This window comes from Streptococcus suis (assembly GCA_022354845.1).
In the GTDB taxonomy this organism is placed as follows: Bacteria; Bacillota; Bacilli; order Lactobacillales; family Streptococcaceae; genus Streptococcus; species Streptococcus suis_AA.
In genome coordinates this window covers 1,729,173-1,786,843 of the sequence record CP031970.1, presented here as the reverse complement: position 1 = coordinate 1,786,843, position 57,671 = coordinate 1,729,173, and the positions used below count along the sequence as shown (strand labels likewise).

The 57,671-nt window shown below is 40.2% G+C and carries 46 protein-coding genes, 3 pseudogenes and 1 riboswitch (2 of these 50 cut by a window edge); of the genes and pseudogenes, 28 read left to right on the top strand and 21 right to left on the bottom strand.

Features of this window, described 5'->3' with window-relative positions; translation table 11 throughout:
• A protein-coding gene (locus tag D2A30_09245; protein ULL21736.1) for a glycerophosphodiester phosphodiesterase crosses the window boundary here: on the top strand, positions 1–1,045 show its 3' portion. The gene continues 716 nt to the left of window position 1, outside the view; only the last 1,045 of its 1,761 coding nucleotides appear in the window; the start codon falls outside the window, past its left edge; its stop codon occupies positions 1,043–1,045.
• A 45-nt stretch (positions 1,046–1,090) separates the two neighbouring features.
• On the opposite strand, the gene D2A30_09240 is transcribed toward D2A30_09245, so the two are convergent.
• Positions 1,091–1,390, bottom strand: coding sequence for a YbaB/EbfC family nucleoid-associated protein (locus tag D2A30_09240; protein ULL21735.1), 300 nt, complete (start codon positions 1,388–1,390; stop codon positions 1,091–1,093).
• 274 nt (positions 1,391–1,664) lie between these two features.
• On the opposite strand from D2A30_09240, the gene D2A30_09235 reads away from it, so the two are divergent.
• Together D2A30_09235 and D2A30_09230 are read left to right on the top strand one after the other, a co-directional pair.
• On the top strand, positions 1,665–2,669 hold the full coding sequence (locus D2A30_09235) for an IS5 family transposase (GenBank protein ID ULL21734.1): 1,005 nt from the start codon (positions 1,665–1,667) through the stop codon (positions 2,667–2,669).
• Between the two features lie 302 nt (positions 2,670–2,971).
• Entirely contained in the window at positions 2,972–3,313 is a 342-nt protein-coding gene (locus tag D2A30_09230; protein ID ULL21733.1) for a hypothetical protein, read from the top strand.
• A gap of 361 nt (positions 3,314–3,674) precedes the next feature.
• On the opposite strand, the gene D2A30_09225 is transcribed toward D2A30_09230, so the two are convergent.
• The 3 genes from D2A30_09225 to D2A30_09215 form a co-directional block, all read right to left on the bottom strand.
• Entirely contained in the window at positions 3,675–4,931 is a 1,257-nt protein-coding gene (locus D2A30_09225; GenBank protein ID ULL21732.1) for an ISL3 family transposase, read from the bottom strand.
• 138 nt (positions 4,932–5,069) lie between these two features.
• Positions 5,070–6,375 (bottom strand): ISL3 family transposase gene (locus tag D2A30_09220; protein ID ULL21731.1). Its coding sequence is split into 2 segments (ribosomal slippage): positions 5,070–5,117 and positions 5,119–6,375, totalling 1,305 coding nucleotides; the frame shifts between segments, so codons are not numbered across the junction.
• 213 nt (positions 6,376–6,588) lie between these two features.
• Complete coding sequence (locus D2A30_09215) at positions 6,589–8,856, bottom strand: Xaa-Pro dipeptidyl-peptidase (protein ID ULL21730.1); 2,268 nt, start codon at positions 8,854–8,856, stop codon at positions 6,589–6,591.
• A 210-nt stretch (positions 8,857–9,066) separates the two neighbouring features.
• On the opposite strand from D2A30_09215, the pseudogene D2A30_09210 reads away from it, so the two are divergent.
• The 4 genes and pseudogenes from D2A30_09210 to D2A30_09195 all read left to right on the top strand — a co-directional run bounded on the left by D2A30_09210 (position 9,067) and on the right by D2A30_09195 (position 12,159).
• A pseudogene (locus tag D2A30_09210) lies at positions 9,067–9,783 on the top strand (chemotaxis protein).
• The gene (locus D2A30_09205) at positions 9,780–10,721 is read left to right on the top strand and encodes a class A beta-lactamase-related serine hydrolase (protein ID ULL21729.1); all 942 of its coding nucleotides are present in this window, start codon (positions 9,780–9,782) and stop codon (positions 10,719–10,721) included. The pseudogene D2A30_09210 and the gene D2A30_09205 overlap by 4 nt, the downstream one beginning before the upstream one ends.
• The gene (locus D2A30_09200; GenBank protein ID ULL21728.1) at positions 10,718–11,278 is read left to right on the top strand and encodes a DUF1697 domain-containing protein; all 561 of its coding nucleotides are present in this window, start codon (positions 10,718–10,720) and stop codon (positions 11,276–11,278) included. Before D2A30_09205 ends, D2A30_09200 begins: the two co-directional genes overlap by 4 nt.
• Positions 11,279–11,349: 71 nt before the next feature.
• Entirely contained in the window at positions 11,350–12,159 is an 810-nt protein-coding gene (locus tag D2A30_09195) for a LysM peptidoglycan-binding domain-containing protein (GenBank protein ULL21727.1), read from the top strand.
• Positions 12,160–12,341: 182 nt separating this feature from the next.
• Here D2A30_09195 and pflB read toward each other — a convergent pair whose 3' ends face one another.
• Positions 12,342–14,687, bottom strand: a complete 2,346-nt coding sequence (pflB, locus tag D2A30_09190) for a formate C-acetyltransferase (protein ID ULL21726.1) — start codon at positions 14,685–14,687, stop codon at positions 12,342–12,344.
• Between the two features lie 237 nt (positions 14,688–14,924).
• Between pflB and D2A30_09185 the strand changes: the two genes are divergently transcribed.
• Complete coding sequence (locus tag D2A30_09185) at positions 14,925–15,992, top strand: DNA polymerase IV (GenBank protein ULL21725.1); 1,068 nt, start codon at positions 14,925–14,927, stop codon at positions 15,990–15,992.
• A 154-nt stretch (positions 15,993–16,146) separates the two neighbouring features.
• Here D2A30_09185 and D2A30_09180 read toward each other — a convergent pair whose 3' ends face one another.
• The 3 genes from D2A30_09180 to D2A30_09170 form a co-directional block, all read right to left on the bottom strand.
• A complete protein-coding gene (locus tag D2A30_09180) occupies positions 16,147–18,636 on the bottom strand; it encodes an ATP-dependent RecD-like DNA helicase (GenBank protein ULL21724.1) in 2,490 nt (829 codons plus the stop codon).
• A gap of 62 nt (positions 18,637–18,698) precedes the next feature.
• Entirely contained in the window at positions 18,699–19,328 is a 630-nt protein-coding gene (lepB, locus tag D2A30_09175; GenBank protein ID ULL21723.1) for a signal peptidase I, read from the bottom strand.
• 13 nt (positions 19,329–19,341) lie between these two features.
• Positions 19,342–20,232 carry a ribonuclease HIII gene (locus D2A30_09170; GenBank protein ID ULL21722.1) on the bottom strand — a complete coding sequence of 297 codons (891 nt, stop codon included), beginning with the start codon at positions 20,230–20,232 and terminating at the stop codon, positions 19,342–19,344.
• Between the two features lie 85 nt (positions 20,233–20,317).
• Between D2A30_09170 and D2A30_09165 the strand changes: the two genes are divergently transcribed.
• From D2A30_09165 to D2A30_09155, 3 genes are all read left to right on the top strand, one after another.
• The gene (locus tag D2A30_09165; protein ID ULL21721.1) at positions 20,318–21,301 is read left to right on the top strand and encodes a gfo/Idh/MocA family oxidoreductase; all 984 of its coding nucleotides are present in this window, start codon (positions 20,318–20,320) and stop codon (positions 21,299–21,301) included.
• A 381-nt stretch (positions 21,302–21,682) separates the two neighbouring features.
• On the top strand, positions 21,683–23,401 hold the full coding sequence (locus tag D2A30_09160; GenBank protein ID ULL21720.1) for an alkaline phosphatase: 1,719 nt from the start codon (positions 21,683–21,685) through the stop codon (positions 23,399–23,401).
• A gap of 375 nt (positions 23,402–23,776) precedes the next feature.
• A complete protein-coding gene (locus D2A30_09155; protein ID ULL21719.1) occupies positions 23,777–25,078 on the top strand; it encodes a LysM peptidoglycan-binding domain-containing protein in 1,302 nt (433 codons plus the stop codon).
• Positions 25,079–25,164: 86 nt separating this feature from the next.
• Here D2A30_09155 and D2A30_09150 read toward each other — a convergent pair whose 3' ends face one another.
• The 3 genes from D2A30_09150 to D2A30_09140 form a co-directional block, all read right to left on the bottom strand.
• Entirely contained in the window at positions 25,165–25,488 is a 324-nt protein-coding gene (locus D2A30_09150; protein ID ULL21718.1) for an iron chaperone, read from the bottom strand.
• A 20-nt stretch (positions 25,489–25,508) separates the two neighbouring features.
• Entirely contained in the window at positions 25,509–27,131 is a 1,623-nt protein-coding gene (gene treC / locus D2A30_09145; protein ID ULL21717.1) for an alpha,alpha-phosphotrehalase, read from the bottom strand.
• Positions 27,132–27,209: 78 nt separating this feature from the next.
• Positions 27,210–29,210: a PTS trehalose transporter subunit IIBC gene (locus tag D2A30_09140; GenBank protein ID ULL21716.1), complete on the bottom strand. Its 2,001-nt coding sequence runs from the start codon at positions 29,208–29,210 to the stop codon at positions 27,210–27,212.
• A 230-nt stretch (positions 29,211–29,440) separates the two neighbouring features.
• On the opposite strand from D2A30_09140, the gene treR reads away from it, so the two are divergent.
• The 11 genes and pseudogenes from treR (at position 29,441) to D2A30_09085 (ending at position 40,420) form a co-directional block, all read left to right on the top strand.
• Positions 29,441–30,154: a trehalose operon repressor gene (treR, locus tag D2A30_09135; GenBank protein ULL21715.1), complete on the top strand. Its 714-nt coding sequence runs from the start codon at positions 29,441–29,443 to the stop codon at positions 30,152–30,154.
• Between the two features lie 57 nt (positions 30,155–30,211).
• Positions 30,212–30,529, top strand: coding sequence for a hypothetical protein (locus tag D2A30_09130; protein ID ULL21714.1), 318 nt, complete (start codon positions 30,212–30,214; stop codon positions 30,527–30,529).
• The gene (locus tag D2A30_09125; GenBank protein ULL21713.1) at positions 30,526–31,074 is read left to right on the top strand and encodes a CvpA family protein; all 549 of its coding nucleotides are present in this window, start codon (positions 30,526–30,528) and stop codon (positions 31,072–31,074) included. The genes D2A30_09130 and D2A30_09125 overlap by 4 nt, the downstream gene beginning before the upstream one ends.
• A 337-nt stretch (positions 31,075–31,411) precedes the next feature.
• A complete protein-coding gene (locus D2A30_09120; GenBank protein ID ULL21712.1) occupies positions 31,412–33,745 on the top strand; it encodes an endonuclease MutS2 in 2,334 nt (777 codons plus the stop codon).
• A gap of 260 nt (positions 33,746–34,005) precedes the next feature.
• Positions 34,006–34,320, top strand: a complete 315-nt coding sequence (gene trxA, locus D2A30_09115; GenBank protein ID ULL21711.1) for a thioredoxin — start codon at positions 34,006–34,008, stop codon at positions 34,318–34,320.
• Between the two features lie 117 nt (positions 34,321–34,437).
• Positions 34,438–35,970 (top strand): acetate--CoA ligase, encoded by a 1,533-nt coding sequence (locus D2A30_09110; protein ID ULL22029.1) that lies wholly within the window; start codon positions 34,438–34,440, stop codon positions 35,968–35,970.
• A gap of 39 nt (positions 35,971–36,009) precedes the next feature.
• The gene (gene msrB, locus D2A30_09105) at positions 36,010–36,948 is read left to right on the top strand and encodes a peptide-methionine (R)-S-oxide reductase (protein ID ULL21710.1); all 939 of its coding nucleotides are present in this window, start codon (positions 36,010–36,012) and stop codon (positions 36,946–36,948) included.
• A 109-nt stretch (positions 36,949–37,057) separates the two neighbouring features.
• Positions 37,058–37,165, top strand: a riboswitch (glycine riboswitch).
• A gap of 106 nt (positions 37,166–37,271) precedes the next feature.
• Positions 37,272–38,663, top strand: coding sequence for a sodium:alanine symporter family protein (locus D2A30_09100; GenBank protein ULL21709.1), 1,392 nt, complete (start codon positions 37,272–37,274; stop codon positions 38,661–38,663).
• Positions 38,664–38,739: 76 nt separating this feature from the next.
• A pseudogene (locus D2A30_09095) lies at positions 38,740–38,868 on the top strand (GNAT family N-acetyltransferase).
• Between the two features lie 117 nt (positions 38,869–38,985).
• Positions 38,986–39,810 carry a mechanosensitive ion channel family protein gene (locus D2A30_09090; protein ULL21708.1) on the top strand — a complete coding sequence of 275 codons (825 nt, stop codon included), beginning with the start codon at positions 38,986–38,988 and terminating at the stop codon, positions 39,808–39,810.
• A 64-nt stretch (positions 39,811–39,874) separates the two neighbouring features.
• Positions 39,875–40,420: a DUF4352 domain-containing protein gene (locus D2A30_09085; GenBank protein ULL22028.1), complete on the top strand. Its 546-nt coding sequence runs from the start codon at positions 39,875–39,877 to the stop codon at positions 40,418–40,420.
• A gap of 88 nt (positions 40,421–40,508) precedes the next feature.
• Here D2A30_09085 and D2A30_09080 read toward each other — a convergent pair whose 3' ends face one another.
• Positions 40,509–41,855 (bottom strand): NADP-specific glutamate dehydrogenase, encoded by a 1,347-nt coding sequence (locus D2A30_09080; GenBank protein ULL21707.1) that lies wholly within the window; start codon positions 41,853–41,855, stop codon positions 40,509–40,511.
• Between the two features lie 222 nt (positions 41,856–42,077).
• Here D2A30_09080 and D2A30_09075 point away from each other — a divergent pair, with 222 nt between their 5' ends.
• A complete protein-coding gene (locus D2A30_09075) occupies positions 42,078–43,016 on the top strand; it encodes a dihydroorotate oxidase (GenBank protein ID ULL21706.1) in 939 nt (312 codons plus the stop codon).
• A gap of 114 nt (positions 43,017–43,130) precedes the next feature.
• Here D2A30_09075 and D2A30_09070 read toward each other — a convergent pair whose 3' ends face one another.
• Positions 43,131–44,321: a chromate transporter gene (locus D2A30_09070; protein ULL21705.1), complete on the bottom strand. Its 1,191-nt coding sequence runs from the start codon at positions 44,319–44,321 to the stop codon at positions 43,131–43,133.
• 270 nt (positions 44,322–44,591) lie between these two features.
• Here D2A30_09070 and D2A30_09065 point away from each other — a divergent pair, with 270 nt between their 5' ends.
• The gene (locus D2A30_09065) at positions 44,592–45,863 is read left to right on the top strand and encodes a CapA family protein (GenBank protein ULL21704.1); all 1,272 of its coding nucleotides are present in this window, start codon (positions 44,592–44,594) and stop codon (positions 45,861–45,863) included.
• Positions 45,864–46,065: 202 nt separating this feature from the next.
• Here the strand turns inward: D2A30_09065 and D2A30_09060 are convergent, their stop codons facing one another.
• Positions 46,066–46,917 carry an Rgg/GadR/MutR family transcriptional regulator gene (locus D2A30_09060; GenBank protein ULL21703.1) on the bottom strand — a complete coding sequence of 284 codons (852 nt, stop codon included), beginning with the start codon at positions 46,915–46,917 and terminating at the stop codon, positions 46,066–46,068.
• 258 nt (positions 46,918–47,175) lie between these two features.
• Here D2A30_09060 and D2A30_09055 point away from each other — a divergent pair, with 258 nt between their 5' ends.
• Positions 47,176–48,390 carry an MFS transporter gene (locus D2A30_09055; protein ULL21702.1) on the top strand — a complete coding sequence of 405 codons (1,215 nt, stop codon included), beginning with the start codon at positions 47,176–47,178 and terminating at the stop codon, positions 48,388–48,390.
• A gap of 104 nt (positions 48,391–48,494) precedes the next feature.
• Here D2A30_09055 and D2A30_09050 read toward each other — a convergent pair.
• Positions 48,495–48,704: pseudogene (locus D2A30_09050) on the bottom strand (helix-turn-helix domain-containing protein).
• Entirely contained in the window at positions 48,694–49,110 is a 417-nt protein-coding gene (locus D2A30_09045) for a DUF2326 domain-containing protein (protein ID ULL21701.1), read from the bottom strand. The pseudogene D2A30_09050 and the gene D2A30_09045 overlap by 11 nt, the downstream one beginning before the upstream one ends.
• Before the next feature lie 207 nt (positions 49,111–49,317).
• Between D2A30_09045 and D2A30_09040 the strand changes: the two genes are divergently transcribed.
• Together D2A30_09040 and D2A30_09035 are read left to right on the top strand one after the other, a co-directional pair.
• The gene (locus D2A30_09040; GenBank protein ID ULL21700.1) at positions 49,318–50,151 is read left to right on the top strand and encodes an HAD family hydrolase; all 834 of its coding nucleotides are present in this window, start codon (positions 49,318–49,320) and stop codon (positions 50,149–50,151) included.
• Position 50,152: 1 nt separating this feature from the next.
• On the top strand, positions 50,153–50,959 hold the full coding sequence (locus D2A30_09035) for an HAD family hydrolase (GenBank protein ULL21699.1): 807 nt from the start codon (positions 50,153–50,155) through the stop codon (positions 50,957–50,959).
• Between the two features lie 561 nt (positions 50,960–51,520).
• On the opposite strand, the gene D2A30_09030 is transcribed toward D2A30_09035, so the two are convergent.
• From D2A30_09030 to D2A30_09015, 4 genes are all read right to left on the bottom strand, one after another.
• Positions 51,521–52,303: a hypothetical protein gene (locus D2A30_09030; GenBank protein ULL21698.1), complete on the bottom strand. Its 783-nt coding sequence runs from the start codon at positions 52,301–52,303 to the stop codon at positions 51,521–51,523.
• A 1-nt stretch (position 52,304) separates the two neighbouring features.
• The gene (locus D2A30_09025) at positions 52,305–53,084 is read right to left on the bottom strand and encodes a hypothetical protein (protein ID ULL21697.1); all 780 of its coding nucleotides are present in this window, start codon (positions 53,082–53,084) and stop codon (positions 52,305–52,307) included.
• Positions 53,077–54,060: an ATP-binding cassette domain-containing protein gene (locus D2A30_09020; GenBank protein ULL21696.1), complete on the bottom strand. Its 984-nt coding sequence runs from the start codon at positions 54,058–54,060 to the stop codon at positions 53,077–53,079. Before D2A30_09020 ends, D2A30_09025 begins: the two co-directional genes overlap by 8 nt.
• Positions 54,061–54,140: 80 nt before the next feature.
• The gene (locus D2A30_09015) at positions 54,141–54,674 is read right to left on the bottom strand and encodes a TetR/AcrR family transcriptional regulator (GenBank protein ULL21695.1); all 534 of its coding nucleotides are present in this window, start codon (positions 54,672–54,674) and stop codon (positions 54,141–54,143) included.
• A 124-nt stretch (positions 54,675–54,798) separates the two neighbouring features.
• On the opposite strand from D2A30_09015, the gene D2A30_09010 reads away from it, so the two are divergent.
• Positions 54,799–57,258, top strand: coding sequence for a YhgE/Pip domain-containing protein (locus D2A30_09010; protein ID ULL21694.1), 2,460 nt, complete (start codon positions 54,799–54,801; stop codon positions 57,256–57,258).
• Between the two features lie 43 nt (positions 57,259–57,301).
• Here the strand turns inward: D2A30_09010 and D2A30_09005 are convergent, their stop codons facing one another.
• Positions 57,302–57,671: the 3' portion of a phosphatidylglycerophosphatase A gene (locus D2A30_09005; GenBank protein ID ULL21693.1), read on the bottom strand. The gene runs 137 nt beyond the window's last position; the window shows 370 of its 507 coding nt (coding positions 138–507); its start codon lies beyond the right edge, outside the window; it ends in the stop codon at positions 57,302–57,304.

Sequence of the window (57,671 nt, the reverse complement as noted above, 5' to 3'; positions counted from 1 at the left end):
TGCATTGTTGCTCTATTCTATACAGCTGTTAGTAGAAGATTATGCTCCAAGTCTTTCATATTGGTTAGCTGTTGTTTGCTATATAGTATTAAGGTTAACCTATTACGGAGTCATTGCTCTCTTTATGATAGGTTTTATCAGTCTATTAACCGGAAAGAAGTTACCAATATACCGTCGCAAGCGTCTCCGTCATCGTCTTCGATTGGCTATTTTGCTGGTATCTAGTCTTGTTTTTGGTGTCCAAGGGGCATTGCTCCTTTATTACCCATTTGACACCTTGCCAGTTACTATTTCCCATCGAGGTGTTGACAATGGCAATGCTGTTCAGAATTCGATTGAGGCTCTGGAAAAGACCTCTCAACTCAAGCCGGACTATATTGAGATGGATGTTCAGGAGACCAAAGATGGCCAATTTATTGTCATGCATGATGCAGATTTAATGGCTTTGACGGGCAATACCGGAGGGACACATGACTATACTCTAGCAGAGTTGACGGCGATGACTGCATCAGAAAACGGGATGACAGGTCCTGTTCCTTCTTTTGATGAGTATCTAGAAAAAGCTGATGAGCTTGGTCAGAAATTATTAGTAGAAATTAAAGTAACAGATGCAGATTCACCAAATCTTACACGAAATTTTCTGAAAAAATATGGTCAACGTCTAATTGCTAAAGGTCATCAGATGCATTCGTTAGACTATCGTACGATTATTGAAAGCAAACAATATAATGAACAACTGGTTTCTTTCTTCATTCTTCCGTTCAATTCCATTTATCCAACCACTGTGGCTGATGGATATACAATAGAATATACTTCGCTTGACCAGAATTTTATGACTAAGTCTTGGATCCGAGGGAAATCTCTTTATGCTTGGACACCAAACGATGAAGAGAGTATGACCAAGATGCTCTTGTTGCAAGTAGATGGTATTATTACTGATAATTTAACAGGTCTAAAAAGTTTGATGAGTGAATTGGAAGAGAATCATCGCTATCCTGATCTATTTTTCCTTGAATTTCAGCGCTTACTCTATAATTTTGAATAACAAAAAGACGCGAAAGGGCAATTGCCACGCGCGTCTTTTTATGTTTTAAAATGGTAATTTACCTGCAAATGCACCAAGTTTTTTCTGAGTTGCCTCATCAACTTTTGTCAGAGCATCATTGATAGCCTGGACTGTCATTTCTTGCAATGTCTCAATATCGTCAGCATCAACAACTTCAGACTTAAAATCGATTGATACTAATTTTTTATCCCCAGTAAAGGTTGCAGTAACTAAGTCCTGTACAGAACTACCTGTAAATTGAGTAGCAGCTAGTTCAGCTTGACTCTTCTCCATTTGCTTTTGAAGTTTTTGAGCTTGGCGCATCATATTTTGCATATTCATCATAAGATTTTTAAGCTTCCTTTCGTATCAAGGGTTTAGACCCTTTTATTTTGAAAATTCAACCTATTTTGACCACTTTTTCAGAAGTAATCAATTGTAGAGGAGATTTCTTGTATGATTAATATTATATCATGATTAAATAATAACTCAAAATGAAGAATGAGTTAATCAGATTTATCAATCAAACATATGGGCACCTCTAAAAACTCATCAAAAAACCTATAAAATGAGATAATAGAAATACAAGTATAAAACTCGATAAACGAGGTTAAACACGATGCATTTATTTACTGATGATGAAAAAATCTTGTCAAAACTCACTGAAAAAGGTAATCCATTGGAACGTCTAGACACTGTCATGGATTGGCAACTCTTTCTCCCCTTGTTATCAGAATTGTTTTCTCGCAAGAATAAAGTTATTGGTCGTGGAGGTCGTCCTCACCTTGATTACCTCATGATGTTCAAAGTCCTTTTACTTCAACGGTTACATAACTTGTCTGACGATGCTATGGAATATCAATTGCTTGATCGCTTATCCTTTCGTCGTTTCGTTGGTTGCCACGAAGATAATGTCCCAGATTCAAAAACTATCTGGCTTTATCGAGATCGCTTGACTCAATCAGGTCGCGAAAAGGAATTATTCGACTTGTTCTATACTCAACTCTCGGACGAAGGTTTGATTGCCCACACAGGTCAAATAGTTGATGCTTCATTTGTGGAATGTCCTAAGCAGCGCAATTCTCGTGAGGAAAATGAGAAAATCAGAGCGCATGAAACTGTAGAAGGTTGGAACAAAGCCAAGCGATACCAAAAAGATGTCGATGGGAGCTGGACTCAAAAAGGGGGTGTTCGTTACTTTGGCTATAAAAATCACGTCTGTGTTGATAGAAAATCAAAGCTAATCAAAGATTATGGCGTCACAACAGCTAGTATACATGACTCCAATGTTCTAGCTTCTCTTTGTGATGCCAACGAACCTGTATTTGATGATAGTGCCTATGTGGGGAAAAGTGTTCCTGACAACTGCCAACACCATACCGTCCGTTGTGCTTTCCGAAATAAACCATTGACCGATACTGACAAGAACATTAACCGTCATATTGCTAAAGTCCGTTGTCGAGTTGAGCATGTTTTTGGTTTTATTGAAAATAGCATGAAGGGAAGTGCCTTTAGAGGGATTGGAATGGATAGGGCAAAGACAAATGTGACCTTAACCAACCTCCTCTATAACATCTTTCGATTTGAACAGATTAAACGACTAGGGTTAAAATCATGGGCTTAGTGCGCCCAAAAATTGGGAAATAGCCTTGAGTAAGACTCACAAACAAAAATTTACAAGAAATAAACTGTAGATGAAAGATAAATTTGACGCTCTAGATGTTCTACTGGTGTTATTAGAGGTGCCCTTAAAAATATTGACTTTTGAATGTCCGATTGGTAAAATGAAATAAAAAAGATAGGAGAATATTGGATGATAGAAGAATATTGGACAGAATTTAAAAAATTAAGTATTTTTCAAAAAATAGTCATTGTTTTGATTACACTTGCATTTGGCTATGCTCTGGGTGTATTGGAGTTGTTTAGATGATAGGGTTACTGTATACAATAGCTATTATCTTTTTAACGCTTCTCTTCAATATAAAATATTATTATGGATTTCTAATTTTAGTTTTCGGCTTATTGCTGTTTCGAAATAGTCTTGGAATGAAATCAAAGATTTTTGGTTACTTTTTTCTATTTCAAAAAAGAATAGAGTCCTCTGCTCCGCTGAATATTCTGTCAAGTTCCATCTATATTCTTTTTTATTTTAACAAAGAACTTGGAACGATTGATGTTGAAAAAGCTGTGAGTATCCTTGTACTGAATATCATTCTATACTATTGGTTATACGATGGTTTACCAACAAAGATAAAGCGACTTAGTTAAGGATGCGGACAAACAAAAGAGCTGGAGCAGCTGCAGTTGGCACCGCAGTATATTTTGTAGGAAAAGTAAGCGCCCAATAACAAGGTATCTATCCAATCACTCATTCCACCAGTATACTGTTATAAAAAACAAACTGGAGGATTTTTTATGTCACAACCTATCGTCCCATTGACTGTTCCCAAATCGCGACGCTTTGAAAAGAAAAGTAGAACATTCATTCGAGTTGTATAGTAGTGCGACTCGTTTTGACTCGTCTATTTGAATTGGTAGAAGCAATTTACATTGAAAAAACGGCTCTTTGTCAACTGTAGTGGGTAGATGAAAAGCGGCTCTTTGTCAACTGTAGTGGGTAGATGAAAAGCTAACATCTAGAGAGAACGAACTTCGTTCTCTCTTTCTTTATGTTCAAAGCAATCAAAATCCGTTTTTTAAAGTTTTCAAAGTTCCTGAAACCAAAGGCATTTCTCTTAATGACTTTGATGAGATTATTGGTAGCTTCCAGTTTGGCGTTGGAATAAGGCAATTCTAGAGCATTCAAAACCTTGTCTTTATCCTTTAGAAATGTCTTAAATACCGTCTGGAAAATAGGATTAACAGTGGCTATTTCCTGTTCGATGAGGTCAAAGAAATGGTCTGAGTTCTTCTCTTGGAAATGAAATAAGAGAAGCTGATAGAGTTCATAGTGTTGTCGTAGTTCCTCGGAGAAAGACAGGAGTTTTTCGAGTATTTCCTTGTTAGTCAAATGCATTCGAAACATAGGGCGATAAAATCGTTTATCGCTGAGTTTACGGCTATCTTGTTGTATCAATTTCCAGTAACGTTTCAAGGCTCGGTATTCGTGCGATTTTCTGTTGAACTGATTCATAATTTGAATACGGACACGGTTCATAGCACGACTAAGGTGTTGAACAATATGAAAGCGGTCGAGTACGATTTTTGCATTCGGAAAAAGCTGTTTAGCAAGTTGATAATAGGGACTAAACATATCCATGGTAATGACTTTGACCCGATTTCTAACCTTTCTAGGATAGCGTAGAAAGTGGTTTCGGATGGTTGCTTGAGTTCTTCCGTCCAGAATGGTTATGACATTTAGGAAATTGAAATCTTGAGCGATAAAGCTCATCTTTCCCTTCTTGAAGGCATACTCGTCCCAGCTCATCACCTCGGGTAAGTTATTCCAATCCATTTCAAACTTGAACTCATTGAGCTTTCTCATAACTGATGATGTTGAGATAGATAGTCTGTGTGCAATATGTTGCATTGCTTGATTTTCGATGAGTAATTGAGCAATCTTCTGGTTAACAGCGACAGAGATTTGGTGGTTCTTCTTGACAAGAGGAGTTTCAGCGACCGCCATTTTTCCGCAATCTTTACACTTGAAACGACGCTTTCGAAGACGGATAAGTAAGGGATAGCCAGCAGTTTCTAGGTAGGGGATCTTAGAGGCTTTCTGATAGTCGTACTTAGCCATTTGTCCCTTGCATTTTGGGCATTTAGGGGCTGCGTAATCCAAGTGACCGTGGAGTTCTAAGTGAGTTCCCATATCATATTCATCAGTGATAGTGATATTTTTGTCTTTAATTCTGAGAAAATTTGTGATAAGATTTAGTTGTTCCATATGAACCCTTTCTAATGTGAGTTTAGTCGCTTTTCATTATAGGTCATATGGGACTTTTTGTATATACTCAAAAAGGCTCCATAATTTCTACAGTGGATTTACCCACTACAGAAATTATAGAGCCTGAAAAGCTAACATCTAGAGAGAACGAACTTCGTTCTCTCTTTCTTTATCTCTTTCTTGTTTTTAGGAGATAAGCTGAAAAGGGCTCTCCCCAGCCCTTTTCACTGTTCAAAGCAATCAAAATCCGTTTTTTAAAGTTTTCAAAGTTCCTGAAACCAAAGGCATTTCTCTTAATGACTTTGATGAGATTATTGGTAGCTTCCAGTTTGGCGTTGGAATAAGGCAATTCCATGGCGTTTACAACCTTGTCTTTATCCTTTAGAAATGTCTTAAATACCGTCTGGAAAATAGGATTAACAGTGGCTATTTCCTGTTCGATGAGGTCAAAGAAATGGTCTGAGTTCTTCTCTTGGAAATGAAATAAGAGAAGCTGATAGAGTTCATAGTGTTGTCGTTGTTCCTCGGAGAAAGACAGGAGTTTTTCGAGTATTTCCTTGTTAGTCAAATGCATTCGAAACATAGGGCGATAAAATCGTTTATCGCTGAGTTTACGGCTATCTTGTTGTATCAATTTCCAGTAACGTTTCAAGGCTCGGTATTCGTGCGATTTTCTGTTGAACTGATTCATAATTTGAATACGGACACGGTTCATAGCACGACTAAGGTGTTGAACAATATGAAAGCGGTCGAGTACGATTTTTGCATTCGGAAAAAGCTGTTTAGCAAGTTGATAATAGGGACTAAACATATCCATGGTAATGACTTTGACCCGATTTCTAACCTTTCTAGGATAGCGTAGAAAGTGGTTTCGGATGGTTGCTTGAGTTCTTCCGTCCAGAATGGTTATGACATTTAGGAAATTGAAATCTTGAGCGATAAAGCTCATCTTTCCCTTCTTGAAGGCATACTCGTCCCAGCTCATCACCTCGGGTAAGTTATTCCAATCCGTTTCAAACTTGAACTCATTGAGCTTTCTCATAACTGATGATGTTGAGATAGATAGTCTGTGTGCAATATGTTGCATTGCTTGATTTTCGATGAGTAATTGAGCAATCTTCTGGTTAACAGCGACAGAGATTTGGTGGTTCTTCTTGACAAGAGGAGTTTCAGCGACCGCCATTTTCCCACATTTTTTACACTTGAACCGACGTTTTCTAAGGCGGATAAGTAAGGGATAGCCAGCAGTTTCTAGGTAGGGGATCTTAGAGGCTTTCTGATAGTCGTACTTAGCCATTTGTCCCTTGCATTTTGGGCATTTAGGGGCTGCGTAATCCAAGTGACCGTGGAGTTCTAAGTGAGTTCCCATATCATATTCATCAGTGATAGTGATATTTTTGTCTTTAATTCTGAGAAAATTTGTGATAAGATTTAGTTGTTCCATATGAACCCTTTCTAATGTGAGTTTAGTCGCTTTTCATTATAGGTCATATGGGACTTTTTGTATATACTCAAAAAGGCTCCATAATTTCCATGGTAGTTTTACCCACTACAGAAATTATAGAGCCGAAAAAACGCATAGAATCATAATGAACATGATTTTATGCGTTTTGTTTTGGGTATTCCATTTTAAATAAAACGGAATGGAAATATTTTATTAATGCGGTAAGATTAATTGAGATTGGCTTAAATCAAGGCTGATTTGCCATTCGGAGTTATCACGTATAGTGCACTCAAAATCAGTTGTATAAAGGACTAAACGGAGTTTATCACCTTTTTTAAGTTTGTAAATAGTTGGTTGCAGTTCCCATCGAAGCGTCATCCATTGATTTGGCATAACGGCTTCTACAGTCAATAAATCAGTACGATTTTGAAGATTGATGAATCCTTTGGTAATCAGGCGATGAGGCGTTTCTGTAAATGGAAGCTCAGTTAGGTTTTCTTGGGCGTAATACCGACCGTTATCCAAGCTGTTTCGAGACACCATTCCTGGAATTGGGCTGAGACGTTTGGCAGTGCCAAAATCCAAGAGTTGGGCTGAAAGCAATCCTTTACTGACACTTGATTTGACCTGTAGTTGAAGGATGGCTCTCCCATTTAGATGGATATCTTGATCCAATTCGAAGTCGAGGGTTACTTGGTTGGCTTTGTCTCCAATGAGATCTTGGTGGAATGTAGGATAAGATTTGCAATACTTTTCAAAGGTTTCTTCGTCGTAATGATTTTGTATTTGCGCTTGATCTTGTCCCAATGGGAATTGAGATTCTGTCTGTCCTCCAAACGTTTCTAAGTCAGTCCATGTTTGAGCTGAGCTGTTATCTTGCCAAATGACAGTAGGAAGCTGGTAGTCATTGTCATATCCGAGTAATTTTTGGCTAAGTAGAGCATTCATGGATTCACGGAAATCCATTGACTGCCAATTATTCATATAGACATGGGCGCCGTTATGGAAGAAGAGATGTTTCTTGATATGGCCAGGTAGAGCATGGAACATGTTCCACACATGAATTGGTTTCACATTCCAATCTTGTGATCCATGGGTAAAGACAACTTCACAGTTAACCTTGTCCGCGTGGAGAAGATAGTTACGATCGTGCCAGTATTGGTTGTAGTCGCCATTTGAACGCTCAAGTCCGACGCGCTCAGCTGCCAGTCCTCTTTCGTAGGCTTCTTTGTTACGAAGGAAGTCACCTGCTTGTAGGCTCTTAGAATAGGTTAAAGCAGTTAAGCTATCTAAATCTTCTCCAGGATAGCCTCCTGGACTGGTAACGAGCCCGTTTTCCCGGTAGTAGTCATACCAAGAGGAAATTCCTGCTTCTGCGATGACGACTTCCAACCCCCCTACACCAGTTGTTGCTAGGGCGTTAGACATTGTACCCAAGTAAGAGAGACCAGTTGTTGCTACCTTGCCATTTGCCCAATCAGCTGTGACTTGAAGTGAACGTGTATGGTCTGTATAGGCCTTATTACGGCCGTTTAGCCAGTCGATAACTGCCTTATACCCTTCTACCTGTTGGTAGTCTCCAGAGGTCATATAGCCCGTAGATCCTAGCGTACCGACACCGGAAACATGAATGCTGGCAAATCCGCGACTAAGGAAGTATTCGTTTAGGGAATAAGAGCCAATATGGCCTAATTTTTCAGTTGCGGGGCTGCTTGGGAGATCCCGATTGTCCAATTTCAGTTTGTTGATTGTGCTTGATACGACCGAAATAGTGCCAGCTGGTTTCTCAGTTAACTCGCCCTCCATCTTATGCAGGGCTTTGTTGCTAGCTATCTCGTTGACACCTTGATGATAAGGACTGTTGGTAATGACCGCAGGAATTTGTCCATTAAAGTGTGGACGGAGAATGGACACCTTGACCAAATCAGTTTGCCCACTGTCAGCTGTATCTACAGGCGCTTCAACATAAACCACCTCACGGATGAGCTGTTTGGTTGAAAAAGTTGCTAGGGATTTACCATTGAAGAAGTGGTACTGGTTATCTTCAGGAATCAGATCATCGCTGACAAGTTGATCTATCAAGGTATTACCAGACTTGGTACGAGTATTGAGCAGATGGTAGATATTTTCGATAATATCGCTGTATACAATTGGGAAATTGGTTTTCTTTACAAAGTCGTCAATATCTGTGTAATCAAAATTTGGAACAAATCCAAGCAATTGGAGAACTACATGATAGAAAATTTGGTCTGTAAGCTCGCGCTCAGAGCGGAAAAAAGTTAGTAAATCCGTTTCCCAGTCCGCAATCATATTAGACAGGGCAAAGTCGGTGTTTGCTGACAGGAAATGGCATTTTCTCACAAATGTTTCCAAATTTTCCTTGTTACTGGCATTTGGATTTAGGTGGAAACCGAGACTGGCAAGTTCTTGGAGGTAGATGGAATCCTCTTTTTTAATAAAAGAATATTGGTTAAAGCGCATAAATTCTCCTCTTTTTTTTGATAATAGTCTATAATAGACATTATATCTGATGCCCCTTGCTTTGTCTAAGGGGAAGTGAATTTAAGCAAATAAATTTACTGAGAAAGTGTAAGAATCGACATTAAATCAGTTGTAAAAATGGATAAAATTCTATAAAATAATAAGGTACAGTAGGAGGAGAAACGAGATAGAGTGTTAAATACAAAAGCAGCAATTGTTCCGGTTGTACGGATCAATAATAGAAAATTAAATCAAGAATTTTTAGAGAGAGACTTAGGGATGAAAACCATCCTTGAGGAGGGGGCATTCGCAGAGTTTAGCGGACATGCTGGTGTGGAGACAAAGCTTGTGCTTGTTGAGTCGCCAAGCATGAGGACCCGTACAGTAAATGGGACTAAAAAGTTAAATAAAATCATCATAAAAGTAGACAAGGCTGAAGAAATTGAAGCCCTATTAGCAGCGGGCACACAGTATAGCAAGCTTTACCAAGGAAAAAACGGATTTGGATTTGAAGCTGTTTCGCCTGAGGGTGATACATTTCTGTTGCATGCGGAAGCATCTGCTGAGGAGTTAAAAACGATTCTTCCACCAGTTCCATTTAAAGGACAGGGTGATTTTTCTGGCTTGACGGCTTTTACAGTTGAGTCAGTTTGGATAAATACTCCGCAGCCAAGCGTCAGCCAAGATTTTTATGAAACTATTTTGCCAAATCAAACTTTTTTGCGCTTTATTGGTGCAGAAGGCGAAGAGTTACTAGCCCCCGCAGAACAAGTATGGGATTTGGATAGTTTACGTTTCCCGGTTGAGAAAGATTTTGATTGGGCAAACTTGGAAAGCCAGTTAGAGGGTCCGTTCTTTAAGGACAAAAAAGAGACATTCATTCAAACTGTGGACCCAAGTGGCATTGAATTGTGGTTCGAAAAATGAGACAAGTTATCATAGACAAGATTTCAGAGCAGATTGAACAAGGGGTCTATCCTGGTGTCAGTCTGGCTCTTTTTTCTAAGGGACAGTGGCAGGAGTACTATCTGGGCACACAAGACGGTCAGGTGCCAGTTCAGCCGGGCTTGACCTATGATTTAGCCTCCGTTTCCAAAGTAGTGGGTGTAGGGACGCTCGTGATTTTTTTGGTCAATAGCGGAGCTCTGGAGTTGGATAGGACCTTACAGTCTTACTATCCAGCTTTTCAAAATAGCCAAGTAACTATCCGTCAATTGCTCACTCATACCAGTGGTATTGATCCTTTTATTCCCAATCGGGATAATTTAAATGCAGAGCAACTTAAAGAAGCGATTTTGAACATCAGGGTCACAGATAATAAGGATTTTCTCTATACAGACCTCAATTTTCTTCTATTGGGCTTTTTGTTGGAGGAATTAAGTGGAGACAGTCTGGACCAGCTCATCAGACGAGACGTTCTAGAGCCCTTTGGCATGTCCCAAACCTCCTTTGGCCCAGTGAGTCAGGCAGTGCCGACAGTGCGTGGTGTGCCGTCTGGTATGGTGCATGATCCGAAGGCGCGTGTATTGGGTGTCCACGCGGGAAGTGCAGGTCTTTTTTCGACGATTAAGGATTTGGAAATCTTTTTGGAACATTACCTGACAGAGGATTTTGCGGTAGATTTGACCCAGGACTATGGTTTTGATGTCAAGCGCAAGCGGTCGCTGGCCTGGGATAAAAAGGGGGATTGGCTGTCGCATACAGGCTATACGGGAACCTTTATCATGTACAATCGACCCTTGCAACAAGCGGCTATTTTTCTCTCGAATCGTACCTTTGAAAAGGATGAGCGGGCCCAGTGGAAGTTGGATCGAAACCAAGTGATGGCTCTAATTCGGCAGGTTTTAGAGGGTGAAGTGAAATGAGATATGTTCTTCTACTGAGGGGAATCAATGTCGGTGGACATAATAAAATAGTGATGGCAGATTTGCGTCAAGCAGTGGCTGATTTAGGTTATGACAATGTTGAGACCTACATTAATAGTGGCAATCTTTTCTTTGATTCAACCAAGAGTAGAGGGGAAATTGTTGCCGATTTTCAAAATTTTTTCACAGAAAGATACCCCTTTGTGGAGCGATTTGCTCTGTTAGATGCCCAAGATTATCAAGCAGAAATCGATCAACTTCCAGCTTGGTGGCAAGAAGAATTGGCGAGAAAGGATGTTCTCTTTTTCACCGAAGGTTTGGATAAGCAGGCTATGATTGACTATATTCAATCCTTAATGTTAGGCGACGAAATTGTGTTTATTTCTGCTTATGCAATCTATTGGGGCAACTACTTCGAAGATAGCTATTTACAAACGGCCTACCACAAGCAGTTGGCTAAGTCACCTTTTTACAAGCAGGTAACCATACGAAATTCAAAAACATTTTCAGCAATATCAAACTATTTGAATACTAAAAAAAATACTCAAAGTCACTGATTTGTAACGCTCTTGACATCTTTCTCTTTGCAATTATTGGTAAAATATAAGCAATGACGAGGAGGTGTCATATGGAAAAGTTTTGCTACAAATCTATTTTGTCTTTAGGAGGAGTCCTTGTTGCGCTAACAGTTGTATCGAGTGTAGAGGCTGCTAGTCATGTAGTAGTGGAAGGGGATTCCATGTTCTCTATTGCGGAGCAATATGGGGTTGATCCATATCAGCTAGCAGAGGCAAACACTATGGATATTAATGGATTGATTTTGCCTGGTCAAACCTTAGAAGTTCCAGGAATATTTCAAGAAATGACTTCATCGACAAGCCAAGTGAGTACAAGCAAATCTTCAGAGTATGTTGTTCAAGAAGGTGATTCCTTCTATGGAATAGTGGATACTTTTTCGTTGGATCTCAATGAATTTTTAGCTCAAAATCAACTGTCAATTGGAGAAACAATCCATCCAGGACAGATTTTGACGTTAAGACAGACTCTATGGACTCAATCAGCTGATACAAGCGGAAGTAGCTATTATCTACCAGGCTATGAGTATGAGCCAGGTATTAACTACCCTGTTGGTCAATGTACATGGGGAGTACAGAAAGTTGCCCCTTGGGCAGGTGACTGGTGGGGCGATGCGGCTTCTTGGGGAGCTAACGCGGCGCGCGATGGTTTCCGAACTGGAACGACACCGGAAGTCGGTGCCATTATCTCTTGGAATGACGGTAATCTTGGGCACGTTGCCTACGTCACCGCTGTTAATGAATTAGGACAAATCCAAGTCTTGGAGGCCAACTACCATGGTCAACAGTGGGTGGATAATTTCCGCGGATGGTTCTATCCAACGGATACTGTTGGCGAAATCACTTATATTTACAATTATTAGAAGAACAGTCCCCTCTCTCGAATTGCATTTTGAGAGGGGATTTTTTTATGAACTGGTTCTGTATCCTTCCGAAAATCTGCGGTGCATCCTTCCGAAGATTTACTATCCTTCCACAGCACTCAGAAGTGTTTTCGACATAGTAAAAGGACCTGCATGTGCAAGTCCTTTTGTGTTTGCTTGATTTAAGCTTGACCTGAAACTTTAGCAGCGTGGTCGTCCATTGAAAGAACTTCGTGGAAGACACGTTGAGTCAATTCAGTTTTTTGCTCTTTAGTGAGGTATTTAGTGTTTACGCAGTATCCAGAGATACGAACGATAACATCTTCACCAGCCATGATTTTTTCATAAACGTCGTTCAAGTCCATAACGTTCAAGTTAACGTGTTGACCACCTTGTTCAAAGTAACCATCAAGGATTGTTACCAAGTTGTTTACTTGCTCATCGAATGTTTTACCAAGCGCTTTTGGAGAAACTTGAGTAGTCAATGAGATACCGTCGTTGGCATGTTTGAAGTTGAGTTTAGAAAGGGTGTTCAAGTTTTGCAACCAACCACCACGAGCTTTAGAAGTTGGGTTAGCACCTGGTGGGAAGAATTCTACCTTAGTAGTGTTCACAGAACCATCTTCATTGAGGAATACACCACGGTGAACTGGAGAGTTACCAGTTTGTTTAGAGTAAGCAACGTTTGAAGTGATTGTCAAGATAGATACAGTAGCTTCAGCATTCTTGTACAATTTATGTTTGTTCAAACGAGTGAAGAATGCTTCCATAAGCCATTTCGCAATATCATCTACACGGTCATCGTCTTCACCATAGCGTGGGAAGTCACCAGTTACTTCGTAGTCGTAGATAAATCCATCTTCATCACGGATTGGTTTAACTTGTGCATATTTGATTGCTGACAATGAGTCAACAGTGTTTGCGAAACCACAGATACCGAATCCCATGTTCGCACGAAGGTGAGTTGGCAAGAATGCCATTTGAACTGCTTCGTAGTTGTATTTATCTGTCATGAAGTGGATGATATTCATGGCATCAACATATGTATCAGTCAACCAGTCAAGGGCGATTTCAAAGTTCTTAACCACTTGGTCGTAGTCAAATACTTCAGATGTATTTGGTTCAACACCGTCGAATACTTTGTAATCTTTGTGAACATCATCGTAACCGTTGTTCCAGCTTGAAAGAAGGGCTTTAAGGACGTTTACGCGAGCACCAAAGTATTGGATGTTGTGGCGTTGGTCTTCGCTTTCTGGATCAAGTGGAGATACACAGCAAGAGATACAAGACATTTCACCATAACCATCTTTCGCCATTGTTGTTACACCTTCATATTGGATAGAAGAGTGTTTGTGGCTCATTGCCATACAGTAATGACGGAATGAATATGGAAGTTTGTCTGACCAAAGAACTGTCAAGTTTGGTTCTGGAGAGTTACCGATGTTGTCAAGAGTGTTCAAGAAACGGTAGTCCATCTTAGTAACACGGTGACGACCATCGTTACCCATACCTGCCATAGATGTTGTCAAGAATGTTGGGTCACCAGAGTAGATTTCGTCGAAGGCTTTTGTACGAGCAAATTTCACTGTACGAAGTTTCAATACGAAGTCATCAACAAATTCTTGGATTTCAGCCTCAGTAAATGTACCTCGAGCCAAGTCACGTTCAGCGTAGATGTCAAGTACGATTGGCACACGACCAAGTGAAGTAGCAGCACCATTGATAACACGACATACAGCCATGAAAGCAATGTTTGTCCATTGGATAGCTTCTTTCGTGTTCATTGCAGGTTTGCGAACATCAACACCGTATGAGTCACCTAAACGCACAACTTGTTGCAAAGCTTGGTACTGAAGGTTGATTTCTTCACGAAGGCGGATTGACTCTTCATCGATTTCAGTAATCGCATTCCAGTCAGCTACTTTTTCTTCCATCAAGTAGTCTGCACCGTAAAGTGTCAAACGAGCATACATACCGATGATACGACCACGTGAATAAGCATCTGGAAGACCTGAAACGTGGTGTGAGTGGCGAGCACGGCGAATGTCAGCTGTGTAAGCACGGAAGATACCATCGTTTACAGTTGTAGCGTGTTTTGTATAGATTTCATGAAGGAGTGGGTCTGGAGTATAGCCGTTTTCGATCAAAGTTGTTTCAGCCATACGAATACCACCACGTGGCATGAAATTAAGTTTGAAGAGCTCATCATTTTGGAGACCAAAGATGAGTTCGTTTTCTTTATCGATGAAACCTGCTGGAATATCAGCGATAGAAGTCGCACGGTCGATATCCATTGGGAAACGAGTATCTTCGTAACCAGCTTTTGTTTCGTCAATAATTTTCTTGATATGAAGTGTACGCTCAGTTGGGCCTGCAAGGAAGCTTTCATCTCCATCATATGGAGTGTAGTTGGCTTGAACGAAGCGAGTTACACTTGCTTTATCTTGCCAATCTGTACCTTTGAAGCCTTCCCAGGCTTGGGCGAAAATGTCTTCAGCAACATTTTTTGTTTTTACTTTTGTTGACATGAGGGTTCTCCTTTTGAACATTTCGGTTAACACCGGTATGGTACTATTATAGCATTTGAAAGCACTTACTTCAAGGTTCAGCATCGTGAAAGTTTGTGAAAATTATTTCAATCTTTTTCATGTAGAAATAGGTACGTGCAAGACGTTTAAATGGAGTCATTTGGATAATCTGTTCAGAGTAGCTTTCTTTTCATTAGCAGCTGATTGCGGTATAATCTAAATTGTAAAGGAGTAACCATGTTAGTATTTCCCTTAATCAATGATTTATCTAGAAAAATTATTCATGTAGACATGGATGCTTTTTTTGCTGCTATTGAGGTAAGGGACAATCCTGAGTTGAAAGGAAAGCCTGTTGTTATTGGAGCTGATCCGAGGATTTCTGGCGGTAGAGGTGTTGTGTCGACTTGTAATTATGAGGCGCGGGCCTTTGGGATTCACTCGGCTATGTCTTCGAAAGAAGCCTATGAACGTTGTCCGCAGGCTATTTTTATCTCTGGTCATTATGAAAAATACCAAGAAGTTGGGCGACAGGTTCGAGAAATCTTTCATCGCTATACTGATTTGGTGGAGCCGATGTCAATTGATGAGGCCTATCTAGATGTGACGGAAAATAAGTTAGGCCTTAGCTCGGCAATTAAAATCGCCAAACTCATCCAATACGACATATGGAATGAGTTGCATCTGACAGCTTCAGCTGGTGTTTCCTATAACAAATTTTTGGCAAAGATTGCTTCGGATATGGAAAAACCACATGGATTGACCTTGATTTTACCAGAAGAGGCTGTGGGGATATTGGCATCCTTGCCGATTGAAAAATTTCATGGTGTTGGCAAGAAAACTGTAAAGCGACTACATGATATGGGGGTCTACACAGGGCAGGATCTGTTAGATGTACCAGAGATGGTTTTGATTGATACATTCGGTCGTTTCGGGTTTGACCTCTATCGTAAGGCGAGAGGAATTTCCAATTCACCTGTTAAGGCGGATCGAGTGCGCAAGTCTATTGGTAAGGAAAAAACCTATCGGAAATTACTTTATCGAGATGAGGACGTACTAAAAGAGCTAACCAGTCTTTGTCAACGGGTTGCTGGTAGCTTGGAGCGTAATGAAAAAAAGGGCCGAACAATTGTGTTAAAGGTGCGTTATGGTGATTTTTCTACACTGACTAAACGCCATAGTCTTGATGAATACACCGACCAGTTAGATATCATTGAAAAAGAGGTTCGTCAGTTGATTGAAGAGATTGGACAAGTTGAAAAAGGTATCCGGTTGTTAGGAGTGACAGTCACAAACTTTCAGGCTTGAGTTCTGTGGGAGTGAGAAAGGACTCAATTACAGAAGAGTTTGTTATCAATTTCTCTCCCTTCAAAAGGTCTCCCAGATAGTTGGAGCGAGTTCTAACCGCAAACTGAAAGAACATATTAGAGTAAAACCAGCAAATCTACTGACTTGCTGGTTTTTATACTTTAAAAATCTCTTCAATATCTGACTGATCTATGCCAATCATGGGGTCAATGGTTAGTAGGTTGTCCACCGTTAGAATATATTCTCTAGGTTGGGCACTTGCTTTTTCTGGCTGGTCTTGGTCAAGAAGGGACAGTTGCTGGCTGAATTCTGTTACTGGCTCTGTTTGTTTTGACTTATCCGATTGAGCAGGTGGCTGGCTTTGCTTGGCTGTGGCTGTTTTGCTTTCGTTGTTTTCAGTCAAGCTTTCCTTGCTGTCCTGCTTTGCCATTTCCCCTTGGAAACGTGGGACCAGATAGGTTTTGCGAAGGGTGCCAGCATTTTTGACGGCGTAGTCAAAGGCGGAGATTTCACCTAGAAGAATGAGCTTGCTCTTGGAGCGGGTGATAGCGGTGTAGACCAGGTTGCGCTGGAGCATGCGGTGGCTGGTGCGGGTGATGGGAAGGATAACGACCTGAAACTCACTACCTTGGGACTTGTGGATGGACATGGCATAGGCCAGGGTAATCTTGTACCACTCATTGCGGGGATAGGTGACCTCGCTACCATCGAAGTTGATGGTAATCTCATCCTGCTTGGAGTCTGTGTACTTGGCAGGTAGAAGGTCGGTAATGTAGCCCAAATCACCATTGAAGACATTGGCCTCGGCATCGTTGACCAAATGGATGACCCGGTCGCCTTGGCGGAAGGCCTGCTCATTGTGGAGGAACTGAAGTTCTCCGTCTTTTAGAGGATTGAGCAGGGCCTGGGTCATGGTGTTGAGTTGGTCAATACCTGCGGCCCCACGGTACATGGGAGCGAGGATTTGGACTTCGTTTGCAGGGATGCCTGACTTGATGGCTGCGCCGACAATGCGTTCAATCAGAGCTGGAATTTGCTCGTTTTGAGCTTCAAAATAGGAGCGGTCAGCCTTTTTCTCACGGAAATCGCTCGGCAGGGCCCCTTGGCGAATCTGGCTGGCTAGGGTAACAATAGTTGAATCATCGGATTGGCGGTAGATGCGTTCCAGAGTGATGCTGGGTAGCTTGTCAATTTTTAAGAGGTCAGCTAGGACTTGGCCGGGACTGACAGAAGGTAATTGCTCCGCATCGCCGACAATCAGAACTTGGGTTTGGGAGGAAATGTTCTGGAAGAGCTGGTTTGCCAACCAAGTATCTACCATAGAAAACTCATCCACGATGATAAAGTCGGTATCCAAATAATCATCACGGTAGGATTCTTCTTGTCCTTCTACCAGACCGAGGTGGCGGTGGATGGTGGCGGAAGGCAGACCTGTCAATTCATTCATCCGTCTGGCTGCTCGTCCAGTTGGAGCGGCTAGGAGGACGGGGCATTCTTCTCGGTTGCCAGTTAGGTCAATCTTATGCAAGATAGCGTAGACCGCGATAATACCGTTAATAACCGTTGTTTTTCCAGTCCCTGGTCCGCCTGTCAGAATGAAAAGCGGATTGGTAATGGCTTGGACGATGGCTTCTTTTTGAATGTCATCGTAGGTAAGGGAAGACATAGTTTCTAGCTCTGCTATAGCAGCCTCAACGTCTGCGCGTGGGAAGGGTTTGAAACCATTTTTTCCCATCAGACGGGTCAGGTTTTTATGGATACCATGTTCGGCAAAGTAGAGGCTGTTGTCAAAAATCTTTGTGCCTTCTTGCTGTACCTTGTCGTCTGCAATCAGTCCCGTCAATTCTTTGGCAACAGCAGCGGGGTCCAGCTCTGTATGGCGGGATTTTTCCAGCAGTTCAAGGGTTGCTTCCAGCAAGTCTCTAGCCTCCACATAGGTATCGCCTGTTTCCATGGAGCGATGAATGAGACTAAAGAGCATACCAGCCCGAAAGCGTTGGGGAGAATCACTGGCAATTCCCCGCTTTTCCGCAATCCTATCGGCAATGGTGAAACCGATCCCTTGGACGTCTTCAACCAGTTGATAGGGATTTTCTTCAATCATTTGGAGTGTTTTTTCCTTATATTGGTCTTGGATTTGAAAGGCCAATTTATTGGGAATGCCATACTCGGCTAGTTTTGCCAAGATCATTTCGGTTCCATAATTGAGGCGGAGTTTTTCGACAAATGCCTGCCTGTTCTTGCTGGATAGGCCTGTGATTTGGGTCAGTTTTTCAGGTTCAGCTAAAATCTTATCAATGGTATCTTCGCCATAGAGCTCAACGATTTTTTCAGCCGTTTTGCGTCCAATTCCCTTGAAATGGTCACTGGAGAAATATTTGACAAGTCCGGCAGAAGTGGGCTTGCTGCGTTCGTAACGCGAAATTTGCAGCTGCTGACCATACTTGGGATGGGTAACCAGATTGCCATAGAAACGATAGTCTTCTCCTTCAATGACATCGGCAATCGTTCCGGTCACAATTATTTCGTAGTCGTCATATCCTGCGTCAGTTTCCTCGATTTCAAGGAGAAGGATTTTATAAAAATTACTAGGATTTTCAAAAATAATCCGGTCAATAGTACCGGTAACATACACTTCGTTCATAGAGTTTAGTCCAATAATAATGAAAAAGAAGTTTGGAACGGATTGCTCCAAACTTGTTTGTATTAATCAACAGTCCCAATTCGGTTGAATGGCCACATCCGAAAGACGACTTCACCTTTGATATTTTCACGGGAGAATGTTCCCACACTACGGCTATCTAGTGAAACGAGACGATCATCCCCCATCAAGAAGTACTGACCTTCTGGGACCGTTATAGTGAAATCTACGTAACCATTGGCGTCCTGTGTAAAGGCCTCGGCAGATTGAGCAACGGCCTGGAATTGTTTATTGTAAGAATAGATAGTTTGAAGTTTATCTTCATTAAAAGCTGTCAAATATTCTGCTAAATATGACTCATCTATTTGTTCGTTATTGATATATAGTACATCGTTTTCGTAGCGGATGGTGTCACCTGGCATGCCGATAACACGTTTGACAATTAATTTTTCGTCACCATTACTGTCTGTCTCGCTAGCAACAACAATATCGAAACGGTCGATTGATGTTGTTTTCAGCATAATCAATTTTTCTTGGTGTTGAAGCGTCGGGTCCATGGAATGCCCCTGAACTGAAACTGGATTCCAGATATAGTATCGACTGGCGAACACAGCTACGATAAATAAGATAAAGAATCCCCATTCGGCAATGAATTTCATGAATGGGGAACGATTGGTACCTTTTTTAATTCCCATGAATTTATTTTCCTTATTTCAATAATTTTTGTGCTTTTTGCGTATTAGCAAAGTGAAGTTTGGCAGTCTCATTGAGACCAGCCATGCCATATTGTTTTAAGATGCTTGCTGCGACTTGGTCGGATTTACTGCCCGCTCCAGACGGCAGTTGCATTCCAACTTGTTGACCAAGCTGGGCAAGATTTTCTAAAAACATACTTCTTGCAATGATAGAAGATACTGCCACAGCCAGATACTTACCCTCAGCCTTTTCTTTTAGTGTGATGGGGTTGGGAAATTGATTGGCTTCCTTCTTCAAGTACTTTTGATAATTTTGACTGGATGTAAAAGCGTCAATGACAATCTTCTCAGGCTTCATTCCCTTTTGCAAGAGTAGGAAAATTGCTTGATTGTGCAGGGCAACCTTGACAGATACTGCATTATAGCCTTGCTCAATGACTTCGTTGTATTTTTTCGGTAACAATAGCAGAGCTTGGTGGGGGATTTTCTCTTTTAAGAGAGGAGCGATTTGGCAGATTTTTTGGTCTGTCATTTTCTTAGAATCATCCACACCTAGCGACTTGAGAAAAGCATGGTCTTCTGGGCGGACAAAACTAGCAACGACTGCCAAACCTCCAAAATAAGACCCGTTTCCAACCTCATCTGTACCAATCATGGGCAGGTTTTGACCAGGATTGGTTGTCTGTTCAGAGCTTTCTGGCTCATAGCCCCAGAGCCTTGCTTCCTGCTCTGCCATTTCCCCCTGAAAAACGACTTTTCCAGAAGTGTAGATGGACAGGCTAGCACCGGTCAATTTGAAAAATGCTTCTATGTAGGGATTTTTACTGTCCTGCCGATAGCGGTCATAGTGAGCCATCATGGCCTGTTTTTGCTGGACAGATGCCTTTAGTACAACGGTATTCATGTTCTTATTGTAACACAAATGCTAGTTAGAGTGTGCAGAAAAAGGTAGAATTTACTATAATGGGAAAAGAAAGAGAGGATGTGTAATGACTGAAAAAATGCAGTATAAATGGGCGACTCTGGGAACAGGTGTTATTGCCAACGAATTGGTTCAGGCCTTGCAGGCTATGGGAGGAAATCTTTATTCGGTGGCTAACCGTACCTATGACAAGGGTGTGGAATTCGCGCAAAAATATGGCATCGAGAAAGTTTATCAGGAAATCGATGATGTGTTTGAGGATCCTGAAGTAGACATTATCTATATTTCTACGCCTCACAATACCCATATCAATTATTTGAGAAAGGCCTTGAAGGCTGGGAAGCATGTCCTCTGTGAAAAGTCTATTACGCTTAATTCAGAAGAATTAGCAGAAGCCATTCAACTGGCAGAAGAAAATCAGGTTATCCTGGCAGAAGCCATGACTATTTTCCACATGCCAATCTATCGTCAGTTGAGCGAAGTTGTTGCCAGTGGCAAGCTTGGAGATTTGAAGATGATTCAGATGAACTTTGGCAGCTACAAGGAATACGACATGACCAATCGCTTTTTCAATAAAAGCTTGGCAGGAGGCGCCCTCTTGGATATTGGTGTCTACGCACTGTCATTTGTCCGTTGGTTTATGACGGAAAAGCCAAATCAAGTCCTATCACAGGTCAAATTGGCTCCGACAGGTGTGGACGAGCAGGTAGGGATTTTGCTCAGCAATGATGCAGGAGAGATGGCGACCATCGCCCTGACCCTCCATGCCAAACAGCCAAAACGTGGAACGATTGCCTACGACAAAGGCTATATCGAACTCTACGAGTATCCTCGTGGTCAGAAAGCAGTCATTACCTATACTGAAGACGGTAGTCAAGAGGTAATCGAAGCGGGCGAGACAGCCAAGGCTCTTTCTTATGAAGTGGCGGATATGGAAAAAGCTGTCGCAGGCATCGAAAATACCATGCACCTAGCCTACACCCAAGATGTCATGGGCATTATGACCCAACTCCGTAAAGAATGGGGTTTGGTTTACCCTGAAGAGGTGTAGTAACGAATCCGAATGTGTATTTCGGGTCGGGCCAGTAAACAGGGAGCCTCATAAATAGTTTCTGACAAGCCATTAGCTGGTATTACTTTTTCAGAAAATGGGGAGGGAAATCTAGAAATATACAAATACACAGAAATCTTGTGTAGTAATCATATTATCAAACGCATAAAATCGATGTTACAGGCAACATGATTTTATGCGTTTTTGTGAATTGTAGAATTCTTACTTCTTTGGTGAATAATTTGTAAACGACCATTGATAAGAATTTACAAAGAAATTACAATCTATACTTAGATATTTTACGTAATTTTCATTGGAATTTGATGAAAATAGGTTAGACTAATTTTGGACTTAAGTCTGAATAATACCAAGGAGTTTTAAATGAAAAAGAAATCTACCTATCTTCAATGCGCAACGATCTTGTTTACTACTTCAGTGCTTCTTTTAGCAGCTTGCAGTAACCAAGCAAGTGTTAAATTAGATACTGAAGCTGTTAATGATGCAGCTTTAGCTGAGCAGACAGCGAATGGAAAAACAGTAGCCTTTTATGATACTAGTAGGGCTAAAACGGAGGATTATTCCAAGGTAAATGAAAATCAGGCCAAGTATGTTTTTCTTTTCATCGGAGATGGGATGGGGGTTACTCCCGTAACAGCTGCAGAGAATTATCTAGGCTATACCCAGACCAATAAGGGAGAAATTTACCCAGACAGGATGAATTTTACAGAGATGCCAGTTGTTGGTATGAAGACTCAATTCGACTGCCACTCTTTTATTCCAGACTCAGCCTCTACAGCGACTGCATTTGGGACAGGAATAAAAACTCAAACGGATACGGTGGGGCTTTCTGGAGACTTTAGTCAATCTGCAGATTCAGTGGCAGAAAAAGCTAAACGAGCAGGTAAAGCTGTTGGTATCATTTCCTCCGTGACTTTAAACCATGCAACACCTGCTGCATTTTATGCTAATGTAGAATCACGTAATTCATATTATGATATTGGCTTGCAAATGGCAGAGACAGACTTTGATTTTTTTGGTGGTGGTTCCCTCAAGCATCGAACAGGGAAGGAACAAGATCAAAAAGATCTATATACCATTTTAGAAGAACGTGGCTATACTATCGCAGATACCAAACAAGAAGCTGAGCAAATTACAGCAGATTCAAAGAAAGTGTATATGGTAGCTGAGGACTTGCAGGATGATGGTGCCATGACATATGCTATTGACCAAAACAGTGATAGCCAGACCTTGAAAGATGTCGTGGACAAAGGTATTGAAGTACTGTCAAATAATCCAGAAGGTTTCTTTATGATGGCAGAATCAGGGAAAATAGACTGGGCTGAGCATGCCAATGACGGAGTGACCACAATGGAAGAGGTCATTCAGTTTCAAGAAGCAATCCAGTCTGCAGTGGATTTTTACGATGAACATCCAGACGATACCTTGATTGTGGTAACTGCAGACCATTCTACAGGTGGTTTCACCATAGGAAATGGTTCAACTGGGTATGAGACCTATTTTGACCTCCTAACAAATCAAAAAGGTTCACAAGTTGCTTTCCAAGAGAAGGTAAAAAGTGCTCTTGAGACCAATCCAAATCTTTCATTTGAAGAATTTGCATCTCAGATTACAGCATTCTTCGGTCTAGTTCTTGATCCTAATGCCCCAGCAGAAACTGGTACAGAAGCAGCAGTTGAAGCCTATAAGGAGCAACAGGAGAGCAATCGTTTGATTTGCTCGCAAGAGGAATACCAGGAACTCAAAACTGCTTTTGAAGAAAGTAAGAAGGCAAGTGAAGAACAAAATGTCCAGTATGGTGGCTATGATCCAGTTTCCATTAAAGCTACCCATATTTTAGATAAAAAAGCAGGGTTAGCTTGGACAACGACGGCCCATGCGGGTGAAAAAGTACCAGTCTATGCTATGGGTTCTGGGGCCTATATGTTTGACGGGGAATTTGATGATACGGATGTCGCAGTTCGCTTGGGAGAAGCCATGGGCTTTAATGGAGAGGTAGCAGGTCCGAAAGACCAGATGGAAACAGAAACCAAGAAACCTGTTGGTGTTGGCCTAATTCCTCCTGCTTCTGGAAATGAATAATTTTAGCTTAGGCTCAAGCACAGGCTACTAGTCAGACTTGGGATCAACATTTTGTGCAGTGGTTGATTAGCTTTACTAGTCTGGGAGAATTAAACAGCTTTAGAAGAATTGTTTCAGCTAATCACTTTGAAATTTACATGTGACCAGATAAAGTCCGAACCTAGATACTAGGAAGTGAGGAAACACTCCTGGTCAGGTTGAGTTCTATCCTTTTTCCAAAATCTCTTCGTTTCTTAGGTTCGTATGACAATTTCATGACAGAATCCTTTTCTAGATTACAGAGTGAAAACATTTTGTTAAAAGACTGGTTTTAACCTTGTTTTTTAGCTTTGATTTATATAAGATGGAACCATTAAATTGGAAAAGGAATGAAAAATGAAACGTAAGAAGTTATCAAAATCACAATATATGCGCCGCAAGAGAAAAACACCTGTTATGAAAGCCAATAAGAAGGTGCTTTACACATCATCATTGGCCCTTTCATTATTTGCTACTGGGATTACAGCTCCAAATGTTTTTGCATTGGATTGGACTCCCCGTAGTGTAAGTGAGATTAGCCAAGAAATCGAAGATAAAGGCGGAAAATTAACCTATACCGTAAAGTATGGTGATACCTTAAGTGCGATTGCCGAGGCTATGAATATTGATTTGGATATTATAGCTCAGATTAACCAAATTGCAGATGTGAATTTGATTTTCCCTGATACAGTTTTGACTACGACGGTTGATCAAAATCATCAAGTAACGCAAATTGAAATTCAAGCACCTGTACAAGAAGAAGCTGCTGAAAATACTGTGCAAGCAACAGTCGATATTGCGGCTAATGAAATTACAGTAGATGATACAGTTATCCCACTGGAGTCAACGGATGCGCCTAGTTCATCAGCTTCAATTACAGAAGTTTCAGTTGAAACTCCAGTAGAGGAAGCACCGGTCACAGAAGTCCCTGTAGAAACCCCATTGGAAGAAGCCCCAGTAGAAGAAGTTCCAGTTACAGAAGTCTCAGTTGAAACTCCAGTGGAGGAAGCACCGGTCACAGAAGTCCCTGTAGAAACCCCATTGGAAGAAACCCCATTGGAAGAAACCCCATTGGAAGAAACTCCATTGGAAGAAACCCCATTGGAAGAAGTTCCAGTTACAGAAGTCTCAGTTGAAACTCCAGTGGAGGAAGCGCCAGTCACAGAAGGTCCGGCAAAAACTCCAGTAGAGGAAGCACCGGTCGCAGAGGTGAACTCTGTAGAGGCAGCCCCTGTGACTCCTACACCAGCCGCGTCAACTGCAACAACAGTTGCTACGGTTTCAACAACTTCATCAAGTACTACTAGTTCATATGATGTTGGACTCCAACCTCAGGTTGCAGCATTTCGAGCTGAAGTAACTAATGCCTTTGGAATCACGTCATTTTCAGGTTACCGTGCGGGTGACACAGGGGATCATGGTAAAGGATTGGCAATTGACTTTATGGTTCCTCAAAGTTCGGCTTTGGGTGATCAGGTCGCTGCATATGCTGCGGCTAATTTAGCATCGAAAAATATTAGTTATATCATTTGGAAACAACGATTCTACTCACCTTATGCTAGTATTTATGGACCAGCATATACATGGAACTTAATGCCAGATCGTGGAAGTATTACGGAAAACCACTATGATCATGTTCATGTGTCCTTTAATCAGTAAAATTGTAATAGCAAAAGCCAAACTCAAAGTGAGCTTGGCTTTTTGAATGTAAGCAATTAGATTAATACTTTCAAGAAAAGTTTGTTTTACATTATTTTGAAGAGGTTATTGGTTGCTTCGTAGTTTGCTGCCTTGATATCGTTTGTGAAGATAGCCATAGTGACTGCTTCAGGAGCAATGGAAATGTGGTTCTTGGCAACCGAGAAACCGATAATAAAGGTTCCATTCATGATAAACATAGGCTGGTTCCATTTCAATTCTACTGTTAGATTTGGAAATTCTTTCTGAATCTGTTCAAAGATTGGTTCTAATTTGAATTTTAAGATTGGGTTCTTAAAATTGCTCAAAAAAATTGGAGCATGAGGCTTCCTCTTCTTCATTTTTATCATGCTAAAACTAGAGAGGAGCATTGCCCCTCCTTAATCTTTTATCACCCCCAAATTGCTGTTGCTTGATAAGGTTTGAGAGTTATTGTTTTGCCTAGCTTACTATCAGGGTAATTGCTAATCAGGATATGTCCCTGTGCGTAGTTGTCTAGCAGTTCTATTTCAACCTCTTCCGGAAAGAAATTATTTAGGACAAGCAATTGTTCGCTATTTAACAAGCGCTCGAAGGCATAAACCTTGTTACTTTCATGATAGGCAGCTCGGTAGTCACCTTCGGAAATGATAGGAAGTTTTTTTCTGAGTCGAATCAACTCTTGGTAGAAGGTGAAGATTGGGCCATTTTTTTCATTTTCAACGTTTATCGTTGGGTAGGATTTACCAGCTTTTAGCCAAGGTGTAGCTGTTGAAAATCCGGCATTTTCGCTAGCATCCCATTGCATAGGTGTGCGAGAATTATCACGGGATTTTGCTTGAATAATTTTAAAGGCTTGTTCCGGACTATTGCCTTGATCCAGAAGCATTTGGTAGGCATTGATAGATTCCACGTCAACATAATCATCCATACTATTGTAATCAGGGTCAATCATGCCGATTTCTTCTCCCATATAGATGTAAGGAGTTCCCCGAGAAAGATGGATGGATGCAGCTAACATCGTCGCTCCTTCATTGCGGAAGTTTTCTATATCCACAAAGCGATTGAGGGCGCGGGGTTGATCGTGATTGTTGTAGAAAAGTGCGTTCCAGCCATTTCCGACTGACATCTCTTCGCCCCAAGTGTGGAAGAGGCGTTTGAGTTCCTCAAAGTCAAAGTCCTTAATGGTCCACTTTTGACCATCTTTGTAATCCACTTTCAGGTGGTGGAAGTTGAAGGCCATGGACAACTCTTTACGCTCAGGTGCTGTATATAATATACAGTTGTCAATGGTAGTCGCTGACATTTCACCGACTGTGATAAACCCTTCTTCACTACCGAAGGTTGCATTGTTCATCATTTTGAGATAGTCGTGGGTGATGGGGCGGTCTGTGTAGGCTGGTTTTCCATCATTAATAGGACAGTCTTCTAAGACTTCGTCCTTTCCGATGACATTAATAACATCAAAGCGGAATCCTTTAACACCTTTGTTTTTCCAGAAGTTGACAACCTTGAATAGCTCTTCACGAACAGATGGATTTCGCCAATTAAGATCAGCTTGCGTTACATCATAAAGGTGTAGATAGTATTTCCCAGTTGCTCCGAAAGGAGCCCATGCATTTCCACCAAACTTGGAAACCCAGTCAGTGGGTTGGTCTCTCAAGATAAAGAAATCCTGGTAGTATTTGTCTCCAGCCAAGGCTTTTTGGAACCATTCGTGGTCTGTCGAGCAGTGGTTAAGGACCATGTCTAGCATGAATTCAATTCCTAATTTCTGACCAACGGCTACCATCTCTTCAAAGTCCTCCATTGTACCAAAATCAGGGTTTACTGCGGTATAGTCTGATATATCATAGCCGTTATCTCGTTGTGGACTTGGATAGAAAGGGTTGAGCCAAATCATATCAATGCCTAGCTCTTTTAGATAAGGAAGTTTTTCGATAATCCCCCGTAGATTCCCAACACCATTTCCAGTTGTGTCCTTGTAAGATTTTGGGTAGATTTGATAAACTACTTTACGCTTGTCTATTGTCATTTCGCTCTCTCTTTCTTGTTTTTCTTGGTTGATAAGCAATGATAGGAGGTGCAAGCTATCTTGCGCCCTCCTAGAACATTAATTCTTTGTAATTGTCAGAATGGTCTCGCCTTGTGTGATTGTACGAGGAAGATTTCCGATAACTTGAGTGTCAAAGTCGGTTTGATTTGTCACAATGATAGGTGTTTCAGTGATCAATCCGGCAGCTTTAATTACGTCAATATCAAAACTAATTAGAAGATCCCCAGCCTTCACTTTGTCACCTTGTTTGACATGGGCTGTAAAACCTTTTCCTTCTAAACCAACAGTATCCATACCGATGTGCATCAGCAGTTCAATACCAGTTGAAGTTGTAATACCAATCGCGTGGAAAGTTGGGAAGAGTACAGAGACCTCCCCGTCTACAGGAGCGAAAAGCTTGCCTTCACTCGGGTCAATTACAATTCCTTTTCCCATTACACCAGATGAAAATACTGGATCAATAGCTTGTGATAAGTCTCTTGCTTCACCAGTTAGCGGACTAATAAGCTGGATAGGTGTATCAACAACGGTCGAAGGAACAGAAGCAGCTTCTTGTGCAGCTTGCAGTTTTTCGTCTTCTGCTTTAGTTAAAATACCTGCTTTACGGAAGAAGAATGTTAATACAAATGGAATAGCAATCGCAACAGCCATTGCAAAAGTAAATGGTAACCAATATTGTGCTTTAATAGCCAAAATACCTGGAAGTCCACCGACACCAATTGCGTTGGCAGTGATATTCAACGAAGTTGAAATGAGACCTGCTAAACCAGAACCAATCAAACCAGCCACGAATGGATATACATATTTAACGTTTACACCAAAGAGAGCAGGTTCAGTTACACCGAGGTAGGCAGAAATAGCCGCAGGAAGTGAAATTTGTGCTTCTTTTTCGTTGTGTCGGTTCATAAAATAGTATGCCAATACAGCAGAACCTTGTGCAATGTTAGAAAGAGCAATCATTGGCCATAAGCCAGTTCCCCCAGCATCAGCAATCAACTGAGTATCGATAGCATTTGTCATATGGTGGAGTCCAGTAATAACAAACGGGGCGTAAAGTGCACCAAAGATTGCACCAAATACAGCTTTAAATGGACCTGTTAAACCAGCCAAAACAACCGTTGATAAGGCTTGACCAAGTGTCCAACCAAGAGGGCCAAGGATTGTATGAGCTAGAATAATAGCAGGTATCAATGAAAGAAATGGAACAAAAATCATTGATACAACTTCTGGGATGCGTTTACGCCAGAAAATTTCTAGATAAGAGAGTGATAGACCCGCAAGCAAGGCTGGAATAACTTGAGCTTGGTAACCGATACGGTTGATGGTAAAACTACCAAAATTCCATACCCAATCACTAGCAATCGTTGTAGCATCAGTACCTGGAACAGCGTAAGCATTGAGCAATTGTGGAGAAACCAAACAGATACCCAGTACAATACCGAGAATTTGAGTTGTTCCCATTTTACGAGAAACAGACCAGGTAATTCCTACAGGTAAAAAGTGGAAGATTGCTTCACCTGGTAGCCATAAGAAATGGTTAACACCGTTCCAGAATGGAGATACCATAGTGATGGTGTTCCAGACGGGGTTTCCATCGGCATCAAATACCTTAACTCCATCAGCAACTTGTTGTCCTAACCATGGCATCCCAACCGCTTCAAGAACGTTACGGAAACCAAGGATAAGACCACCTACGATAATAGCTGGAATAATCGGTGTGAAAATTTCAGCTAACATCGTCATGACACGTTGAATGGCATTTTGATTACTCTTAGCAGCTGTTTTTGCGGCTTCTTTAGATACACCTTCAATACCAGATACGGCGGTGAAGTCATTATAGAAAACCGGCACATCGTTGCCAATGATAACTTGGAATTGACCTGCGTTTGTAAATGTACCTTTTACGGTAGGAATATTTTCAATTGTTTTAACATCTGCTTTGCTTTCGTCAGCTAAAACAAAACGCATACGAGTTGCACAGTGTGTCACCGCGGTGACATTTTCTTTTCCGCCTATGGCTTTCAAGAGTTCCTGGGCTTCATGTTGATATTTTCCCATTATTTTTCCTCCTCAGTGGCAAAATCTGCCACCACCTAAATTTTTCCAATATATAAATAATTGGTTAAATTATTTATATAAACTTACGATATTTGTACGGACAAATATATTTCAAAAATATTGTATACGATTTCATAAAATAATGCAAGCGTTTTTACTCATTTTTTTAAAAAATTTGTTATAATATTCTAGTTGTATGATAAAAAACAGACTAATGTTGGAGTAATAAAATGAAAAAATATCAAGAAATATATAATGATTTAAAAGAGAAAATACGAACAAATGTCTATCCTGCTGAGACTTCTTTACCAACTGAACAACAATTGCAAGAAATGTATCAAGTTAGCCGAGATACTGTTCGAAAAGCACTGGCTATTCTGACAGAACGCGGAATGATTCAAAAAGTTCAAGGAAGAGGTTCTCTAGTTTTAAAACAGGAACTATTGAATTTTCCTATTTCTGGCTTAACTTCGTATCAAGAATTGACGGATGCTTTGCAGTTGCAGTCAGATACAGCGGTTGTTGATTTGGAGCTCATTACAGTAAATAGTAATTTATCTCAATTAACAGGATTTGAACCATTTAGTAAAGTATGGAAAATTGTACGTACAAGGTCCATAGATGGAAAGATTTCAGTAGTTGATACGGATTACCTCTCTTCAGATATTGTTCCGAAGATGGATAAAGAAATCGCAAAAGGTTCAATCTATCAATATTTAGAAAAAGAACTAAAATTGGATATATCCTATGCTCAAAAAGAAATTACGGTTGAACCAACCAGTTGGGAAGAACGTGAATTGATGAAGACTCAAGATGATTACTTGGTATTGATAAAATCAAGAGTTTTTCTAAGTGATACACAACAATTTCAATATACTGAAAGCAAGCATAAAATTGATAAATTCCGCTTTGTGGATTTTGCTCGTAGAAAGCATTCACTATAGTAAGAATTAGCCAAAAATAGGTTTTTACGTTATAATAGATGGAAGATGAGGGGAAATATGGCAAATTTAAATCGATATAAATTTACTTTTGGCGAAAAGCAACTGACTTTAACGACAGAGCATGATAATCTTTTTATGGAAGAAATTGAACGAGTTGTTCAAGAAAAATATCAAGCATTAAAAGAAAAAATGCCTACTGCGGATTCTGAAACTCTAGCCCTTTTATTGGCAATTAACGCACTATCTGTACAGTTGACACGCGAAATAGCTTTTGAAAAGACCGAGGCTGAGTTGGCAAGCCTGAAAGCCAAAGATAAAGTTTCAAAAGAAAATGTGACCTTGGTTGATTTGGATGAACTTGAGGAAAAAGTATGATTACACTAGCAATCATTTTCATTCTAGTATGGAGTTTTTATATCGGATATAGCAGAGGTATAGTGTTACAAACTTTCTATGGTTTAGGAACTATTGTTTCATTAATGGTTGCATCTGCACATTTCATGAAGTTGGCACAATTTTTATACCTCTGGGTTCCGTTTGCAAATGCAACTCAGGGAAGTTATAACTATTTCTTTGATGAGAAGTATCTTTTTGACTTAGATAAGGTTTTTTATGCGGGGTTATCATTTTTGCTACTCTATGTAGCTGTTTATGCCTTGGTTCGTTTTATAGGAATTTTTATCCATCTTTTAGAAGGTTTTAATCCAAATACTCAGTTGAGCAATCTCATCAGTGGCATTGTAGCGGTTATGGTAACCTTTATTTCCCTGCAGATTGTGATGGTTCTATTGTCTAGTATTCCACTTGCAGTGGTGCAAGAGAAGCTTCATAGTAGTTTTCTTGCCAATTTCATGATTCAATACACACCATTCACTAGTAGTTTTTTTAAATCTCTCTGGTTGAGTAATATTACAGGGTAAGGGAGACCTTATCCTTTTTATCATCATTTATACTCTTCGAAAATCAAAAGCAGACGTTGTTGACTTGATGTGATGAGTGTCAAGCTCCAGTGGAGCTTGACAGCCCGCTACCATAAATAAGAAAGTGGCAGGAGTATATCTGCGCATGGAGAAACGAACTTCGTTCGCTCTATCTCCAACCTCCAAATATTTCCCAAGCCTTTGGAGCTAGTCTGATTTTTATTGAGTATTAGTTGACTGTTATACCTTTAATGTAAGAGACTGGGAAAAACTATATTTTTATCTTATATTGTTTTGATAATGAGATAAAGCTAAGGAAAAGACTAAGTAGGAACATATGAATAATAAGATTATTGAAACCCTTGAATTTCACAAGGTAAGACAAAAAATTGAGCCCTATCTCTTGACGGAACAGGGCTTTGAAGAATTGCGACAGTTGGAACCCATGGTGGAAGTTCACCGTATCCAGCAGGCCTTTAACGAGTTGACAGACATAGCGCAGATTTTTGTAGAAAATCCCTATTTCAGTCTGGCTGCTACTAGTGACATCGGTCCAGCTATGCGTCGTTTGGAGCTAGATACCGATCTTAATATCACTGAGTTACTAGCAGTGAAAAAAATATTGGAAGTTTCTAAGTCTCTCTTGGATTTTTATGAAAACCTGGAAAATATCAGTCTTACCCAGCTGGATAAACTCTTTGAAAAGATTGAGCTTTTTCCACATTTACAAGGCTCCCTCCAATCCATCAATGATGCGGGGTTTGTAGAGGATTTTGCTTCAGAAAAGCTGGGGCGTATTCGTAGAAAAATCCATGAAACCGAACACCAAGTACGTCAGGTCATGCAGGATATTCTAAAAAACAAGAGCGATATGCTGTCCGATAGCATTTTGGCAAGCCGTAATGGACGCAATGTACTTCCTGTCAAAAATACCTATCGCAATAAAATTGCAGGGGTTGTCCATGACATTTCTGCTTCGGGTTCGACCGTTTATATTGAGCCGCGGGCAGTGGTGACCCTGAACGAAGAAATCAGTCATCTGCATGCAGAAGAACGCCATGAGATCAATCGAATTTTGCAGGAAATGTCAGATATGCTTCGACCTCATAGTGGTATTCTCCGAAATAATGCTTGGATCATCGGTCATCTTGATTTTGTCCGTGCTAAACATGTCTTTGCGCGTGATCATCAAGCGATTGTACCAATCTTGTCAGAAAAACAAGACATAGCATTACTGAATGTTCGACATCCGCTCATTGCTGATCCTGTACCAAATGACCTGTATTTCGGTAGTCAGTTGACGGCTATCGTGATAACAGGTCCCAACACAGGTGGTAAGACCATCATGCTCAAAACCTTGGGATTGACCCATTTGATGGCTCAGTCTGGTTTGCCTATTTTGGCTGATAAGGGTAGTCGGGTAGCTATCTTCAAAGAAATTTTTGCGGATATTGGGGATGAACAGTCGATTGAGCAGAGCTTATCAACCTTCTCCAGTCACATGACCCACACGGTGGAGATTTTAAGAGCAGCTGATCAAGATTCTCTCATTCTATTTGACGAGTTGGGAGCTGGGACAGATCCGCAAGAGGGTGCGTCTTTGGCTATGGCAATCTTAGATGACCTTCGTTTGCGGGGGATCAAGACCATGGCAACCACCCACTATCCTGAGCTCAAGGCCTATGGGATAGAAACCTCTGGTATTGAAAATGCCAGCATGGAATTTGATACCAATAGCCTACGGCCAACTTATAAGTTTATGCAGGGTGTTCCTGGGCGGTCCAATGCCTTTGAAATAGCCCGTCGTTTGGGCTTGTCAGACATCATTATCCAGTCGGCTCAGTCTTGGACGGATACAGATAGTGATGTGAACCGAATTATTGAAAAATTGGAAAGCCAAACGGTTGAAAGCCGTCGTCGCCTAGACAAGATTCGTGATGTGGAGCAAGAAAACTACAAGATGAACCGAGCCCTTCGCAAGCTCTATGACGAACTCAATCGTGAGCGGGAAAATGAGCTCAACAAGGCACGCTTGGAAGCCAAGGAAATTGTAGATATGGCATTGGCAGAAAGCGAGGAGATTCTTAAAAATCTTCATGCTGCAGCCAGTCTTAAGCCCCACCAGATTATCGAAGCCAAGGCAGAGCTGAAAAAGTTGGTGCCTGAAGTGGTGGATCTATCTAAAAATAAGGTTCTGAAGAAAGCTAAAATTCAGCGGGAGGCCAAGGTGGGCGATGACATTACCGTTACAGCTTATGGACAACGTGGGACCCTGACCAATCAGCTTAAAGATGGACGTTGGGAAGCTCAGGTTGGCTTGATTAAGATGACCTTGGCCAAAGATGAGTTTGAGTTAGTCAAGGCGGAAAAGGCAGAGCAACCTAAGAAACGCCAGGTTCATACAGTTAAACGTGCCAATGTACGAGGACCAAAAGCCCGCTTAGATCTCCGTGGCAAACGCTACGAAGAGGCTATGATGGAGCTGGATGAATTTATCGACCAAGCCCTTCTCAACAATCTGGCACAAGTCGATATTGTTCACGGTATTGGTACTGGAGTTATCCGAGAAGGGGTGACAAAGTACCTTCGTCGAAACAAGCAAGTCAAGGAGTTCGGCTATGCCCCACAAAATGCAGGTGGATCAGGCTGTACTATTGTGACGTTTAAGTAAAATAATAAGGTATAGATGAATAATATCAGGTGATATAGTATTGCCCAAGTAATTGGGATATTTCAGTACTTCAACTGGAACTGATAAATAGTGGATTCCATCTAATTCTTTATGCAACTGCGGTCATGCTCAAGTTGACTATAAAGCTAAACAACTTATTTTTCTAAAAATATGACTCACATTATCCTCCGTAGCAAAAATTCGCATTCTCTCTTCATTTGGTGTAGAATAATAGTACAAAAAAAGAAACGGAGAATTGTATGGTTCAAGTTGTTACAGATGCAAACTTTGAAGTTGAAACACAAGAAGGCGTAGTCCTTGTTGACTTTTGGGCACCATGGTGTGGCCCTTGTCGTATGCAAGCACCAATCTTGGAACAATTAGATGGTGAAGTGGACGAAGACGAATTACGTATTTATAAAATGGATGTAGATGAAAATCCAAACACAGCTCGTCAGTTTGGTATCATGTCTATCCCAACACTTCTGTTCAAAAAAGATGGACAAGTTGTAAAACAAGTTGCTGGTGTTCATACGAAGGAGCAAATCAAAGCGATTTTAGCTGAAATTGGCTAATTGAAAATGAAAGCAAGTAGTGGGCTCAGATTCGCTGCTTGTTTTTTTCACAACTGAAAGCATGTTCAAAAAAACGGATTGTGAAGGTTGACACAAGATATTATAATAACCTTATCTTTGTCAACTATTAGTTACAAACCATTAAATCTCTATCGTCAGTTTAAATCAGCAGCTCAAGAGTTTCCAAATGTTACCATTTATTTTGACCAACCCTATGCATCCTTCTCTGAATTAGGATTGGAAAATACCTATCAAACCGTTTTTGAGGCCATTCAAAAAAGAGCTGCCCAATTTGCAGAGGCAGGTATTGTTGGCTATGGAGACAAGGTGGTTCTGTATAAGAGCCCAGCTTTCGACACCTATTTGGTAGCAGTAGCGGTAACGGCATTGGGTGCTGTTCCTGTTATGATTTCCTATCATTTGCCATCTTCGAATTTAGATGTGTTTGCGGAGCGATTGGAAAAGTCTTTCATTCTCTACGACCAAGAAACGGAAGAACGTGTAGCAGGAGTGACTCGAACTGACCTGGTAACAAAGGTATTTTTACCCCAAGTCCTAGTGCAAGAAACAGTTGCTTTTGAAGAAAATCTCCTGCCAGAAGATGTCATTCAATACATGACCCATACTTCAGGAACGACAGGTGTTCCAAAATTAATCTGCCACACAGCACAGACCATGGGTTGGCGAGTAGCTTGGCAACAAACTATTTTTGACAAGATGACGGAGAGAGGCTTGCTGGCCTTCCATATCTCTCCTGTTCATTCACGCTATAATATCAGCGTGTCGTCGGCGATTGGGTTAGGATTCCCCCTCTACCCGCTTTCTTCTGCAAGAAAAGATGATCTTGAACGGGCGCTTGCTCTTCATCGTCCAAGTGCTCTGGAAACCCATCCTAATAACTTTGTCCAATGGGCAAGATTGGCCAAGGAAAAACCAGAGGTCTTTAGTAGCATTCGTTATTACCATTCGACCTTTGATGCTATCAATATTGGTACGCTTCGCGCCTTCTTGGAGGCTTCTAAAGAGCAACTTCCAGTCTTTATGCAGGTTTATGGTCAAAGTGAATGTGGTCCAATGATTTTACGTTACCATCACTTGGAAAATCTAGGAACAGTTAGTGGACGAGATATGGGGATTGGTCTGGAAGGTTACACAGAAGCACGCATCACAGATGCCCAAGGGAATCCTCTCCCAGCTGGAGAAAACGGCCACATTCAGTTCCTGTCAAAAGGACGTGCTGTGACCTACTATAAAGAAGATGCCCGCTTCCAAGATAATGTGTACGGTGCTTGGCGGGATAGTGGTGACTACGGCTGCATGAATCCAGAGGGTACACTTCTTCTAAAAGACCGTCAGGTTGACCTCATTGAGCATATCGGCAGCATCCTTGCCTTGGAAGATGTATTGTTGGAAAAATTGGACTTTTTATCAGAAGTCGTGATTATCCGCGATATCAATGGTGCACCGCAGCCGATTATCGCTCTGGCAGACGATGCTGAGATGAACTGGGAAGCTTGGTGGGCCATGGTTGCAGACCTACCACTATTGAAAGAAACCATCTTGATGGCTTATGACGTCATTCCACGTACTGCGACTATGAAGGTTCAACGCCTCAAAATGGAGGCAGAAATGAAAGAAAAAAATCTGTAAGAGTAACGAAACCACGCTTGCAGATAAGAAGGAGTTCACATGAAAGAAATTTATCTAGCAGGCGGTTGTTTCTGGGGAATGGAAGGCTACTTTTCCCAGATCGATGGTATTCTTGACACCAGCGTTGGCTATGCCAATGGACAGGTGGAGACGACCAATTATCAACTCCTCAAACAAACAGACCACGCAGAGACGCTCTATCTAGCCTATGATGAGACTCGTATCAATTTGCGGGAAATTCTCCTCTACTATTTCCGTGTCATTGATCCCTTCTCTGTCAATCAGCAGGGACCTGACAAGGGGCGCCAGTATCGGACTGGTATCTATTATACAGATGAGGTTGATTTGCCGACCATCGAGCAAGTCATGACGGAGCAGTCCCAGCTCTTTGGTGGACGCCCCCTAGCCGTTGAAGTGGAGCCACTCGCGCATTACATCCCCGCCGAAGATTACCATCAGGATTATTTGAAGAAAAATCCCCAAGGGTACTGCCATATCGATCTTGGGCAGGCAAAAATCCCTCTGATTGATGTTGCAGACTACCAAAAGCCAGACCAGCAAGTCTTAAAAGACAGCTTGACCGACCTCCAGTATCGAGTCACTCAAGAAGCTGCGACGGAAAGACCCTTCGAAAATGAGTTTTGGAATAGTGAACAAGCTGGCATCTACGTCGATATTACGACTGGCGAGCCGCTCTTTCTCTCGACGGACAAATTCGATTCAGGTTGCGGCTGGCCCTCCTTTACCAAACCAATCAGCAAAGAAGTTGCGACTTATTTCCAAGATAAGTCCCATGGCATGAACCGTATTGAAGTCCGTAGTCGGGCTGGTCATGCTCATTTAGGTCATGTCTTTGATGACGGACCGCGTGATAAAGGCGGTCTCCGTTACTGTATCAACTCAGCAGCCCTTCGTTTCATACCGAGAGAGGAAATGGAAGAAGCAGGATATGGACTGTTTTTAGATATTCTTTCTTGATTTTTCTGAAAATTCTCTTGATTTTTTCTTGAAATAGGATTAAAATATAGGCAAGATAAAACTGAATAACCGGTTGATAGTGAATAGGAAGGATTGCTGACTGTTCACAGGACGGAACTCTGGAGAGACCATCATGGCACCGAAGGGGCAAGGTGGGGTTGCTGAATGGAAAAGTAATCCTACTCAAACTCTCAGGTAAAAGGACAGAGCGTATTAATGTAGGGTTTTCCTATATTTTTCGCATTACATCTAGAGGTTGAATTGTTCAGCCTCTTTTTAGTTTTTCCAAAAGCTTTATCTAGACCTATTTTTTCGGAGGAATTATGTTAGAACTATTTAAGGCCATCAACAACTTTGTTTGGGGACCGCCACTGCTATTGCTTTTAGTAGGTACAGGTGTTTATTTCACCATTCGTTTAGGATTGTTTCAACTAAGTAAACTACCCACAGCTTTTCGTTTGATTTTCTCAAGTGATCAGTCTGGTCAAGGGGATGTGTCGAGTTTTGCGGCATTGTGTACAGCTCTTGCAGCGACTGTCGGGACAGGAAATATTGTCGGGGTGGCAACTGCCATTACTACAGGTGGTCCTGGAGCCCTTTTCTGGATGTGGGTTGCTGCATTCTTTGGTATGGCAACGAAGTATGCGGAAGGATTTCTAGCAATCAAGTACAGAACTAGGGATGCAGATGGTCATGCGGCAGGTGGACCAATGCATTATATCACCATTGGTATGGGACAGAAATGGAAACCCCTAGCAATCTTCTTTGCCATTTCTGGAGTTCTGGTGGCTCTTTTGGGGATTGGGACATTTTCACAGGTCAATTCAATTACTTCTTCATTAGAAGTAAGCTTTGGTTTATCGCCGCAGTTGATTAGTATCCTCTTGGCCGTTCTAGTGGCTGTCATCATCTTTGGTGGTATCGAAACAATTTCCAAAGTATCAACCAAGGTTGTTCCGTTCATGGCCATCCTCTACATTTTAGCAACAATTGTGATTTTAATAACACATGCAGATCAGTTGATTCCTGCGTTGAAATTAGTAGTTAGTTCAGCACTGACTCCTTCTGCAGCTGTTGGTGGTTTTGCTGGGGCAACAGTAAAAGAAGCAATCCAGAGAGGAATTGCTCGTGGTGTATTTTCTAATGAATCTGGTTTAGGTTCTGCTCCCATTGCCGCTGCTGCAGCAAAATCAGAGAATGCCGTTGAGCAAGGTTTGATTTCTATGACCGGTACTTTCATTGATACCATTATTATTTGTAGTTTAACAGGTTTATCTATTTTGGTGACTGGTCAGTGGACGGTGGAAGGACTTGAGGGTGCTCCGCTGACTCAGGCAGCATTTGCAACTGTTTTTGGTAATCCAGGGACAATTGCCTTGACTATTAGCTTGGTTCTCTTTGCATTTACAACGATTCTGGGTTGGTCATATTATGGTGAGCGCTGTATTGAATTTCTTTTCGGAACAAAATCAATTTTACCCTATCGGTTGGTCTTCATACTAATGGTAGCTCTCGGTGGTTTCCTGAAGTTGGACTTGATTTGGACGATTGCAGATATAGTGAATGGTCTCATGGCCCTACCAAACTTAATAGCTTTACTAGCCTTATCACCAGTTATTATCAAGGAGACACGTTTGTATTTCCAAGCTACTCATCGAAAACCGTCATTTATTTTCAGTGAGTTATTTATTAAATTAATCAAAAAATCGAGCTAAGTCTCGGTTTTTTAATTATCCAAAAACATATATACGTATGTTAGAACGATGATTAGATCTTTGGAAATCGTGGTAGGAGGGGAATGCGCGTGCCATTTCCTTCTATGAAAAAGTGGGCTTCTGATTTGATGGTGTCAAAAAGATAGTTAATCTAGGTGCAGAACGTACAGAGTACCGCATGGTGTGGAGACGGATATCACAATGATTTCAACCAAGGTTTGATGGATTCTGTTAGGCCTATTCTCTAATATTTTTAACGTATTAAGTCAGCCACTCGGCTGTCTTTTTGTTCTTTTAGGGTGTTTTCTGCTATAATTATCTCATGAATGATTTTATTACAAAGTATTTGTCTCAGTTTAATGTTGAGGCGATTGTGACTGCTAGCCTGAACAAGATTTTGTCTCTTATTTTACTGTTCATTACATTTTATATTCTGAAGAAAATCGCTAAAGCTTCAGTTAAAAAAGTGCTTGTACCGTCTCTAAAGATTTCAAACCATGAGCAAGGACGCCAAAAGACAATCAGTCGATTAGCGGAAAGCAGTTTAAACTATCTTTTTTATTTTATTCTGCTTTACTGTGTACTCAGTATTCTAGGCTTACCTGTCTCAAGCTTGTTGGCGGGTGCCGGGATTGCAGGGGTTGCTGTTGGACTGGGAGCACAAGGATTTTTGTCAGACTTAGTCAATGGATTCTTTATCTTGATTGAACGACAGTTTGATGTAGGGGATGCTGTCAAGTTGACAAATGGACCAATTACTATTTCTGGTACGATTGTTAGCATGGGGATTCGGACAACGAAAGTGCGTGATGCAGATGGAACCCTACATTTTATTCCAAATCGTAATATTTTAGTTGTCAGCAATCAGTCGCGCGGGGAAATGCGTGCACAAATTGATATCCCATTGAAATTTAATACAGATCTAGAACAAGTTTACCGTATTATAGAGGAAGTCAATAATCGTGAGTTAAGCAAGTTTGAACAGATTACCAATGTCAGCATTTTAGGGCCGAAAACGACGGTAACAGGACAATTTGTTTTTCGTGTCAACTTATTTGTAACAAATGGTCAACAAACAGTAGCCTATCATCAATTTTTTGGTTTATACCAAGATGCACTAAGGCAAGCAGGTATCGAATTGCCATAAGAGAACCAAGCGTAAGCTGAAGAGGAGGAGAAGATTGAAAGACTTTGTTATTGAAGATGGACAAATGTACTATCGAAAGAAACCTTTATACCGGCAACCACTTTTTTGGACAACAATTGTTGGGTTGGTACTAACATTTGTACTAGGGTTTACATGTATTGTTTTGACTTTAGGTCTCAATGTATCACAAAGTCAAGGGACAACCTATCCAGATTATTTAGACGAGACTTTGACATATGAAGAGTACCAGATAGGTGATAAAGTTAATTTTTCAGATGGTCTGGATGTAACAGTGACATCGATGGGAAAAGATGACAGCGTAAGCTTAGTGGATGATTATTATAGTTCAGCATACGTTGTTGAGATGGAGGTTGAGAATGCAACAGATGAAAGAGTGTATTTTGACGAATATTATTTCAACCTTATCGATCAAACGACTCAAATACCTTATACATTAGACTTAAGTACATATGATGTCAATTTGGTTGAAAAGTTAGAACCAGGTGAGAAAATAAATGTAAAACTCATTTATGGTGTAGATGACGTGTCAAGTTTTGGTCTCGTTTATGAAGAGGCCATGTGGACAGATTTGATTTCTGAAGGAATCTAATAGAAAAAATCCCGAATTGATTTTTGCAATTCGGGATTTCGCTTATAGTTATTTAATTGGTTGGAGGCTATCACAAATAAGCTGGAGATTATACCAAACCTTGAGCAATCATTGCATCTGCAATTTGTTCAAACGCAGCAATGTTAGCACCAGCAAGGTAGTCTTTACCAAGGTCGTATTTTTCTGCAGTTTCTTTAGCTGTGTTGAAGATGTTTGCCATGATGTCTTTAAGACGACCATCAACTTCTTCACGAGTCCATGACAAGCGAAGGCTGTTTTGGCTCATTTCAAGTGCTGATACGGCAACACCACCAGCGTTCGCAGCTTTAGCAAGCCCGTAAAGAACACCGTTTTCTTTGTAAACTTTGATTGCACCTAGGTCAGATGGCATGTTAGCACCTTCAGCTACACAGTAAACGCCATTTTTCACAAGGGCAGCAGCTTGCTCGCCGTTGATTTCATTTTGAGTTGCACATGGAAGAGCAATGTCTGCTTTGCCATCGTAGTTCCATACAGAACCTTCAAAGTATTTTGCAGTTGGTTTTTCAGCAGCATATTCAGTCAAACGAGCGCGGCGTTTTTCTTTAATGTCTACCAAGAGGTCGAAGTCGATACCAGTTTCGTCAATGATGTAACCATTTGAATCAGAAACTGAGATGACTTTTGCACCAAGTTCAGCAGCTTTTTGAACTGCGTATTGAGCAACGTTACCAGAACCTGAGATAAGAACGGTTTGATCTTTGAATGATTTGCCGTTTGCTGCCAACATATTATCAGTGAAGTAAACTAAACCATAACCAGTTGCTTCTGGACGGATCAATGAACCACCAAAGCCAAGAGGTTTACCAGTCAAGACACCGGCATCAAATTGACGTAGGCGTTTGTATTGACCATACAAGTAACCAATTTCACGTCCACCAACACCGATATCACCAGCAGGTACATCAAGTGAAGGACCGATGTGTTTTTGCAATTCAGTCATGAAGCTTTGGCAGAAGCGCATGATTTCAGCGTCAGTTTTTCCTTTAGGATCAAAGTCTGAACCACCTTTACCACCACCGATTGGGAGACCAGTCAAAACGTTTTTAAAGATTTGTTCAAAACCAAGGAATTTCAAGATAGATTGTGTAACAGTTGGGTGGAAACGAAGACCACCTTTGTATGGGCCTACAGATGAGTTAAACTGTGCACGGTAGCCACGGTTAACTTGAACATTTCCATCTTTATCAGTCCATGGAACACGGAAGCTGATAACACGTTCTGGCTCAACGATACGAGCAAGAATGTTTTCTTCAATATATTCCGGATGTGCTTCAAAGACAGGCTCAAGGGTAGAGAAGAGCTCTTCTACAGCTTGAAGGAATTCTGTCTCGTGTGGATTACGAGCTTTAACAGCTTCGAATGACGATTGGATGTATGCTTTTGCATTTGTCATGTGGATCACCTAATTTCTTTATTATTTATTAAATTGTCTGACAATTTAATTTATCTGAAAATTATTATAGCATTATGATTTTTAATTGTAAAGAAAAAATGTAAGAATTTTAAAAAAATTTAATAAATTTTGGTTTAAAATCCGAACGTTAGTTGTAAATGAAGAAAATCCATTTGTTTCTTATGATATAATCAAGAGAGAATGACCTATATGGAGGATAATATGGTTTCAACAGCAACAAGTTTAGGTGGATTTCAGTTTGATAATTGCTTGATGAATGCAGCTGGTGTTTGGTGTATGACCAAGGAAGAGCTGAATGAAGTGAAACAGTCTGCAGCAGGAACGTTTGTTACAAAAACAGCAACCTTAGAATATCGTTCGGGAAACCCAGAACCACGGTACCAGAATGTGCCGCTTGGCTCTATTAATTCGATGGGCTTGCCGAATCAAGGCTTGGATTATTATTTGGATTATTTGTTGGAATTGCAGGAAACGGAACCAGAACGCACATTTGTTTTATCCTTAGTTGGAATGTCGCCAGATGAAACTCATCAGATTTTAAAAACAGTAGAGGCTAGTGACTTTAAAGGATTAACAGAACTAAACCTCTCTTGTCCCAATGTTCCCGGAAAACCACAAATTGCATATGATTTTGAAACGACGGAAGCCATTTTGCGCGAAGTATTCACGTATTTTACAAAACCGCTTGGTATAAAGTTGCCACCTTACTTTGATATTGTTCATTTTGATCAAGCAGCAACAATCTTTAATCAGTTTCCACTAGCCTTTGTCAATTGTGTCAATTCAATTGGTAACGGTCTCTACATTGAAGATGAATCAGTTGTTATCAAACCCAAAAATGGTTTTGGGGGTATTGGAGGAGAATATATCAAACCAACTGCCCTTGCCAATGTCCATGCCTTTTATCAACGGTTGAAACCTGAAATTCAGATTGTTGGAACAGGTGGTGTTCTGACGGGACGTGATGCTTTTGAGCATATTTTATGTGGTGCTAGTATGGTTCAAATTGGGACTACTCTTCATAAAGAAGGTCCTGTTGCTTTTGAACGAATCACAGCTGAATTGCAAGCCATCATGCTTGAAAAAGGCTATCATAGTATTGAAGACTTCCGAGGGAAGTTACAGCATTTAGATGATTAACATAATGACATAATTGAGAACGAAAAGAACTGGAAGTATACTCTTGTAGACAGTTTCAATAACTGATCTTAGTAAGCATACTGCCAGTTTTTGTTTTCTATTGTTGGAAACCAATTATCCCCATAAGAGGCCTAATAATAGGCTTGCCATCACAATGAGTGGAGCAGGTATTTTTTTATAAAGAAGAAAAGCCAGTGAGGCGAGGAAGACCAACCACATACTAAGCGAATCATTGAGTAGTGGCATTTGTTTGAAGGCAGTCCATGTAATGATCGCAGCAACGACAATTGAGACACCTTTTAGAAAATGTCGTACATAGTGCAAGTTGCGGTATTCTTGCCATAGTGGAGTTGCGAAAAAGACCAATAATATCCCGGGCAGAAAGATCAGTGCTCCTCCAACCATACCTAGCAATAGAATAAGAAAAGGTGAGCCTGTTAATGAGCGTGAAGTAACAAATGCAGCAAAACTAAAAAGGGGTCCGGGAACAGCTTGATCTAATGTATAACCTGCTAAGAAGTCAACTTGGTTTAGGAAATGTTGTCCATTAACTAAATCTTGGATCATTAGAGGAATCATGACCTGACCACCACCAATGACGGAATAACCATAACGGTATATGGAAGAAAATAAGGAGATATTTCCACCCCAGAAAAAAGTTGCAGACTCAAAAGAAACAGCTAGTAAAAGGATGATTCCAACTAAAAACCACTTGGGCTTGCTATGCGTTGTTACTTGCTTCATTTCATCTCGGACCTTGAAAAGATTTGGAAGGATTCTTAAGAAACCACCGAATAGCAACAATGCAAGTACCATCCAGACAGACCAGGGAATAAAAAGAAAAGCCAAGCAACAAAAGAGAAGATACTCAAGCCCATCATTTTTGGAGTGAATAACCTTGCGGGTTAATTGAATAGCAGCGTAAGTAATAAAGGCAATCGCAGTTGCAGGAAGAAAGGTCAGTAACGACTGCCATTGTTGATGATATGTCAACCAATCTAAAATTATTCCTAAAAGGCTCATCGTAAAGAGGGCTGGCATTATCCATATGCCAAGTGTTGTGAGAGCTATTATTGGACCACCTACACGGTATCCTATCGCAGTAATCGTTTGAGTACTAGAAGGTCCTGGGAGCAATGAAAATATACCAATCAGTTCAGTCAATTCTTCCTGGCTAATGTACTTCTTTTTTTCAACCATTTCTTTACTGAAAACGCCATAATGGGCTTCTGGTCCCCCGTAAGATGCAAGAGTACAGATAACGACTGTTTTTATGAACTCACGTGTCTCAATAGCTTGTTTCATATCATTCTCCTGTAACAGTTCCTATTCTTTCAGTCTATCATACTTATTCACAAAATTCGAAACAATTTGATTGGAGCAACAACTGAATGCAGTCCAGAACTTACTGAAACACTTATGTTACTCTTTTTATATCCTTTTCAAGAGATAGATAGGATGTGCTATGTTTTTATTGGTTGTTTTTTTATCGTCTGTGAACATTATTTTTTTAGATTTTTTGTTGAAAAAGTCGTATAATAAGTAAGTAAAGGACTTAATATGAGGAGGATTGATATGGGAAGAAGAACTAGCTATGGTCGCAGAAATAGACGAGCAGTATCACGGACAAGAGGACACTTTTTCTTCATTTGTGCATTAGCCGGAGTATTGTTGTCTATCATACTTTTAAATGAATATTTCACATCAGGAAAAAGTCAGCCGGCAGAAAAACAACAAACTGAGTCTAGTAAGGTCACGCCATCAAGTCATGCTTCAACAGTAGATACTGTTCGGATTATGGCCCATGGGGATTTACTGTATCATTTACCAATTCTTCGAGGGTCAGAGCAATTTGATGGGAGTTATGATTTTTCGGAGAATTTTACCTATGTCAAGCCCTGGATAGACCAGGCAGATTTTGCTATTGCAGATTTTGAAGGGACTATTTCGCCAGATTTTGATTTGGCGGGGTATCCACTTTTTAATGCCCCTAGCATCGTTGCCACCAATATTCATGATGCAGGCTATGACTTGGTGGACTTGGCTCACAATCATATCCTAGATTCTCATCTTTCAGGTCTGATTTCCACAGTTAATGCTTTCCAGCAAGCTGGGGTGGACACGGTTGGAGTCTTTTCCGACGGAAATCGGTCAACTGCTCCAGTCTATATTCGTGAGGTAAATGGTATTCGAATTGCAGTATTAGCCTATGCATATGGTTTCAATGGGATGGAGGCTTTGCTGAGTCAAGAGGAATATGATGCATATTTATCAGATTTCAATCAAGAAAAGATGCAAAAAGAGATTGAACAGGCTGAAAAAGAGGCGGATATTACCATTGTCATGCCCCAGACGGGTGTGGAATACCAGTTGGAACCAACGGAAGAACAGACGAGTCTATATCGGGAAATGGTAGACTGGGGAGCAGACATTATTTTTGGAGGACATCCTCATGTGGTTGAACCAGCTGAAATTATTGAGAAAGACGGCCAGAAAAAATTGATTATCTATTCTATGGGAAATTTTCTGTCTAATCAGCGTATAGAAACCATGGGAGATACCCCTAATGCCCAGTGGACTGAGAGAGGTGTTCTAATGGATGTGACCATTCAGAAAAAGGATGGTCAGACAAGTATTCAAGCAGCTCAAGCTCATCCCACCTGGGTTAGTCGTGTTTCAAAGGGTACTTATTCAACAGAAGGCTATGAACAATTCACTTATCAAACCTATATATTAGAAGATTGGATTGCTGGTGGGCAGTATTATGGACAATTGGACCCTGAGACCCAGGCGCGAGTGGATACAGCCTATCAGGAAATGAAAGATTTTGTTAACTTAAACTGGTAAGGAGATAGAATATGACTGTTCGATTAATTGCAACCGGAATCGGAATAAGGAAATTGATACAATAAAATACTAAGAAAGCCTTGGAATTGGCTGTTTCCAAGGCTTTTTAAATATCTATAGGTACAAGGGAAATGTTGTTAGAGTAGATGCTTTTATTTTGAGACACCCTTGATTTGTAATACGTAAAAGGTAGAAAATGATTTCATTCCTTATTTACCAGTTTATCAAAATGGTTAGTATAGTGTAGTTTTAATTCATCCTCTCCTAAAATATCAAGAACTTGTATGGCTTGTTTCATCTTTTTAATTCCAGTACCTGATTGGCACTTAAATTCATAGTAACCAGTCGCATAGAGAAAGACTGTCTGTTCATAAAAGTTCAATTCATTATCCAACAATTCTTTTATCTTATCAATTAAATAGGAACAGTTAGAATATTCTTCCTTATCGATACTAAGAATAAAACAATTGATAGCTAGCTGAGTTACTATCCGTTTATTTGTTTTATTTAGAGAAGTGTAGATGTAATTATTTAACATTTCCTTTGTCAGTAGGAAATAGGAATTGTAGTTAATTGTTCGTACACAGTTACCTAATAAAATAATCTCATAGTAACCCCATTTTTCAACTTTGAAGAGGTAATCTGTCAGTTGAAGCAATTCTTCATCTGATGGAATGATGCTCGAATCCATTGTATATAGAATGGATTTTACCATTGTTTTCTCAAAAGAATTCAGAGTGTACTTCGAATCATTGGAAAGTAAACGTGCTATATTTTCGATACTTTGAGATGAATATTGTTTACGGATGTAATGAATTAGGTTGGTAAATGATTCGGTGTTAGTGAAGTCCTCATTGTGTAAAAAAAGAAATTCATCTAATGTAATATGTAATTTGTCTAAAATATTGATGAGCCTAATACAAGATATCTCTGATTCTCCACGCTCAAAACGAGAGATTTGTGATTTTGAAAGATGTTCATCTGCTACAGAGCATAGACTAATTTGTTTTCCTTTACGAACTTTTCTAAGTGTGATGCCAAGTTTTGATTTCATAGTTTTCCCATTTTCCCAACAAAAAGTTGACTTAGTTCTATTTATTGTACAATAAATACAAAATGAAAAGAAGTCTGAGTATGAAGAAAATTTCAAATTTTTTGCCGATTTTATTTTTGGTGCTGGATATTATCATTATTGTTCGTGGGTAATTTGCTTAGGTGTACACCTAAATCTTTAGAGTATCTAAAGACTGACCTAGAGAAGGTATATTCAAGAGATATATTTAACCGAGATTAAAAGGAGATGATAAAATAGATGAGAAATGGTAAAGTGCTAAATAATACAGAATTATTAGTTATTAGCAGAAGTATATCTAAAATAGGAGATATTATGTTTGATTTTGCTAATAATACTTTTCTTGCTGGGCTAAATCCATCTTCACTGTCGTTGGTTGCAATCTATCAATCTTTAGAAAGTGTGATAGGTGTTCTATTTAATTTGTTTGGTGGGGTTATTGCTGATAGCTTCAAGCGGAAAAAAATTATCATTGGAACTAATATCTTATGCGGTATTGCTTGTATAGTTCTTTCGTTCATATCTCAACAACAATGGTTGGTTTATGCGATTGTCATCACCAATGTTATTTTGGCTTTTATGAGTGCCTTTTCTGGACCGTCATATAAGGCATTTACGAAAGAAATTGTAAAAAAAGATCATATAACAAAACTAAATTCCTATTTGGAAACTTCTAGTACAATTATTAAAGTAACGATTCCAATGGTAGCAATTTTCCTATACAATATACTAGGGATACATGGTGTGTTATTATTAGATGGATTGTCGTTTTTAATTGCTGCATCACTGATTTTCTTTATTGTACCCATTAATGAAGAAGTGGTCGCAAAGGAGAAAATGACAATAAGTGGAGTCTTTAACGACCTGAAGATGGGTTTCAAGTATGTTTATAGTCATAAGACAATCTTTATTATTATTATTCTCTCTGCCTTAGTTAATTTTTTCCTAGCTGCCTATAATTTGTTATTACCTTATAGTAATCAAATGTTTGGAGAAATTTCAGACGGGCTTTATGGAACATTTTTAACAGCAGAAGCAATTGGTGGATTTATTGGAGCGATATTAAGTGGTTTTGTCAATAAATCTTTATCAAGTAAACGTTTAATGCTCCTATTAGCGTGTTCGGGTATTATGTTAATGCTATCTACTCCGTTTTATTCTATATTCCACAATGTCATTGTTCTAGCCTTGTCTCCAGCACTGTTTAGTCTATTTCTATCTATTTTTAATATCCAATTTTTCTCTATCGTTCAAAGAGATGTAGATAATGAGTTTCTTGGTAGAGTCTTTGGCATCATTTTTACGATAGCTATACTTTTTATGCCGGTTGGAACTGGATTTTTCTCAGTTGTTTTAAATCCTAATAATACCTTTAATCTCTTCATTATTGGAGGATCCATTACTGTGTTATCACTAGTCTTTGGAACTTTATTCAAGAGATATAATATAAGTTGACAGTTCTAACTAAGTAAAATTAGGTATATGGATTCGAAAGAATTTAAAAGCACTTCATTGATAATTTGTATCAAGCAGATTATCGACGAAGTGCTTTTTGACAACTATTCATTTTTATCTACAATTTCTATAATGGCCTCAATCCCACAATCAAGTGCTATACAAATTTTTAGAAGTACATCGGGTGTGATATTTTCCCCTTTTCCCAATTTTGCGATCGTGGAAGAACTAATCCCAGTTTCTTGCCTAAGCTTTGTTTTTGTTCAATCTTTATCAATGAGAAGTTTCCATAATTAATTGTAGCTAAACCTCATCTGAGTTTTCTCCTTTGTTCCATGAAATACCGTAGAGTTCATTTCCGTCACTAGAGAGTCTCAATACAATATTTTCTGACAAGAGTTTATTCGCTTCTGGAGAATATGAGCTTGCTTTATCGAAGACTAAGAACACTTGCTTATTCAATAATTTTGATTGATCATATAGCTTCAAAAGGGCTTCGGTTGCTTGGTAACTAACATTACTCAAGAGTAATGAATCATTTGCTATAGCTGGAAGATTAGTTAGATAGAGTATTGCTAAATCATACAATATCATTCCTTTGAATTTCGTTCCTGTACCGTCATCATCTGGAGTATGGAAGGAGTAGCTGTAGTGAGCTTTGAGGTTAAGTTGAGGAGATTTACTGATATCTGGATAAATGATATTGTTAAACTCGCGCATCTTGTTATTGATTTTTACTTCTAAATCCAAATGATAGGAAAGGGGTTAGCTGTTCTATATGCTTTATTAAGTGATAACTTGGGACTCATTTTCAAGGGTGGTTATGACTGGTTTTTCTATGTTATAATAGAAGAAGTTATTTTAGGATTTGAGATACACACTTTACTCGGGTTTTGCACCCCCTTGAAAGGGAAAAGGTTAGATTGTATGATTAAATTAATCGCAACAGATATGGATGGAACATTTTTAGATGGTCAGGGAAGTTTTGATAAAGAACGTTTTTCTATCATTTTGAATCAGTTAAATCAAAAAAATATTCCTTTTGTGATCGCCAGCGGCAATGGAATGGGTAGATTACTGCAACTTTGTAAAGGATTTGAAGACCGACTAATCTTTGTAGCAGATAATGGGGCTCATGTTTATCAGAATGGTAAAACACTTATCCGTCGTGCTATTCTGAAAGAGGAAACGAAGGCTATTTTAGATTTTTTCAGTGGACAATGGGCTGACGTGTGTCTGATGTTATCAAATGAAGAAAATATTTATATGCAGGATGGTTCAAATATGCCTTTTGCAGGAACTGATTTACCAATCGAGCCTGCACAAATGGCTGCTTTCCAAAATCGAGTGAAATACTTAGAAAATCTCAGTACTTATCCCACCACTGATCCGATTTATAAGGTGGGTCTATGGGTGCCTGAAAATCGCGTAGATCAACTAACTGAGAGGTTTAATCAGGCTTTTCAAGGTCGATTAGTTGCAGTAACAAGCGGTTATGGCTCAATTGATATTTTACCACATGGTATTCATAAGGCTTGGGGCTTGGAGCAGGTTTTGAACAGTTTAGGGATTGACCCTGAACACGTGATGGCATTTGGTGATTCAGACAATGATATCGAATTATTGTCCTACGTAGGGTACTCCTATGCTATGGAAAATGCGACTGACAAGGTTAAAGCTGTTGCAAAATACTTGGCTCCCCACCATAGTCAAGCTGGTGTTTTTCGTGTAATAGAAAATTATATTGGAAAGGAAGAATAATATGATTCGCTTAGTTGCTTTTGATATGGATGGAACTTTTCTAAACTCACAAAACGATTATGATCGTTCAAGATTCAAGAGAATATTTAAACAACTACAAGAACAGGGGATTAGAGTAGCGGCCATTTCTGGAAACCAATACCAACAGATTCGTTCCTTTTTTACGGAAGAGGCAAATCATATGACCATTGTTTCTGAAGTGGGTGCCGTTATTGTGGAAAATGGTGTTAGAATTTTTGATGCACATTTTGAGAAGCCTGTTGTTGAGCGAGTATTGGAAATATTACATCAACAAGATTTACTTAAATCTTGTTCCGTTAGTGGTTTTAAAGCACTTTATTATGCAAAAGATCTGAAGGATGATTTTAAACAATTAATTCAAGGTCATAATTTTGTCTGTGAGGAGGTGGAAAGCCTCTTGCAGTTACCAGATGATGAGATTACGCTGATTACTCTTAATCTACCTAAAGAGACAGTTTCAGCATTATTGGAGGAACTGAATCAGGCTAGTCACGGACAAGCACGTGCTGTGTCAAGTGGATTTGGTTTTATTGATATTATTCCTCCTGGAGTGAATAAGGGGATCGCTTTAGACTTTCTTGCCCGTCGATGGGAGATTTCTCCAAGTGAAATAATGGTATTTGGTGATAGTGGTAACGATTTAGAAATGCTCGAATATGCTACATATTCCTATGCGATGGAAGGAAGTCCAGAGGAAGTGATTAGAGCAGCAAAGTTTGTTGCTCCATCAAATAATCAATCAGGAGTATTAGAAGTGGTTGAACAAGTACTGCTGACCTCAAACTAAAACAGCTTGACTGCTTAAAGGCGGTCAAGCTGTTTTAGTAGGGAATGATATCGTCATTTAGATTATACTCTTCAAAAATCAAAAGCAGATGTTGTTGACTTGATTTGATGAGTGAAGAGGCTGGGCAAAAAGCTTAGCACCACTCTTCAGAGTTCGTGTCAACATCTCAGCGCAGTGGTTGATTGGCAGATTTGTTCGTGTTTCACACTCCAAATCTGACCATTACGACTGTTGCGAACAAAGTTCGCTTTATCTCCAACCTCAAACTGTCTCCCAGACAGTTTGAGCTGTGCGGGGTGGGAAGACGAACTCTTTTTTAACTAGTCGAGTTCTTTCCCACTCCCTTCAGCCTGTTACCTTGAAACAAAATAGTAACAGGGCTCTTATCTGCATCAGCGTCGCCTAGTCTGATAAGGAACTGAGGTGAAGGCCGTACTGTCTGTGGCTTGTCGCCTAGGACTAAAACCAAACTAAAACACTCAAAAAGCAACGGTCACTGACTTTATTTCCAACATGCCTTAGCCACTTCCCAGTCACTACTGACATCCAGCTCCGCTGTCTTTAACCACCTACACTGGTGAATTTGGTCATGCCGTAGCGGAAGATTTTGTAATTGATGCTAAATATGACGATAAGGACAAGTGGCAAGGCCAGTCCCCACATAGATAAATCTAAAAAATAGAGTGCTGGGAAATAAGCTGTAAAGGCGTAAGGAAAGACAAATATCAGAAGAATTTGAATGATTTTTGGATAGATATTTAGAGGATATTGAGCCATCTGATTGAGGGCAAAAATACCCATAGTTAATGGAAAAGACTCTACAATCCAAAAAGCTAGAGCAGTAGGTCCAAGCTGTATTGCTGCATAGAGTAGGCCAATACAAATTGTAATAAAAATGAGTAAGATTAGTTTGCCAAGACTCCATTCCAGGCCAAGTTCTTTGGAAGCTTGAAAGAGGGCAATGGAACCGATAAGCGTCGTTCCAATTCCTTGTGGCTGAATTCGTTCACAAATGAGTTGAAAGAGTGGATTGACAGGCATCAATATGAGTCGTTCAAATTCTCCCTGTCGGATATAGCGACTACCAAATACCCAAAGATTATCAAAGAAAATTAAGTGAATAGATCGACCGACTGTTGCAATTCCATAGATGAAAAGCATTTGGCCGTAATTGAAACCGGCAATTTCCTTAATGTTTCCAAAGAGAATGTTGAGGAAAATGAGATAGACAATTTGTTCAATCAAAGAGGAGAAGAGCCCGATAAAGAAGTCCACGCGAAATGACATCTGAGCCATCATGAAGACTTTGATATTATACAAGTAGAGGCTGATATATTTTTTCATGTTAACCTCCAAAAATGACAATGCGTCGTTTGGCTTGAGACCAAAGGCCTACAATAAAAATAGCGAGAAAAGGTATCCAAAGAACTTGCAAGCCCAAAGCCCTTAGATCGCTTTCTTGCCCAAGTAAAATGGAGATAGGGACATTAACAGCATAATTATAGGGCAATAGCTTTAAAAAGTTTTCCACGGCCTTTGGATAAAAGCTGAGTGGCAAGAGTGCTCCAGAGGCTAGATTGAAGAGACCGGTTCTCAAGAGCATAACGCCCCAAGCGTTGACTGTAAAAAAAGCCAAAAATCCAAAAGCCATATCAAGTAGCTGGACGATAAACATGCCGAGGATGGAGCTGACGAGAAAAAGGAGTAATGTTTTACCATCAGGCAAATAGAAATCTTGATGAACAAGCAAGATTCCGATAAATACTAGTCCAAATTTAAAGAGTTCCAACAGTTTATTTCCTAAATCTTTGAAAAAGAGGGCTAGGATAAAGGAGTAGGGTCTGAGAAATTCTCCAGCAATGCTCCCTTTCAAAATACTATAAGATAAATCTTCACCCAGTGAGAAAGAATTCAAACTGGCTAGTAAATTCGCGAAAATAATATAAGTGGTAAAAGTCTGCAAGGTAAAACCGTTGACTTCAGATTGAGTAAAGAAAATAGTTTTCCAGACATAGAGAGCCACCAAGATCTTCACTGCCAGTGAAACGAAGGTTGCTAGAAAGAAAGCCTTGTATTGCATGGCAGTCATCATAGTCAGGCGGGTCATATAGAAATATTTACGCATGAATACCCTCCTCATAAATTTGGCGGACCATGGTTTCAATTTCCAATTCTTTCATGGTAACATCTTCCACAGTAAAGTGATTGAAGACTTGCTCAATCACCTGAGCACTGGTCCAAAATTTACTTTGGTAGTGAATTTCAAAGTGAAAATCATCTTTACAAACAAATTCCAAGCCTTCCAATTGTAAGTCCTGTTCAATTGGTTTTTCTGTGGAAAAAAGGATGGTTTTGATAGTGGAAAACCGTTCTTTTAGAATGGTCAGAGAACCATCGTAAACTTTTTTGCCTTTATCAATGATGAAAATCCGCTCACAGAGACTCTCAATGTCCTTCATATCGTGGGAAGTAATCAAAAAGGTGGTTTGATATTGCTGATTCATGTAGCGAATAAAGGAGCGAATAGTCTCCTTTACGCTGGCATCCAAGCCGATGGTCGGTTCGTCCAAAAAGACAACGGCAGGTTGGTGAATAAAGATAGCTGCAAATTCACAGCGAACTCGTTGTCCTAAAGATAGATTACGGATAGGTTGCTTCATGATGTCTGACAAATCCAATAAGTCAATCAAGACAGTTAATCTCTCTTTAAATAGCTGATCTGGAACATCATAAATTTTGGCGTGTAGAATAAAAGATTCCTGTACGGGTAAATTCCAATCAAGATGCGATTTTTGCCCAAAGAGGACGCCAATTTGCTTATTCACTTCCTTACGCTGCTCTTGTGGGTTCAACCCGTTGATGCGGACTTGTCCTTGGTCAGGAAATAAGACTCCAGTTAACATTTTGATTGTGGTTGACTTACCAGAACCATTTGAGCCAATATATCCAATAATTTCTCCTTTCTCAACTTGCAAGGAAATGTCTTGAACCGCTGGAATTAATTTTTTCTTTGGTTTGAAAAAGGCTTTAATTGATCCTTTTAAACCGACTTCTTTATCTATAACTGAATAAGTTTTTGATAGATGCTCTGCTTGAATCATATCTGAATCTCCTCACTGAAAACGTTTGCGCAACATTTAGTATAACACAATTAAGGAGATTTGGAACGAAAAATGAAGCATTACGGCAACATTTTAATAAGGAAATCGGTCATATATTGAGGAGATTCTTGCTTCCCATTTTTTATCCATACTTGAATGATTCCAAAGAAGGCATGTGAAAAATAAATGCTTCGGTACTCGTTTTCAAGTGGTGATAAATCTTCTTTTCCCAAACGTTCAGCTAAATCGTTTGCGATCAATAATCTAACTTTATTGATGAGGAAATTTTGGATTTCTTGAGTTCCGTTATGGGTCAGTAAGGATGACAATAATTTTTCACGGTAGAGTAGTTCAAAAATTTCTAAGAAAGAGGACTGTCGATTTCCATCATAGCGATCAAATATGGTCTCTAACTTGTGAAATAAGCCTTGTTGGTAGGAGTCAATCAATTCATATTTATCCTTATAGTGGGTATAAAAACTAGAGCGACTAATTCCTGCTGTCTGAGCGAGATGGGTGGTTGTAATCTCATTAAATCCTTGAGTTTCTAAGCAAGTCACCATTGCTTCTAAAATGGCTTGACGAGTTCGTTCTTTTCGATTATCTGTTCCCATATTTTCTCCTTTTGAACATTTTTAGACACATTGTCTAAAAACGATTCTTCCTACTTGATTTTGAAAATGATACTTGTATAATGTATTTTATCAGTTTTTGGACAGGATGTCTAAAGGAGTTATTATGTCAGAAAAAGTAAAGAATTTTTTCACTAGACCAATGACCTTGATTACCATTATTGGTATAGCTTGTGTCCCGGCCTTATACAATGTTAGTTTCCTAACCTCTATGTGGGATCCTTATGGACGATTGGATCAGCTACCTGTAGCAGTTGTAAACCAAGATCAGTCTGCAACCTTTCAAGATAAAACCTTAACCATTGGTGATGATATGGTGGATAATATGAAAGAAAGCAAGAGTCTGGATTTCCACTTTGTATCAGAAAAAGATGCAGAAAGTGGTTTGGAAGAAGGGGACTATTATATGGTCATTACCCTACCAGAAGATTTGTCAGAAAAAGCTTCTAGTCTCTTAACGGACCAGCCAGAGCATCTAACAATTTCCTATCAAACCTCTAAAGGTCACAGCTTTGTCGCTTCTAAGATGGGCGAATCAGCCATGGAAAAATTGAAAGCATCTGTTTCAGAGACGATTACCGAAACATACACCTCGGCTGTTTTTGACAGCATGGGAGAGATTCAATCTGGTATGGTTGAGGCGGCAGATGGAAGTCAACAATTGACAGATGGAGCTAGTCAATTAGAAACCGGAAGTCAGACTCTATCATCAGGCCTATCTACCTTATCTTCATCAGGTCAATCACTTGTGACAGGAGCAAACCAATTGGCCACTGGAGTTGTGTCTTACACAGATGGAGTCAATCAGGCTGCTTCAGGAAGTCAAACACTGTCCAGCGGCTTAACAACCTACACAAATGGGGTAGCTAGTCTTGCTTCAGGTGCAGAGCAATTAAATGCCAATTCCTCTCAGCTCATCGCTGGGGTGGGACAATTACAATCAGGAGCAGGCCAGGTTGAACAACTGGTAACAGGAGCCAATCAATTGCAGGCAGGCTTGGAGCAACTCGCTAGTTCAACTAGTTTGTCTGCCGAACAGTCTAGTCAGATACAGGCCTTATTGACAGGGCTTCCTCAGTTGCAAGTGGCCATCAACCATTTAAATGATAGCCTATCAAGTATCGGAGGAGTTGCAGTGAATACCACTTCTCTATCTAGTCTCTTGACGGAGATGGGTGCTCAAGCTCAAGGATTGTTAACTGCAGCACAAGCCGATAAAACAGCCAGCATTGCAGCCTTACAAGCAACGGCTACCTATCAAAGCTTGACAGCTGATCAGCAAGCTGAATTGGTTGGAGCCCTCCAAAATTCGCCTTCTACAACAGTGGCAGCAGCCCAAACGATTTTGGGCCAATTATCTCAACTGAGTCAAGCCTTATCTAGTCTACAAAGTCTTTCTGGTCTTGGAACGCAGTTAGGTCAATTGCAATCAGCTGTCGGTCAGATCAACACGGCTGCCAATCAGGCATTGCCAGGTGCTACAACAGCCATTAAAAACCTATCAAGTGGCTTGAGTCAGGTCAACACAGCTTTGAACCAGCAAGTTCTACCAGGAACTCAAGCCTTGACGAGTGGTGTGAGTCAACTTCAAACGCAACTGTCAAGTGGAGCTAGTCAACTCATGTCAGGGGTGACAGCATATACAGCAGGTGTTGCCCAACTAGCAGAGGGTGGAGCTCAGTTGGTTGCTAACAACAGTAGTATCCAATCTGGAGGTAGCCAGTTAACATCAGGATTGGCAACCTTAGCTGCTAACTCTAGTCAACTTGTCAGCGGTTCAGGGCAACTGGCTTCTGGTAGTCAGCAATTAATTGCTGGTGCGGATCAATTAGCTAGTGGTGGGCAAACCTTGACAAGTGGTATTTCGACCCTACTTGTCGGCAGTGAAACCTTAACAAATTCACTCAGTTCAGCCAGTCAACAACTATCAGTCATCTCTGTAGAAGACAAAAATGCACAAGCAGTTTCTCAACCAGTCACCTTGGAACACAGTGACCAAGATGATGTGAAGACCAACGGTGTCGGAATGGCTCCTTATATGGTATCTGTCGCACTAATGGTTGCAGCCTTATCTACGAATGTTATTTTTGTCAAACACATTGATAATCGTTCCTACAAAAATCGTTGGGATTGGGCTAAAGGGAAACTCTTATTGAATGGTGCAATTGCCAGTCTGGCAGCACTGATTTTATATGGAGTTCTTCTGTTAATTGGGGTTGATCCGGCTCATCCAATGGCAACCTTGGGATTAATCCTTTTGGCCTCATGGACCTTTATGGCACTCGTTACTGCCTTGGTGGGCTGGAATAATCGTTTTGGTTCATTCGCAAGTTTGATTCTGTTACTACTACAATTAGGTTCCAGTGCTGGTACTTATCCAATCGAGCTTAGCCCTCAGTTTTTCAAAGTGATTCAGCCTTATCTTCCAATGACGTATTCTGTTTCAGGTCTTCGTCAAACCATTTCTATGGTTGGAAATAGTAGTCATCAAGTTTGGATGCTGAGCCTCTTCTTAGCAGGCTTCATGGGATTAGGTCTTTTGATTTATAATCAGAATAATGAATAATTAGAAAACCAACTGCTCACAATGTGGACAGTTGGTTTTTCAGTTAATTTTGGTTGGTAATTGCACTTTTATCGGGGTCGTTATGTGCGATTCGACTAGCAGCAGCGGCTGCAATTGCGCAAACGATATCGTCTAGAAAAGTATGGCAATGCACCCCATCCTTGCTATTTAGTTTGGCGATGATTCCTGGTTTTGATTTGTCTAAATATCCATAGTTGGTAAAGCCAATCGTACCGTAAAGATTTACAATTGACAATCCCATAATTTCATCAATTCCATACAACCCCTCATCTGTCATCAGAATAGACTGAAGGGGTTGAGAAAGTGCTCCTTGTTCAGCCAATTTATCCAATTCGATTCCAGTAATAATTGCGTTTTGTACCTCTCGCTTCGTTAATACTGCCTCAACGTTT

Bases quoted from the DNA above. Each gene is read 5' to 3' on its own strand.
- D2A30_09010 (ULL21694.1), top strand. From the start codon at position 54,799: ATGTCAGAAAAAGTAAAGAATTTTTTCACTAGACCAATGACCTTGATT.
- D2A30_09040 (ULL21700.1), top strand. From the start codon at position 49,318: ATGATTAAATTAATCGCAACAGATATGGATGGAACATTTTTAGATGGT.
- pflB (ULL21726.1), bottom strand. From the start codon at position 14,687: ATGTCAACAAAAGTAAAAACAAAAAATGTTGCTGAAGACATTTTCGCC.
- D2A30_09185 (ULL21725.1), top strand. From the start codon at position 14,925: ATGTTAGTATTTCCCTTAATCAATGATTTATCTAGAAAAATTATTCAT.
- msrB (ULL21710.1), top strand. From the start codon at position 36,010: ATGAAAGAAATTTATCTAGCAGGCGGTTGTTTCTGGGGAATGGAAGGC.
- D2A30_09240 (ULL21735.1), bottom strand. From the start codon at position 1,390: ATGATGAATATGCAAAATATGATGCGCCAAGCTCAAAAACTTCAAAAG.
- D2A30_09070 (ULL21705.1), bottom strand. From the start codon at position 44,321: ATGAAACAAGCTATTGAGACACGTGAGTTCATAAAAACAGTCGTTATC.
- D2A30_09140 (ULL21716.1), bottom strand. From the start codon at position 29,210: ATGGGAAAATATCAACATGAAGCCCAGGAACTCTTGAAAGCCATAGGC.
- trxA (ULL21711.1), top strand. From the start codon at position 34,006: ATGGTTCAAGTTGTTACAGATGCAAACTTTGAAGTTGAAACACAAGAA.
- D2A30_09120 (ULL21712.1), top strand. From the start codon at position 31,412: ATGAATAATAAGATTATTGAAACCCTTGAATTTCACAAGGTAAGACAA.
- D2A30_09085 (ULL22028.1), top strand. From the start codon at position 39,875: ATGTACTATCGAAAGAAACCTTTATACCGGCAACCACTTTTTTGGACA.
- D2A30_09020 (ULL21696.1), bottom strand. From the start codon at position 54,060: ATGATTCAAGCAGAGCATCTATCAAAAACTTATTCAGTTATAGATAAA.
- D2A30_09030 (ULL21698.1), bottom strand. From the start codon at position 52,303: ATGAAAAAATATATCAGCCTCTACTTGTATAATATCAAAGTCTTCATG.
- D2A30_09035 (ULL21699.1), top strand. From the start codon at position 50,153: ATGATTCGCTTAGTTGCTTTTGATATGGATGGAACTTTTCTAAACTCA.
- D2A30_09150 (ULL21718.1), bottom strand. From the start codon at position 25,488: ATGCTCCTCTCTAGTTTTAGCATGATAAAAATGAAGAAGAGGAAGCCT.
- D2A30_09225 (ULL21732.1), bottom strand. From the start codon at position 4,931: ATGGAACAACTAAATCTTATCACAAATTTTCTCAGAATTAAAGACAAA.
- D2A30_09165 (ULL21721.1), top strand. From the start codon at position 20,318: ATGACTGAAAAAATGCAGTATAAATGGGCGACTCTGGGAACAGGTGTT.
- D2A30_09200 (ULL21728.1), top strand. From the start codon at position 10,718: ATGAGATATGTTCTTCTACTGAGGGGAATCAATGTCGGTGGACATAAT.
- D2A30_09015 (ULL21695.1), bottom strand. From the start codon at position 54,674: ATGGGAACAGATAATCGAAAAGAACGAACTCGTCAAGCCATTTTAGAA.
- D2A30_09055 (ULL21702.1), top strand. From the start codon at position 47,176: ATGAGAAATGGTAAAGTGCTAAATAATACAGAATTATTAGTTATTAGC.
- D2A30_09215 (ULL21730.1), bottom strand. From the start codon at position 8,856: ATGCGCTTTAACCAATATTCTTTTATTAAAAAAGAGGATTCCATCTAC.
- D2A30_09075 (ULL21706.1), top strand. From the start codon at position 42,078: ATGGTTTCAACAGCAACAAGTTTAGGTGGATTTCAGTTTGATAATTGC.
- D2A30_09065 (ULL21704.1), top strand. From the start codon at position 44,592: ATGGGAAGAAGAACTAGCTATGGTCGCAGAAATAGACGAGCAGTATCA.
- D2A30_09045 (ULL21701.1), bottom strand. From the start codon at position 49,110: ATGCGCGAGTTTAACAATATCATTTATCCAGATATCAGTAAATCTCCT.
- D2A30_09025 (ULL21697.1), bottom strand. From the start codon at position 53,084: ATGCGTAAATATTTCTATATGACCCGCCTGACTATGATGACTGCCATG.
- D2A30_09155 (ULL21719.1), top strand. From the start codon at position 23,777: ATGAAACGTAAGAAGTTATCAAAATCACAATATATGCGCCGCAAGAGA.
- D2A30_09125 (ULL21713.1), top strand. From the start codon at position 30,526: ATGATTACACTAGCAATCATTTTCATTCTAGTATGGAGTTTTTATATC.
- D2A30_09180 (ULL21724.1), bottom strand. From the start codon at position 18,636: ATGAACGAAGTGTATGTTACCGGTACTATTGACCGGATTATTTTTGAA.
- treR (ULL21715.1), top strand. From the start codon at position 29,441: ATGAAAAAATATCAAGAAATATATAATGATTTAAAAGAGAAAATACGA.
- D2A30_09230 (ULL21733.1), top strand. From the start codon at position 2,972: ATGATAGGGTTACTGTATACAATAGCTATTATCTTTTTAACGCTTCTC.
- treC (ULL21717.1), bottom strand. From the start codon at position 27,131: ATGACAATAGACAAGCGTAAAGTAGTTTATCAAATCTACCCAAAATCT.
- D2A30_09130 (ULL21714.1), top strand. From the start codon at position 30,212: ATGGCAAATTTAAATCGATATAAATTTACTTTTGGCGAAAAGCAACTG.
- D2A30_09090 (ULL21708.1), top strand. From the start codon at position 38,986: ATGAATGATTTTATTACAAAGTATTTGTCTCAGTTTAATGTTGAGGCG.
- D2A30_09080 (ULL21707.1), bottom strand. From the start codon at position 41,855: ATGACAAATGCAAAAGCATACATCCAATCGTCATTCGAAGCTGTTAAA.
- D2A30_09060 (ULL21703.1), bottom strand. From the start codon at position 46,917: ATGAAATCAAAACTTGGCATCACACTTAGAAAAGTTCGTAAAGGAAAA.
- D2A30_09235 (ULL21734.1), top strand. From the start codon at position 1,665: ATGCATTTATTTACTGATGATGAAAAAATCTTGTCAAAACTCACTGAA.
- D2A30_09170 (ULL21722.1), bottom strand. From the start codon at position 20,232: ATGAATACCGTTGTACTAAAGGCATCTGTCCAGCAAAAACAGGCCATG.
- lepB (ULL21723.1), bottom strand. From the start codon at position 19,328: ATGGGAATTAAAAAAGGTACCAATCGTTCCCCATTCATGAAATTCATT.
- D2A30_09160 (ULL21720.1), top strand. From the start codon at position 21,683: ATGAAAAAGAAATCTACCTATCTTCAATGCGCAACGATCTTGTTTACT.
- D2A30_09100 (ULL21709.1), top strand. From the start codon at position 37,272: ATGTTAGAACTATTTAAGGCCATCAACAACTTTGTTTGGGGACCGCCA.
- D2A30_09195 (ULL21727.1), top strand. From the start codon at position 11,350: ATGGAAAAGTTTTGCTACAAATCTATTTTGTCTTTAGGAGGAGTCCTT.
- D2A30_09205 (ULL21729.1), top strand. From the start codon at position 9,780: ATGAGACAAGTTATCATAGACAAGATTTCAGAGCAGATTGAACAAGGG.